At 42.9% G+C, this 57,334-nt stretch carries 55 protein-coding genes and 4 tRNA genes (1 of these 59 cut by a window edge); 44 read left to right on the top strand and 15 right to left on the bottom strand.

All coding sequences use genetic code 11. The features are described 5' to 3' along the window. Nucleotides 1-1,039 carry the 5' portion of a flagella assembly protein FlgT gene (locus E0D70_RS15530; RefSeq protein ID WP_133013191.1) on the bottom strand. Its footprint begins 161 nt before the window's first position, so only the first 1,039 of its 1,200 coding nucleotides appear in the window; it begins with the start codon at nt 1,037-1,039; its stop codon lies off the left edge, out of view. After that, nucleotides 1,039-1,656: an LPP20 family lipoprotein gene (locus E0D70_RS15525; protein WP_133013190.1), complete on the bottom strand. Its 618-nt coding sequence runs from the start codon at nt 1,654-1,656 to the stop codon at nt 1,039-1,041. Before E0D70_RS15525 ends, E0D70_RS15530 begins: the two co-directional genes overlap by 1 nt. Before the next feature lie 344 nt (nt 1,657-2,000). On the opposite strand from E0D70_RS15525, the gene dinB reads away from it, so the two are divergent. The 10 genes from dinB (at nt 2,001) to E0D70_RS15480 (ending at nt 8,405) form a co-directional block, all read left to right on the top strand. Then, nucleotides 2,001-3,062: a DNA polymerase IV gene (gene dinB, locus E0D70_RS15520; RefSeq protein ID WP_133013189.1), complete on the top strand. Its 1,062-nt coding sequence runs from the start codon at nt 2,001-2,003 to the stop codon at nt 3,060-3,062. Nucleotides 3,063-3,111: 49 nt separating this feature from the next. Then, a complete protein-coding gene (locus E0D70_RS17740; RefSeq protein WP_276312862.1) occupies nt 3,112-3,234 on the top strand; it encodes a hypothetical protein in 123 nt (40 codons plus the stop codon). Between the two features lie 89 nt (nt 3,235-3,323). Then, nucleotides 3,324-3,992 (top strand): alpha/beta hydrolase, encoded by a 669-nt coding sequence (locus E0D70_RS15515; RefSeq protein ID WP_133013188.1) that lies wholly within the window; start codon nt 3,324-3,326, stop codon nt 3,990-3,992. Nucleotides 3,993-4,020: 28 nt separating this feature from the next. Beyond that, nucleotides 4,021-4,815: an inositol monophosphatase family protein gene (locus E0D70_RS15510; RefSeq protein WP_133013187.1), complete on the top strand. Its 795-nt coding sequence runs from the start codon at nt 4,021-4,023 to the stop codon at nt 4,813-4,815. Between the two features lie 79 nt (nt 4,816-4,894). Next, the gene (locus E0D70_RS15505; protein ID WP_133013186.1) at nt 4,895-5,359 is read left to right on the top strand and encodes a DUF2489 domain-containing protein; all 465 of its coding nucleotides are present in this window, start codon (nt 4,895-4,897) and stop codon (nt 5,357-5,359) included. Nucleotides 5,360-5,457: 98 nt separating this feature from the next. Continuing rightward, nucleotides 5,458-5,727 (top strand): hypothetical protein, encoded by a 270-nt coding sequence (locus tag E0D70_RS15500; protein ID WP_240537165.1) that lies wholly within the window; start codon nt 5,458-5,460, stop codon nt 5,725-5,727. Between the two features lie 45 nt (nt 5,728-5,772). Next, complete coding sequence (locus tag E0D70_RS15495) at nt 5,773-6,594, top strand: mechanosensitive ion channel family protein (protein ID WP_420813339.1); 822 nt, start codon at nt 5,773-5,775, stop codon at nt 6,592-6,594. Nucleotides 6,595-6,687: 93 nt separating this feature from the next. After that, a complete protein-coding gene (gene greB / locus E0D70_RS15490; protein ID WP_133013184.1) occupies nt 6,688-7,197 on the top strand; it encodes a transcription elongation factor GreB in 510 nt (169 codons plus the stop codon). Further along, nucleotides 7,194-8,057: a DUF72 domain-containing protein gene (locus E0D70_RS15485; RefSeq protein ID WP_133013183.1), complete on the top strand. Its 864-nt coding sequence runs from the start codon at nt 7,194-7,196 to the stop codon at nt 8,055-8,057. Before greB ends, E0D70_RS15485 begins: the two co-directional genes overlap by 4 nt. A 39-nt stretch (nt 8,058-8,096) precedes the next feature. Beyond that, nucleotides 8,097-8,405 carry a YqfO family protein gene (locus E0D70_RS15480; protein WP_133013182.1) on the top strand — a complete coding sequence of 103 codons (309 nt, stop codon included), beginning with the start codon at nt 8,097-8,099 and terminating at the stop codon, nt 8,403-8,405. On the opposite strand, the gene E0D70_RS15475 is transcribed toward E0D70_RS15480, so the two are convergent. From E0D70_RS15475 to E0D70_RS15465, 3 genes are all read right to left on the bottom strand, one after another. Beyond that, nucleotides 8,386-8,931: an NUDIX hydrolase gene (locus tag E0D70_RS15475; RefSeq protein WP_133013181.1), complete on the bottom strand. Its 546-nt coding sequence runs from the start codon at nt 8,929-8,931 to the stop codon at nt 8,386-8,388. The two genes, E0D70_RS15480 and E0D70_RS15475, sit on opposite strands and share 20 nt — an antisense overlap. A 10-nt stretch (nt 8,932-8,941) precedes the next feature. Continuing rightward, nucleotides 8,942-10,198: an HlyC/CorC family transporter gene (locus E0D70_RS15470; RefSeq protein ID WP_133013180.1), complete on the bottom strand. Its 1,257-nt coding sequence runs from the start codon at nt 10,196-10,198 to the stop codon at nt 8,942-8,944. Between the two features lie 82 nt (nt 10,199-10,280). Then, nucleotides 10,281-11,048 carry a cytochrome C assembly family protein gene (locus E0D70_RS15465; protein WP_133013179.1) on the bottom strand — a complete coding sequence of 256 codons (768 nt, stop codon included), beginning with the start codon at nt 11,046-11,048 and terminating at the stop codon, nt 10,281-10,283. A gap of 131 nt (nt 11,049-11,179) precedes the next feature. Between E0D70_RS15465 and ffh the strand changes: the two genes are divergently transcribed. The 17 genes from ffh to E0D70_RS15380 all read left to right on the top strand — a co-directional run bounded on the left by ffh (nt 11,180) and on the right by E0D70_RS15380 (nt 29,103). Next, entirely contained in the window at nt 11,180-12,559 is a 1,380-nt protein-coding gene (gene ffh, locus E0D70_RS15460) for a signal recognition particle protein (protein WP_133013178.1), read from the top strand. Between the two features lie 176 nt (nt 12,560-12,735). Continuing rightward, on the top strand, nt 12,736-12,984 hold the full coding sequence (gene rpsP, locus E0D70_RS15455; RefSeq protein WP_133013177.1) for a 30S ribosomal protein S16: 249 nt from the start codon (nt 12,736-12,738) through the stop codon (nt 12,982-12,984). Between the two features lie 16 nt (nt 12,985-13,000). Continuing rightward, complete coding sequence (gene rimM / locus E0D70_RS15450) at nt 13,001-13,546, top strand: ribosome maturation factor RimM (protein WP_133013176.1); 546 nt, start codon at nt 13,001-13,003, stop codon at nt 13,544-13,546. Between the two features lie 21 nt (nt 13,547-13,567). Beyond that, the gene (gene trmD, locus E0D70_RS15445) at nt 13,568-14,320 is read left to right on the top strand and encodes a tRNA (guanosine(37)-N1)-methyltransferase TrmD (RefSeq protein WP_133013175.1); all 753 of its coding nucleotides are present in this window, start codon (nt 13,568-13,570) and stop codon (nt 14,318-14,320) included. A gap of 69 nt (nt 14,321-14,389) precedes the next feature. Next, entirely contained in the window at nt 14,390-14,752 is a 363-nt protein-coding gene (gene rplS, locus E0D70_RS15440; protein ID WP_133013174.1) for a 50S ribosomal protein L19, read from the top strand. A gap of 104 nt (nt 14,753-14,856) precedes the next feature. Further along, nucleotides 14,857-15,576 carry a thioredoxin fold domain-containing protein gene (locus tag E0D70_RS15435; RefSeq protein WP_133013173.1) on the top strand — a complete coding sequence of 240 codons (720 nt, stop codon included), beginning with the start codon at nt 14,857-14,859 and terminating at the stop codon, nt 15,574-15,576. A 146-nt stretch (nt 15,577-15,722) separates the two neighbouring features. Beyond that, nucleotides 15,723-17,024, top strand: coding sequence for a homoserine dehydrogenase (locus E0D70_RS15430; protein ID WP_133013172.1), 1,302 nt, complete (start codon nt 15,723-15,725; stop codon nt 17,022-17,024). Between the two features lie 12 nt (nt 17,025-17,036). After that, nucleotides 17,037-18,422: a threonine synthase gene (gene thrC / locus E0D70_RS15425; protein ID WP_133013171.1), complete on the top strand. Its 1,386-nt coding sequence runs from the start codon at nt 17,037-17,039 to the stop codon at nt 18,420-18,422. 87 nt (nt 18,423-18,509) lie between these two features. Further along, nucleotides 18,510-19,235: a 16S rRNA (uracil(1498)-N(3))-methyltransferase gene (locus E0D70_RS15420; protein ID WP_133013170.1), complete on the top strand. Its 726-nt coding sequence runs from the start codon at nt 18,510-18,512 to the stop codon at nt 19,233-19,235. 126 nt (nt 19,236-19,361) lie between these two features. Continuing rightward, on the top strand, nt 19,362-20,474 hold the full coding sequence (locus E0D70_RS15415) for a GGDEF domain-containing protein (protein WP_165942918.1): 1,113 nt from the start codon (nt 19,362-19,364) through the stop codon (nt 20,472-20,474). Nucleotides 20,475-20,577: 103 nt separating this feature from the next. Beyond that, entirely contained in the window at nt 20,578-22,314 is a 1,737-nt protein-coding gene (gene recJ, locus E0D70_RS15410) for a single-stranded-DNA-specific exonuclease RecJ (RefSeq protein WP_133013168.1), read from the top strand. A gap of 114 nt (nt 22,315-22,428) precedes the next feature. Continuing rightward, entirely contained in the window at nt 22,429-23,271 is an 843-nt protein-coding gene (gene folD, locus E0D70_RS15405) for a bifunctional methylenetetrahydrofolate dehydrogenase/methenyltetrahydrofolate cyclohydrolase FolD (RefSeq protein ID WP_133013167.1), read from the top strand. A 174-nt stretch (nt 23,272-23,445) separates the two neighbouring features. Beyond that, nucleotides 23,446-24,036, top strand: a complete 591-nt coding sequence (locus tag E0D70_RS15400) for a UPF0149 family protein (RefSeq protein ID WP_133013166.1) — start codon at nt 23,446-23,448, stop codon at nt 24,034-24,036. 67 nt (nt 24,037-24,103) lie between these two features. Then, complete coding sequence (locus E0D70_RS15395) at nt 24,104-25,411, top strand: aminopeptidase P N-terminal domain-containing protein (protein ID WP_133013165.1); 1,308 nt, start codon at nt 24,104-24,106, stop codon at nt 25,409-25,411. A 39-nt stretch (nt 25,412-25,450) separates the two neighbouring features. Continuing rightward, nucleotides 25,451-26,656 (top strand): UbiH/UbiF/VisC/COQ6 family ubiquinone biosynthesis hydroxylase, encoded by a 1,206-nt coding sequence (locus tag E0D70_RS15390; RefSeq protein WP_133013164.1) that lies wholly within the window; start codon nt 25,451-25,453, stop codon nt 26,654-26,656. Between the two features lie 161 nt (nt 26,657-26,817). Then, nucleotides 26,818-27,645, top strand: coding sequence for an HDOD domain-containing protein (locus E0D70_RS15385; RefSeq protein ID WP_133013163.1), 828 nt, complete (start codon nt 26,818-26,820; stop codon nt 27,643-27,645). A 261-nt stretch (nt 27,646-27,906) separates the two neighbouring features. Then, a complete protein-coding gene (locus E0D70_RS15380) occupies nt 27,907-29,103 on the top strand; it encodes a class I SAM-dependent rRNA methyltransferase (protein ID WP_133013162.1) in 1,197 nt (398 codons plus the stop codon). A 90-nt stretch (nt 29,104-29,193) separates the two neighbouring features. Here the strand turns inward: E0D70_RS15380 and E0D70_RS15375 are convergent, their stop codons facing one another. Further along, on the bottom strand, nt 29,194-29,850 hold the full coding sequence (locus tag E0D70_RS15375; protein ID WP_133013161.1) for a histidinol-phosphatase: 657 nt from the start codon (nt 29,848-29,850) through the stop codon (nt 29,194-29,196). Nucleotides 29,851-29,985: 135 nt separating this feature from the next. On the opposite strand from E0D70_RS15375, the gene E0D70_RS15370 reads away from it, so the two are divergent. From E0D70_RS15370 to lgt, 3 genes are read left to right on the top strand one after another with little or no spacing between them, the layout of a single operon-like run. After that, nucleotides 29,986-30,489: an RNA pyrophosphohydrolase gene (locus tag E0D70_RS15370; RefSeq protein WP_133013160.1), complete on the top strand. Its 504-nt coding sequence runs from the start codon at nt 29,986-29,988 to the stop codon at nt 30,487-30,489. Nucleotides 30,490-30,519: 30 nt separating this feature from the next. Beyond that, a complete protein-coding gene (gene ptsP, locus E0D70_RS15365) occupies nt 30,520-32,808 on the top strand; it encodes a phosphoenolpyruvate--protein phosphotransferase (protein ID WP_133013159.1) in 2,289 nt (762 codons plus the stop codon). A gap of 29 nt (nt 32,809-32,837) precedes the next feature. Beyond that, nucleotides 32,838-33,635 (top strand): prolipoprotein diacylglyceryl transferase, encoded by a 798-nt coding sequence (gene lgt, locus E0D70_RS15360; protein WP_133013158.1) that lies wholly within the window; start codon nt 32,838-32,840, stop codon nt 33,633-33,635. A 142-nt stretch (nt 33,636-33,777) separates the two neighbouring features. Here lgt and E0D70_RS15355 read toward each other — a convergent pair whose 3' ends face one another. Continuing rightward, nucleotides 33,778-34,629 (bottom strand): thymidylate synthase, encoded by an 852-nt coding sequence (locus E0D70_RS15355; RefSeq protein WP_133013157.1) that lies wholly within the window; start codon nt 34,627-34,629, stop codon nt 33,778-33,780. 161 nt (nt 34,630-34,790) lie between these two features. Between E0D70_RS15355 and folA the strand changes: the two genes are divergently transcribed. Together folA and E0D70_RS15345 are read left to right on the top strand one after the other, a co-directional pair. Beyond that, nucleotides 34,791-35,300 (top strand): type 3 dihydrofolate reductase, encoded by a 510-nt coding sequence (gene folA / locus E0D70_RS15350; RefSeq protein ID WP_133013156.1) that lies wholly within the window; start codon nt 34,791-34,793, stop codon nt 35,298-35,300. 371 nt (nt 35,301-35,671) lie between these two features. Then, entirely contained in the window at nt 35,672-36,949 is a 1,278-nt protein-coding gene (locus tag E0D70_RS15345) for a cation:proton antiporter (protein ID WP_133013155.1), read from the top strand. A 138-nt stretch (nt 36,950-37,087) separates the two neighbouring features. Here the strand turns inward: E0D70_RS15345 and E0D70_RS15340 are convergent, their stop codons facing one another. From E0D70_RS15340 to ilvD, 3 genes are all read right to left on the bottom strand, one after another. After that, nucleotides 37,088-38,320 (bottom strand): sensor domain-containing diguanylate cyclase, encoded by a 1,233-nt coding sequence (locus tag E0D70_RS15340; protein WP_133013154.1) that lies wholly within the window; start codon nt 38,318-38,320, stop codon nt 37,088-37,090. A gap of 22 nt (nt 38,321-38,342) precedes the next feature. Further along, the gene (locus E0D70_RS15335) at nt 38,343-39,185 is read right to left on the bottom strand and encodes a 23S rRNA (adenine(2030)-N(6))-methyltransferase RlmJ (RefSeq protein WP_133013153.1); all 843 of its coding nucleotides are present in this window, start codon (nt 39,183-39,185) and stop codon (nt 38,343-38,345) included. Nucleotides 39,186-39,261: 76 nt separating this feature from the next. Then, nucleotides 39,262-41,106, bottom strand: a complete 1,845-nt coding sequence (ilvD, locus tag E0D70_RS15330) for a dihydroxy-acid dehydratase (RefSeq protein ID WP_133013152.1) — start codon at nt 41,104-41,106, stop codon at nt 39,262-39,264. A gap of 135 nt (nt 41,107-41,241) precedes the next feature. Between ilvD and E0D70_RS15325 the strand changes: the two genes are divergently transcribed. After that, on the top strand, nt 41,242-42,462 hold the full coding sequence (locus E0D70_RS15325; protein ID WP_133013151.1) for an EAL and HDOD domain-containing protein: 1,221 nt from the start codon (nt 41,242-41,244) through the stop codon (nt 42,460-42,462). A gap of 519 nt (nt 42,463-42,981) precedes the next feature. Here the strand turns inward: E0D70_RS15325 and fdxA are convergent. Both fdxA and mutS read right to left on the bottom strand, forming a co-directional pair. Continuing rightward, a complete protein-coding gene (fdxA, locus tag E0D70_RS15320; RefSeq protein WP_133013150.1) occupies nt 42,982-43,305 on the bottom strand; it encodes a ferredoxin FdxA in 324 nt (107 codons plus the stop codon). Between the two features lie 124 nt (nt 43,306-43,429). Next, a complete protein-coding gene (gene mutS, locus E0D70_RS15315) occupies nt 43,430-46,048 on the bottom strand; it encodes a DNA mismatch repair protein MutS (protein ID WP_133013149.1) in 2,619 nt (872 codons plus the stop codon). A 79-nt stretch (nt 46,049-46,127) separates the two neighbouring features. Here mutS and E0D70_RS15310 point away from each other — a divergent pair, with 79 nt between their 5' ends. Further along, complete coding sequence (locus tag E0D70_RS15310; RefSeq protein WP_133013148.1) at nt 46,128-46,628, top strand: CinA family protein; 501 nt, start codon at nt 46,128-46,130, stop codon at nt 46,626-46,628. A gap of 88 nt (nt 46,629-46,716) precedes the next feature. After that, nucleotides 46,717-47,769 carry a recombinase RecA gene (gene recA / locus E0D70_RS15305; RefSeq protein WP_207923281.1) on the top strand — a complete coding sequence of 351 codons (1,053 nt, stop codon included), beginning with the start codon at nt 46,717-46,719 and terminating at the stop codon, nt 47,767-47,769. A 104-nt stretch (nt 47,770-47,873) separates the two neighbouring features. Here recA and E0D70_RS15300 read toward each other — a convergent pair whose 3' ends face one another. Then, nucleotides 47,874-48,326 carry a regulatory protein RecX gene (locus E0D70_RS15300; protein ID WP_133013147.1) on the bottom strand — a complete coding sequence of 151 codons (453 nt, stop codon included), beginning with the start codon at nt 48,324-48,326 and terminating at the stop codon, nt 47,874-47,876. 200 nt (nt 48,327-48,526) lie between these two features. Between E0D70_RS15300 and E0D70_RS15295 the strand changes: the two genes are divergently transcribed. The 9 genes from E0D70_RS15295 to E0D70_RS15255 all read left to right on the top strand — a co-directional run bounded on the left by E0D70_RS15295 (nt 48,527) and on the right by E0D70_RS15255 (nt 55,912). Beyond that, a complete protein-coding gene (locus E0D70_RS15295) occupies nt 48,527-49,780 on the top strand; it encodes a D-amino acid dehydrogenase (protein WP_133013146.1) in 1,254 nt (417 codons plus the stop codon). Nucleotides 49,781-49,794: 14 nt separating this feature from the next. After that, the gene (gene alr, locus E0D70_RS15290) at nt 49,795-50,892 is read left to right on the top strand and encodes an alanine racemase (RefSeq protein WP_133013145.1); all 1,098 of its coding nucleotides are present in this window, start codon (nt 49,795-49,797) and stop codon (nt 50,890-50,892) included. Nucleotides 50,893-51,106: 214 nt separating this feature from the next. Next, nucleotides 51,107-53,725, top strand: coding sequence for an alanine--tRNA ligase (gene alaS / locus E0D70_RS15285; protein ID WP_133013144.1), 2,619 nt, complete (start codon nt 51,107-51,109; stop codon nt 53,723-53,725). 47 nt (nt 53,726-53,772) lie between these two features. Further along, nucleotides 53,773-55,014 carry an aspartate kinase gene (locus E0D70_RS15280; protein WP_133013143.1) on the top strand — a complete coding sequence of 414 codons (1,242 nt, stop codon included), beginning with the start codon at nt 53,773-53,775 and terminating at the stop codon, nt 55,012-55,014. 161 nt (nt 55,015-55,175) lie between these two features. Further along, nucleotides 55,176-55,364: a carbon storage regulator CsrA gene (gene csrA, locus E0D70_RS15275; RefSeq protein ID WP_133013142.1), complete on the top strand. Its 189-nt coding sequence runs from the start codon at nt 55,176-55,178 to the stop codon at nt 55,362-55,364. Nucleotides 55,365-55,422: 58 nt separating this feature from the next. Further along, nucleotides 55,423-55,512, top strand: a tRNA-Ser gene (locus E0D70_RS15270). Nucleotides 55,513-55,570: 58 nt separating this feature from the next. After that, a tRNA-Arg gene (locus tag E0D70_RS15265) sits at nt 55,571-55,647 on the top strand. Nucleotides 55,648-55,705: 58 nt separating this feature from the next. Further along, nucleotides 55,706-55,782 (top strand) — tRNA-Arg (locus E0D70_RS15260). Nucleotides 55,783-55,835: 53 nt separating this feature from the next. Then, a tRNA-Arg gene (locus E0D70_RS15255) sits at nt 55,836-55,912 on the top strand. 116 nt (nt 55,913-56,028) lie between these two features. Here E0D70_RS15255 and E0D70_RS15250 read toward each other — a convergent pair. Both E0D70_RS15250 and E0D70_RS17595 read right to left on the bottom strand, forming a co-directional pair. Beyond that, nucleotides 56,029-57,024 (bottom strand): tRNA dihydrouridine synthase, encoded by a 996-nt coding sequence (locus tag E0D70_RS15250; protein ID WP_240537163.1) that lies wholly within the window; start codon nt 57,022-57,024, stop codon nt 56,029-56,031. Between the two features lie 39 nt (nt 57,025-57,063). Continuing rightward, nucleotides 57,064-57,334: hypothetical protein (locus tag E0D70_RS17595; protein WP_207923280.1), on the bottom strand; the 271-nt coding region annotated here is incomplete at its 5' end.

Genomic DNA, 57,334 nt, shown 5'->3' with positions numbered 1-57,334 from the left:
AACGACGGTAAACGCTAAATTTATCCCCTTGCTTTATGCCTGATAAAGAGCCAGCGGCAATGTGTATGCGGTTCCCTTCGGTGCGAAATATATTAGCAATAAATGGTTGGCAACGTAGTTTTTCACTGGTATCAATCGCGCTTTCTCGTAATATTTCACGTACGACTTTACCATAATGTATGGTCCAGAACTTAGCACTACCAAAACCTATTTTAGCATTATCTGAAATGTCCCAGTTACCAATTTCACTATAGCGTTTTTGGAAAAGAAGTGCGCCACTGAAACTATCATAAATATAGAGATCCAATACAAAATTTCTTTCCTTTTGTATTGCTTTGTCTTTCCCTAACGGTGTTGCCTCTAAATTATCAGGTGTTCTTAGATAAAGTGGGCTAATGTCACGAATGACGCCACCAATTATATACTGTACCCCTAATTGTTGTCCGATACGGGTAACGTTTGTTAGGTTTCCTTCGGAAGTTGTTGAAGAGGGGGCATTTATTAAATCAGGGTAAAGGGCAACGTTGGTAGCAGTTAGGGCGCGAAGAAAACCTTGTTTGTTGATGGCGTTGGCGAGATCTTTTGGTAGCTCTCTAGATATATTATTTAATCTTCCAAGGCTGGCTTGTTCTGGGTCTTGAAGTTGAAAGCCTGTGATGCCAACTGACTTTTCATAATAATTAGTCGCACCATTACTACATTGAGAGTCGGGAGTGACATTGACACGAGCGATAACGGTAAGGAAATCACCTTTACGCTCTTCGTGGATGATCTTAGCTTGCTGAACGCGTCCTGAACTGCGTATTTGAATGTCTGAATCCAGGTCGCCATTTTTCAGGCGATCATTGACGCTTACTCTTGAGCTTGATTGAAGGACTGCCTGTTTGATCGCTTCTTGTGTTGCTCGATAGCGGGCATCGTCAATGTCATCGTTGTAGATGATGGCTTTTCCAGTCGCCTTTACAGATTGAGCAAAAGTAGGCGCAATGGAGAGTAAAGACAGCGTGGCGAATAGAATAAATTTAAGCATTAAAGGCATTATTCAATCGTATAGAAATTTGCAGTGGGTGTTGGGCTAGAAGCATCAACTGTTCGATAGTCTTGGTGAGCTTTACATCTTGGGTCATTAGAGATGTTATTTGGTGAGCTTACGCACTGGCGAAAGTTTTCTTGAAGCGCCATTTCAACAACCGTTTCAAATGTGCCATCTTGATGTTCACGCTGTGAAACGACTTTAGCGCCAACGAGATACGAGTCGATATAAGACCGTAACTCATCGTGTTGTAAAACCATGTTGCTCAACGAGCTTGATCCATCAAGTTTCAGACCGTATACCCGTTCGGAAAGGTTTCGATAAGCATCTAATGTGGAGCTGCGTAATGCCATCAGCCGTGCTTGAGATTTGGAGAATCGTTTGCTTGTACTGACGGCAGCATAGCCAGTGGCATTGATAATAATAGGTTCGCGTCTTATTGCTCGCGTAACTTGATTTTGATTTTGGTAATTAAGTGCATTGCCGTTACCCATGTCCACGGTGTTGCCATTACAAGGGCCAACAGTCGTGCAGTCTTCTCCGGTTTTTTGAAACAAATTTTGACAGCCCGTAAGAGCAATGCCCATTATGGCGATGGAAAAAAATTTAAAAACTAGTGTCATAATGGCGTCCCCAATGGAAGTCCTTATCTTGTTTTGCATAAAATATCGTTTAATTCTGCTTGGCGAAATTTCTACTTAGGCTGATGAAGAAGCAAAAAGTAGGCCACTGCCTATAATAGCGAATAATCCTGACACAAAATGTAAACTATTTTGCTTGTTAACGTCCATGTTTGCCGGTGTAAATAGGGAAATTTCTGCTTTTTTCTTGGGAAATCTATACTTTATCTATATTTCCTCCTTTTGCTTTCTCGGTCAGCACTGTTTGCGGCGTGTTATTGGTGTTTGCTGTTTTAATAATTTGAACGTTATACTGTGTTTCTGTACAGTATTTTTTAAGTGCTCTTATGTCTAGACAGCGAAAAATTATCCATATTGATGCGGATTGCTTTTATGCCGCTATTGAAATGCGTGATGATCCCAGTTTGCGAGAAGTGCCACTGGCTATTGGCGGCTCATCAAAGGTGAGGGGAGTGTTGAGTACGGCGAATTACATTGCTCGCTCTTTTGGCGTTCATTCTGCAATGCCAACTGCAGTTGCGAAGCGCTTATGTCCTTCATTGATTGTTGTCAGTGGGGATATGGAAAAATACCGACTCGCTTCGCGGCAAATGCATGCCATATTTCGTCAATACACAGACATTATCGAGCCGCTTTCATTGGATGAAGCCTATCTTGATGTGACAGATTCAGACGCTTATCAAGGAAGTGCCACTAGAATTGCCGAGCAGATTCGACGTCAGGTTGTTGAACAAATAGGCATCACAGTTTCGGCTGGTGTCGCAACAAACAAATTTATTGCCAAAGTCGCAAGTGATTGGCAAAAACCGAATGGCCTAACAACCATTACCCCCGCTCAGCAGTTTGAATTTGTTTCGCAGTTACCTGTTAAGTGTATTTCGGGAATTGGTAAGGTTTCTCAGGAAAAGTTAGGGGCTTTGGGGGTTTTTCTTTGTTCAGACCTGCAGAATATTGATTTTTCAATTTTACAAAAGAACTTTGGCAGTATGGCTTTTCGCTTATCTCAATATGCAATGGGGATAGACAGTCGTCCTGTGCAAGTTTCGAGAGAGAGAAAGAGTGTCTCAGTTGAACATACCTTTTCTGAAGATCTTTTATCTTTAGAGGCCTGCTTATCGCAATTGCCTGAGTTATTAGACAGTCTAGACAAGCGAATGGCTGGTCGAGGTTTCGACTCTCAAATTAATAAGTATTATCTCAAGCTAAAATTCAACGATTTTAAGCAAACAACCATAGAGCAATCTATCCAAAGCTCTTTCTCAAAAGAGGTGTTTTTCTCTCTTTTAAAACAAGCTTACCAACGTCAATCAAGGCCTGTACGCCTTATTGGGGTAGGTTATCGTTTGGCTTCTCTAGCCCCCCGCCAACTCGACATGTCATTTGATTGAAGGTTAAAAATAAGCCTTTTTTTGATTACTATTATAGTGGAAGGGCTTTATGCAATATTACGAATGTCTTACTCGACACCTAATATTGACCATGCCAGAACGATCGGATGTAGCGTTTCGTCTTAATCATCAGCAAGCAGTAACTCAGGTTCGTTTTCCTGTAGAGCATTAAGGGTTATCTACAACAAATGATTGTCGATATAATAGGTTATTGCGTAATGCTATAGCCTATTTTTTCGGACCTATTTTTTGGAGTAAATAATGACAGATTTGTTGCCATATGTGCTAGTTGAAACGTCAGAAGTGCCGGATGCCGCCATTATTTGGTTACATGGTTTAGGATCAGATGGGCATGACTTTGAGTCTATTGTACCGGCGATGTCTATTCCTTCTGATCAAAATTGGCGCTTTATCTTCCCTCATGCCCCTCGTCGTCCAGTGACTGTAAATGGTGGGATGGAGATGCGAGCTTGGTATGATATCTATGAAATGACGCTAGAGCGTAAAGTAGATATGGCAAACATTGAAGAATCCTGTTCACAAATATCTGCGCTTATAGAAGATCAAATCGCGAAAGGAATTGATGCGTCTCGGATTATTCTTGCCGGCTTTTCGCAAGGTGGCGTTATTGCTTATCAACTTGCTTTAACGTCTCAGCGAAAATTGGCGGGCGTTATGGCGTTATCTACTTACCTTGCAAATAAGGCTAGTGTGCCCTTAGCTTCAGATTGTAAAAATGGCAATACGCCTTTCTTAATTCACCATGGTTCGCAAGATCCTGTTGTTGCTCCTAGCTTAGCGTTAGATGCGAAAAAAGTTCTCACAGATCAAGGTTTTCAAGTTGAGTATCAAGTTTACAATATGCCGCATTCGGTTTGCCCTGAGCAAATTCAGGACATTTCAGCGTGGTTAATGGCTCGCCTGTCTTAAGTCTTATGAGTTGGAGGAGGGTTACATTATGGTAAATACAGATAGCCTACTTGAGTTTGCTAAGCATATTGCCAACCAAGCTGGTGTCATGATGAGTGATGCGAGAGACTCAAATCGTTTTTCAGAAGATTACAAAGCGGATCATGAGCTAGTGACTTCCACGGATTTAGCGATAGATCATTATCTCTGTCAACAAATTGCAATAGCTTACCCTGATCATCAAATATTATCGGAGGAGTCATCGCCTGATTTATCTTTATCTGATGCTCCTGTGTGGGTAATCGATCCGATTGATGGGACGGTGAATTTTGCACATGGGCATAAACATGTGGCTATCTCTATTGGTTTATATGTAGAGGGTCAGAGGTTGCTGGGTGTGGTCAATGCGCCGTTTTTGCAAGAGTGCTACTGGGCAGTTAAGGGTCAGGGAGCTTATCTCAATGGTAAGCGTCTTCATGTTGCAGATAAGGTCGCTTTGCGTAATGCTTTAGTGGCTACTGGGTTTCCTTATCAGAAAAACGCACTAGATAAATTGATTAAAAGAGTGTCGAATGTGTTGTCCCAGTGTCAGGACATTAGACGAAACGGATCGGCTGCGCTGGATTTATGTTGGGTCGCATCTGGTCGGCTTCAGGCTTATTATGAATCAGTAAAACCTTGGGATATGGCGGCTGGTGCTTTGATCGCTGCTGAAGCGGGTGCGCAAGTGGGCCGATATGATGTTGTAAGCTCTACTTGGCCATTAGCAATCAATGGTGATTCTTTACTGGTTTGCAGACCCTCTTTATATGATCAGTTGGTTCAGGTTTTGTGTGTGGATTAGCTTTTTTTCAACCTTTTTAATGATGCTGAAAATGGGTAAGCGAATCAAATGTTTATCTCATTACTTTTTTGGATTTTATATGACTTTTAACGAATTTTTAATACTGATTTTACTGTGCGTAGGTGTCATTGTTGTTTCTCTTTGGTATATCTATCGTCAGTTAAAGTTGAATAGACAGCGCGAAGAAAGAATCCTTGAAGGTGAATCTTTTGTGGCTGAAGAGCGTCAAAAGAGAATTGATAGTATTCAAATATTATTAAAAGCGGTTGATGTAGATGAGAAGTTGGGTTGGATTGAAACTAGTATTCGCGTAAAAAACTTGTTAGATCAATTAAGTGTGAATTTATCGAGTCATGATGATATATCCGCTTTCTATATTTTGACTGAAAAAACAGAGCACATTCCGACCCACGAACAATGGAAGGATTTACCGAAAGAAGCTCGTACGAAATTCCGTAGTGAAATGGATAGATATGAAACCGAGCATTTAGAGCATTTGAAGCGTGCACGGATCGCTTTACTTGATCATTCTTTTGATTCATGATTTTTCAGCTCATTGTTTCATTTGTTCTGTGTTTTTGCTTATTGGCCGCGTTGATGGTGTTTTATATAAAGTATCAGTCAAAGGTGCCGTATTATCGTTTGAATCAAAATGACTGTGTTAACTTGTTAGAAAGAGCGGTAAATGGTGTGTTGCTTGAGCGAGATTGGAATGTCTTTATTGGCATGACTGTTCGAGATGATGAAGAATTTGAGCAGTTACGCGAAGTTTGTCTTATGATTGATGATGAGCATAAAAAAGGCACTCAAATAGTTGATGGCGGATTGTATGTTCGTTTTAGTAATGTGGGTTTAAAGCAATTGACCTTATTGCTGGATGAATGGCAACATAAAGTGAATTATGCCGCTTAGCGGTTTATCTCTTATTAATATTAAGGATTGAAGCACATGGGTAATATGGATCAGTTCATGGATAAAGGTATCGACATGTTACCTTGGATCTCAGATATGGCGATTAATTTGCTGATTGGCATTGTGATTCTCTTTGTCGGTCGCTTTATTGCTAAAAAGGTAGCTAGTTGGTGTGAAAATAGAATGCTAAAAGCATCCGTGGATAAAGCCGTCGCTGGTTTTTGTTCTAGTATTCTTTATGCCTTGATGTTTGCAGGTGTGATATTAATGGCGCTCGGGCAAGTGGGCGTACAAACGACTTCTTTCATTGCAATATTGGGTGCGGCAGGTTTGGCTGTAGGTCTGGCTTTGCAGGGTTCACTTTCAAACTTTGCATCCGGCGTACTGATTATTATCTTGCGTCCGTTTAAGTCTGGCGATTTCATTGATGCGGCGGGCCAAATGGGCACAGTGGATCGCATTGAATTGTTCCATACTTACCTGAGAACACCAGATAACCGTATTATTATTGCGCCAAATTCCGCGGTAATGAATGGCTCTATTGTGAATTTTTCACGTGAAAAAACACGCCGTTTAGATCTTGTTATTGGTATTGGTTACGATGCCGATATTCGTCTTGCAAAAAGCATAATGGAAGAAATTGTTTCAGCAGATGAGCGCATCTTAAAGGATCCTGCTTGGGTTATAGCGGTTGCTGAGTTAGCAGATAGTTCAGTAAACTTTAACCTGCGCCCTTGGGTTGCTGCTGGCGATTATTGGGCGGTAAGAGCGGATCTTCTTGAGAAGATCAAATATACGTTTGATGAGCGCGGTGTCAGCATTCCGTTCCCACAAATGGATGTTCATTTACACAAACAAGAATCGTAATGCGTTAGATTCTAGTGTTTCAAAATGCCGTCAAGCAATGATTGTTGCTTGGCGGCATTTTTATTTTAATTATTGTAAAAATAGGTTGTTTTAATGAGTCGGTATCGTCCTCCATCTGCTCCAAAATCCGCGTATATTACCCAAGAGGGCGCTCAAGTACTGTTAGCAGAGCTTAAGTATTTATGGAAGGAAAAACGTCCAGCGGTAACGGAAACGGTTCGCGAAGCCGCGGCCCAAGGGGATCGCTCAGAAAATGCTGAATACATTTATGGAAAAAAGCAGTTGCGTGAAATAGATAGTCGCGTACGTTATTTAGAAAAACGTCTTGATGTATGTACCGTGGTCGATCGTTTCCCTGCAGACCAATCAAGGGTGTTTTTTGGGGCTTGGGTGACGCTTGAGGATGACGCTGGGGTATTAAAAGAATATCGCATTGTTGGTGCGGATGAGCTGGATCATAACTCTGCTTATATCAGTATTGATTCACCTGTAGCGCGGGCGCTACTGAAAAAAGAAGAGGGGGACGAAGTGGCTATCCATCTGGCGGCAGGTGAGAAAACTTATTTGATTGATGCGATAGAGTACCGCGCACCGTCTCCATGAAAATTTATTATGGCATGGCGCAATGGCAGCATCCGGCTTGGATTAATTGGTTGTATCCATCTTCCTTGCCGGCTGGCGAGCGAATTTCACGTTATTCACAAGTGTTTTCAACGGTTGAGGTTGGTAGTACTTTTTATACAAAGGTTGAGCAGGCGCAGTTGCAGCGTTGGTACGAAGCTGTCCCTGATGGTTTTCGTTTTGCATTCAAAGCGCCGCAGACTGTGACTCATCGGTTATTGGATCGATCTTGGAAAGAGGTCGTCGAAGACTGGCGTGTGTTTATGGCGTCATTAGCGCCTTTGTTACCTAAGCTTGGGCCAACCATGCTGCAGTTCCCAGCAACATGCGATGAGCGCTTATTGGAGCGTATTATGTTGCTGTGTGATTTGTGGGTGTTGCCATCGCCTTTGGCTGTAGAGACACGGCATCTGGCGTATTTTGATAAGACGGGATATGAATCGTTATTTTTAAAAGGCCTGGCAGATAAAGGAGTGAACCGAGTGATAATGGATTCGCGGCCTGTCTTTTCCACAGAGGCTTATTGTGACAGCTTGGTGGATACACAAATGAAAAAACCAAGAGTACCTTGTCACCCAGTAGCTACTGGAGCTCATCCTGTAGTGCGTTTTATTGGTCATCCCGATGTGTCTCTTAATGATAAATGGCTGGATCAATGGGCGACTAAATTGAGCCAGTGGTTGTCATTAGGGTTAACTCCGAGTGTATTTGTTCACTCTTCAGATAATATTGCCGCACCAATGTTGGCGGCACAGCTGGATCAGAAAGTTCAAATGTTGTGTCATGGATATCAGGCTGTATTGTCACTTCCTAGCGCTCAGGAGCAAGTGAGCCTTTGGTAGGTTACTTGGAATCATCACGATAAAATGAGGGGTTAATTTATGTATTCTTTGGTGTTTTATGTGCCTGAAACTCATTTGGAGTCGGTGAAACAGGCTCTTTTTCTGGTTGGCGCAGGTTCGATTGGTGATTATAGTCAGTGTTGCTGGCAGATAAAGGGACAGGGGCAGTTCTGCCCTAATAATCAAGCGACGCCTTATATTGGAGAGCGAGGAATAGTAGAAAAAGTGGATGAGTATCGTGTTGAAATGGTATTGAAAGATGAGCTTAAAGAAGGCGTTACTTCGGCACTATTGGCAGCTCATCCTTATGAAGAAGCTGCCTATCACTTTATTCCTGTACAGAGTTGATAAGAATGGTGTCTTCGTGAAAGCCATATTGTCCAGTTTTGTGATCTTCGAGAAACAGCTCTAAAGTTTTACTCACACTGGTGAACGCAAGTTCGTCCCATGGAATATCCGATAATTCGAAGAGGGCGACTTCCGAGCTCTCTTCTGTTGCATGAAAATCATCTCTTTTTAAATCAGCCAAATAAAATAGATGTATCTGATTGATGTGTGGGATGCTAATCATGCTGAAAGCTTGCCTGCAAATTGCCTCAGATCCACTTTCTTCTAGTGTTTCTCTCAATGCACCTTCGCTGGTAGTTTCTTGGTTTTCCATGAAGCCAGCGGGCAGTGTCCAATAGCCAAATCTTGGCTCTATGTTTCGTCTACAGAGTAATAATCTGCCTTGATACATAGGGATGGTGCCGGTGATAAGGCGAGGATTATCATAATCAATGTATTCACAATTAGGACAAACCGCGCGTATTTTATCATCGCCGACTGGGATGGACATATTCACAGCGTGGCCGCATTGAGGACAATATCTCATGATGACTTCCTTAGTGTTTCAGCTGAAGTTTGGCGTATTTTACCACCTTGTCTTCGATCTCTTGGATCTCGATTAAGTAGTGGCCAACTGATAGGCCGATTTGATGCTCTGGAATGAATTCTAGTGTTTCGATAATCAAACCGTTCAGTGTTTTTGGGCCATCGGTTGGTAGGTGCCAATCAAGTGTTTTGTTTATATCTCGAATATGAGTGGAGCCTTCGATTCTAAATGTACCATCATCAAGTGGCTGGATTTCGTTCTCCTCCTCTTGTGTGGGTGGAGTGAACTCACCGACTATTTCTTCAAGTACATCTTCTAGTGCAGCAATACCCTGAACGTCGCCATACTCATCAACCACTATGCCCATTTGTTGGTGGTCTTTTTGGAAGTTGAGTAGCACTGTATTCAACGATGTACTTTCAGGAATGAAGTAAGGTTCTAGTGTTGCTTTTAATAGTGCGGCTTTGGATGGTGATGGTTCACGTAAAAATACGGCGGCGTGGCGAGCGTGCAAAATGCCGATCACTTTATTAATTTCGCCATTATAAACGGGCATCCGTGTATGACGACTTTGGCATATTTGTTCGATGATTTCTTCAATGGAGTCTTCGATGTCGATACCGACGACTTCATTTCTAGGGATCATAATGTCTTCTACAGAGACTTTTTCCAGATCTAAAATAGAGATCAGCATTTCTTGGTGAGCGGCAGGAATAAGGCCGCTAGCTTCATTAACAACGGTTCTTAATTCTTCTGAATCAAGTGTGTCGTGGCTTTTTTGAGAGGCGTGCACACCAATTAATCTTAATAATCCGTTTGAAAGGGTGTTAATAAGAAAGACAATTGGGTAAAAAATTCTTAACAGGATGGCGAGTATCCAAGAGGCGGGGAAGGCTATTTTCTCTGGATGAATCGCAGCTAATGTCTTTGGCGTAACTTCGGCAAAGATCAATACAATTACTGTAAGGGCAGCGGTTGCGATGGCAACACCAGCATCACCCCATATGCGCACAGCAATAATAGTGGCAATGGCCGACGCTAGAATATTGACAAAGTTATTGCCGATTAAAATAAGCCCCAAAAGCCGATCTGGGCGTTCGAGTAATTTACTGACACGAATGGCAGTTTTGTTTTTGTTTTTTACCAGATGCTTCAATCGGTATTTGTTGAGAGTCAACATGCCAGTTTCTGAGCTGGAAAAGAAAGCAGAAAGTATGATTAGGAAAGCCAGTACTCCGCCTAGAATACTTAAGGGAACATCGTTCAAAAAGGGTTTGCCTCAATAGTTTGGATAAACGGATTATTAGTGCTTACAAAGTCACTGTCAAACGACTTTCATGCATAATGAATTAATGTAACAAAATTTGTAAGGCTATCTGACTGCCAAAATAGGCTAGCATAAGTAAAAAGAAGCCACTAAGGGTGAGTTTAACTGCTAGTTGTCCGCGCCAGCCAGCAAAATGACGCCCCAGCAATAACCCCGCAAAAACAAGCCATGAAGCCATGGTGAAGAAGGTTTTGTGTACAAGGTGTTGAGCGAACATGTCTTCAATGAAGTAAAAGCCGGTGGCAATCGTTATTGTAAGTAAAATAAAGGCGGCCCAAATGAATTCGAACATCAAGCGTTCTAACACTTGTAGCGGCGGGACTCTTAATAGTTGTTTCAGACGGTGGTTTTTGAGTTGGTATTCTTGGATCGCTAGAAGTATGCCAATGCCGCATGCTGCAGTAAAAAGACTGTAAGCAACAGACGCAATGAGTATGTGGGCACTTGTTCCCCAAGAGTCACTGTGCAGCTGTTTTAGGTGCCATGGCTCAATGGCATTTAGCGCAATAATAATGGCAGTGAGTGGAAAGGCGATTGCAATAAGTAATGATAAATCTTTATTTCGGTTACTAAACCACAGAAGCGCGTTACCAATAACAGCGATTAATAGTCCAATTGTTAAAAAATTGAACCCGTTTCGATGAAATAAAAACTCACTCAAAGATAGGGTGTGTAAAACGATTGCAGCAGCCCCTAATAGCTGTGTTGAGCGAGCTTGAGGGCGAAAGTAATAAGCCAAACTAGCGACTAAGCAGGCAATACAAGCAAGCCAAAGCAATAATTGAGTCATGAAACTAAAGGATCCATAGAGTAAAGGTATAGGGTGATAAACATTTATCCGTTATAATAGGTTTAATTTCAACTTGGTTAAACCGTGAAAGTCGGTTTTTTTCCATATAGAACAAAAAATTTGAGGGCAATATGTTCGACAATTTATCGAATCGCTTAACTTCCTCGCTTGATCGTATTCGAGGTCGCGCTAAATTAACAGAAGACAATATTAAAGATGTGCTTCGCGAAGTGCGAATGGCGCTGCTCGAAGCCGATGTTGCGCTGCCTGTTGTAAAAGACTTTATCGATGCCGTTAAAGATCGTGCGGTAGGAACTGAAGTAACAAAGAGCCTCAGCCCTGGCCAAGTCTTCTTAAAAATTGTTAAGCAAGAACTTGAAAAAGTAATGGGCGAAGCGAACGACGGTTTGAACCTTCGTGTTGCTCGTCCTGCAATTATCTTGTTGGCTGGTCTTCAAGGGGCGGGTAAAACAACCTCTGCCGCTAAGCTTGCAAAATACCTTACGGAGCGCGAGAAGAAATCTGTTTCGGTTGTTAGTGCGGATGTATATCGCCCTGCTGCGATCAAACAGTTAGAAACACTTGCTGCTGAAGTTGGTGTTGACTTTATTCCTAGTGATCTTTCGCAGAAGCCGATCGATATCGTTAATAATGCGGTCGATTACGCTAAGAAAGCCCATAAAGATGTCTTGATTGTTGATACTGCAGGTCGTTTGGCTATTGATGACGCCATGATGGCTGAGATCAAGGCGCTTCATGCTGCGGTGAATCCAATCGAAACCTTGTTTGTTGTCGATGCGATGACAGGTCAGGATGCTGCTAATACCGCCAAGGCCTTTGGTGATGTATTGCCTTTGACTGGCGTGATATTGACCAAAACAGATGGTGATGCCCGTGGCGGTGCTGCACTTTCGGTTCGTCATATTACCGGTAAGCCGATCAAGTTTTTGGGTGTTGGTGAAAAAACCGACGCGCTAGAACCTTTCCACCCTGATCGTTTGGCTTCTCGTATTCTCGGTATGGGTGACATGCTTTCCTTAATAGAGGAAGCAGAGCAGAAAATTGATAAAGAAAAAGCCGAGAAGCTGGCTGGTAAACTAAAGAAAGGCAAAGGCTTTGATTTAGAAGATTTTAAAGAGCAGCTTCAGCAAATGAAAAACATGGGCGGTATGAGTTCCATGTTGGATAAGCTTCCCGGTATGGGGCAGCTAGGTAATATCCAAGATAAAGTGAACGATAAAATGTTTGTTCAGATGGAAGCCTTGATTAATTCGATGACGCCAGCGGAGCGTCGCAATCCTGATGTTATCAATGGTTCTCGTAAAAAACGTATTACTGTTGGCGCCGGCTTGCAGATTCAAGATTTAAATCGTCTTCTGAAGCAGCATAAGCAAATGCAGAAGATGATGAAGAAAATGTCCGCTAAAGGTGGAATGAAAAAGATGATGCGAGGTTTGGGTGGAATGATGCCTGGTGGTATGTCAGGCGGTGGTGGTTTCCCTAAACTTTAGTCATATCTTGTTTTTTTATTGACGGCAGTAAAAAAACTGCCGTTTTTAATGTGTGGGCGAGTAATTCGCCCTTTTGTTTTTCTAGTTAATCGACTAGAATATGCCGCCCTCTTGTAGTATGAGTCAAAAATCGACTCGGCAAGAGGCGTTTCGTTAAGCAATAAGGAACCAATAAGATGGTAACTATTCGTCTTTCTCGTGGTGGCTCTAAAAAGCGCCCATTCTATCATTTGAACGTGGCTGATAGCCGTCGTGCACGTGATGGTCGTTATATCGAGCGTTTGGGTTTCTTTAACCCTGTTGCTCGTGGTCAAGAAGAACGTTTGCGCATCGATTTAGATCGTGTAAACCATTGGGTTAGCCTAGGCGCTCAACTATCTGACCGTGCTGCGCAGCTTGTTAAAGATGCTGGCAAAAACGCTTAATAACTGAGGTAGTGCTATGTCTGAATTAAAACAAGCGGCCGCTCCTGAGCAAGCCCTTGTGGTTGGACGCATTACATCAGTTTATGGTGTTAAAGGGTGGGTGAAGTTATATTCACACACCGACCCAATGCAAGGGATCTTTGATTACAAGCATTGGTGGTTGAAAACTCCTAGTGGGTGGAAGACCGTTGAATTAAGCCAAGGGCGTCTGCAAGGTCGTGGTTTGGTAGCGTCAGTTAAGGGTTATACCGACAGAGATCTTGTAAAAGAGATTTGTGGTATGGACGTTTATATTGATTCGGCAGAACTACCAGAATTGGAAGAAGGTGATTATTACTGGAGCCAACTGGAAGGACTGAGGGTTATTACCAAAGAGGGTGTCCTCTTGGGGAAGGTTTCTCAGCTTATGGAAACCGGTGCGAATGATGTTGTTGTTGTCCGTGCTTGTGAAGGCAGTTTTGATCGTGAAGAACGTTTGATTCCTTATGCGCCAGGATCTTATGTTTTAGATATTAATCTAGAACAGCAGGAAATGGTCGTTGATTGGGATCCGGAATTTTGATCGTAAAACTGGAGTCATAAAGTGAAGGTCGGTGTAATATCGCTTTTTCCGGAGATGTTTCAAGCCATTACCCAATACGGTGTAACGGGCAGAGCCATTAAGTCTGGTCTGGTTTCGATGGATTTTATAAATCCGCGTGACTTTACTTATGACAGACATAAGACTGTGGATGATCGACCTTATGGTGGTGGTCCAGGGATGCTCATGAAAGTGCAGCCTCTCAAAGATGCGATTGCAAGTGCCAAATTATTGGTGCCCAACGCAAAAGTTATTTATCTATCCCCTCAAGGGCGTACGCTGACGCAAGAAGGTGTGCAACAGCTTGCTAAACAAGCAGAATTTATTCTGGTAGCAGGTCGTTATGAAGGCGTTGATGAACGTTTGATTCAATCTGAGATTGATGAAGAATGGTCCATTGGTGACTTTGTTCTAAGTGGTGGTGAGTTGCCGGCGATGGTGCTCATGGATGCCGTACTTCGTATGGTTCCTGGTGTGCTAGGAAAGCAGGCTTCTGCAGATGAGGATTCATTTGCTGATGGCTTGTTGGACTGTCCGCATTTCACTCGACCGGAAGTTTTGGATGATAAGTCCGTTCCTTCTGTACTGCTTAGTGGCAACCATGAGGCGATTAGACGCTGGCGATTAAAGCAAAAGCTCGGAAGAACTTTTCTACGCCGGCCAGACCTTCTGCAGAACCTTGAGTTGGACAGGGAACAGCAGTTGCTGTTAGAAGAGTTTATTCGCGAAACTGAAGATTCAACCTCGGCAGAGTAGGGATTGCGAGCTTGTCAGACAGAAGAACCTTCATGCTGACAAGAAACCATATCATTAGGAGTCACATCCATGAGTAATAAAACTAAACTGATTCAGCAGATTGAAGCTGAACAGATGACAAAAGAAATTCCAGTATTCGGTACTGGTGATACTGTTGTCGTTCAAGTTAAAGTTATAGAAGGTTCACGCGAGCGTCTACAGGCCTATGAAGGTGTTGTAATTGCTAAGCGTAACCGCGGTCTTAACTCAGCATTTACCGTTCGTAAAATTTCTAGCGGTATCGGTGTTGAGCGTGCATTTCAAACTTACAGCCCAATCGTTGAAAGTATTGAAGTGAAACGTCGCGGTGACGTGCGTCAGGCTAAAATCTATTACCTACGCGAGCGTTCTGGTAAATCAGCACGTATTAAAGAGAAATTGGCTAAACGTTAATTTTTCTGTGTTAAAAAAAGGCGACGCAAGTCGCCTTTTTTTATGGAACTTCCCCATAAGGTTGTGGCCTAATATTGATTAATCTTATTTATTTGAGGTATTCAATGAAGTGTCTTTTTCAACCCCTTTCTCGATTCGTAATGATGAGCTCATTACTCGCTTTATTTTCCACAACCACTCTAGCCGACAAAGCAGAAGTAAGCGCTTCTATAAAGCAAGCTTTACCCCAATATCAAATAGAAAATGTTGAGCTTCATTCAGGTTCCGGCCTATACACGGTTACCTTGAAAGACGGTCCTACTTTGCATGTAACGGCTAATGGTAAGTATTTTGTCGCTGGCGATATGTATCGTGTAGAAGGTACGGCGGTAGAGAATGAAAGCGAAAAAGCAAAACTCGCTAAAATTGAAACACTGCCAGCATCACAAATGATTGTTTTCAAAGCAGCAGACGAGAAAGCTCACATTACCGTTTTCACCGATGTAGATTGTGCTTATTGTCGGATGCTGCATAAAGAAGTTCCTAAGTTAAATGAGATGGGTATTACTGTTCGCTATCTAGCGTATCCTCGTGCTGGTATTGGTTCTGGTGTCTATAAAAAGATGGTCAGTGTTTGGTGTTCTGATGACCCTAAAGCTTGGCTGACGAAAGCAATGGAAGGTAATGATGTTCCTGAAAATACGTGCGTTAATCCCATTGCTGATGATTACAATTTAGGCAACTCTATTGGTGTTCGTGGCACGCCAAGTATTGTTTTAGGAAACGGTAAACTTATTCCTGGTTATTTGCCTGCGGATTCATTAGCAAAAGAATTGGGTTTATAGGGGAAACGCAAAATATTCCACTAAACATGAGCCTTGTTCAGGGTATTCTTCGTTGGGTTTAATTCACTCTAACGCTATAATGTCAGGGCTTAGGTGTTGCTATTAAACATCGTATAAAAATTAAATTATCTCTGTGGGGTGTTGCTTTGAAACCGGTAAAAGTCGGAATTTGTGGGCTGGGAACAGTAGGTTCTGGCAGTTTTAATATTCTGCGTAATAATGCAGAAGAAATTACACGACGAGTTGGCCGCAGTATTGTAGTTGAGCAAGTTGGTATGCGTCGTGATAACGACACATGTGATACCACCGGAGTGAACATTACCCGCGACATCTTTGATGTCGTAAATAACCCAGAGATTGATATTGTCCTTGAGCTTATTGGTGGCACATCCGTCGCTAAAGAGCTCGTGCTAACCGCCATCAAAAATGGCAAACATGTGGTAACTGCTAACAAAGCACTCATTGCAGAACACGGCAATGAAATATTCGCAAGAGCACAAGAAAAAGGCGTTATTGTTGCCTTTGAGGCTGCCGTTGCAGGCGGCATTCCTATTATCAAATCTCTTCGTGAAGGCTTATCCGCAAATCGTATTGAATGGTTGGCTGGTATCATTAATGGTACGGGCAACTTTATTCTGACTGAAATGAGTGAAAAAGGTCGGGATTTCGATGACGTGCTAAAAGAAGCTCAAGCGCTAGGTTATGCTGAAGCGGACCCTACTTTTGATGTAGAGGGCATTGATGCTGCTCATAAATTAACGATTTTGGCGTCTATTGCTTTTGGTATTCCTCTGCAATTTGAAAAAACTTATACAGAAGGCATCAGTCGAATTACCTCTGAAGACGTCGCTTTTGCCCGCGATCTAGGCTATGCCATTAAACATTTAGGCATTGCGAATCGTACTAAGCATGGCATTGAATTGCGTGTGCATCCGACCTTGATTTCTAACAAGCAATTATTGGCCAATGTAAACGGTGTAATGAATGCGGTCATGGTAAAAGGTGACGCGGTCGGGCCGACGTTGACTTATGGTGCTGGTGCTGGCGCGATGCCAACGGGCTCATCAGTTGTGGCTGATGTAATTGATGTGGCGCGTACTTTGACGGCAGATCCTACCAATAGAGTGCCGCATTTGGCGTTCCAAGCGGACGCTTTGTCCGATGTGAATATTCTGCCGATTGAAGAAATTGTATGTGGTTTCTTCCTTAACATGACGATCCAAGATCGTGCTGGTGTATTAGCAAATATTACTCAGATCTTATCGAAAAATGGCATCAGTATTGAGTCTTTGATTCAGCGCGAGCGTGAAGGCAGTGACCTTGTGCCACTTGTAGTGATGACTCATGACGTGAAAGAGCGCTCTATGAATGCGGCGATCGCTGAAATTGAGGCCTTGCCAGATGTCGCGGGTACTGTGCAACGTATTCGTGTTGAAACATTGGCTTAAGGAGAGAGAACAATGAAATATATTTCTACTCGAGGTAAAGCGCCAACGTTGTCTTTTGGTGACGTGCTATTAGCTGGTTTGGCGAATGATGGCGGTTTGTATGTGCCAGAAACCTTACCTCATTACAGTAAAGAAGAGATCGCTTCTTGGGCAAATCTTAGTTATCAAGAACTTGCGTTTAAGATAATGTGGCCTTTTGTTGAAGGTGATATTCCGGCGGATGCGTTTAAAAACATGATTGATGATGCTTATGCAAGTTTCAATCATGTGTCTGTTGCACCTATGGTTCAAGTTGGTAATAACGAATGGATACTTGAGTTATTCCGTGGACCAACCCTAGCGTTTAAAGACTTTGCACTACAGCTGCTGGGTCGTTTAATGGACTATGTGCTATCCGAACGCAAAGAAAAGCTGGTTATTCTTGGTGCGACATCAGGCGATACTGGCTCGGCAGCCATTGAAGGTTGTCGCCACTCTGAGCATTTAGATATTTTCATCTTACATCCTTTTGAGCGTGTGTCAGAAGTACAGCGTCGTCAAATGACGACAGTGATTGACGACAACGTTTTCAATATCGCGGTGAAAGGCAATTTTGATGATTGCCAAGGGATGGTGAAGTCCAGCTTTGCAGATCAGTCTTTCTTGAAAGGCGCCAAGCTAGGCGCAGTAAACTCGATTAACTGGGCGCGTATCATGGCTCAAATCGTTTACTACTTCTCTTCTGCTTTGTCTGTTGGTGCGCCGCATCGTAAAGTATCTTTCTCTGTTCCTACGGGTAACTTTGGTGATATTTTCGCAGGCTATCTTGCTAAGAAAATGGGCTTGCCGATTGATCAGCTTGTCGTGGCGACTAACCAAAATGACATCTTGCATCGTGTGATTGCAGAAAATGACATGAGTCGTCAATCTCTAAACGTGACCTTGTCTCCAAGTATGGACATCATGGTATCGAGTAATTTTGAACGCTTGTTATTTGATGCTCATGGTCGTGATGGCGCTGCGATTGATGATTTGATGGCGCGTTTTAATAACGGCGATGTGTCACTTAATGACCAAGCTTGGTCATTTGTGAAAGACAACTTTGATAGCTACAAAGTGGATGATAAGAAGACCTGTGAAGTGATTGCGGATGTATTTGCTTCGACTCAGTACCTTCTTGATCCTCATACGGCGATTGGTTTGGAAGCGTCGCGTCAGTGCTGGAAAGACAAATCCGTGCCTATGATTACCTTGGCAACAGCGCACCCGGTGAAATTCCCCGAAGCGGTTGAAAAGGCCGGTTGTCAGACTCCAAGTTTGCCTGAGCACATGAAAGATCTTTTCGAGCGTGAAGAGTCTTATGCAGTGTTAGACAATAGCTTAGACGAGGTTCAATCCTTTGTGGCTGAACGCATCTAACAAAGCGATGACGAGTTAACGATACAGAAAGCCGCTCCTCTATGAGGGGCGGCTTTTTTCTTTTACCTTTTCTGCTAGTCTTTTTCTATGAATTTATTGTTACTTGATCCTCAAAATGAACAAGGTGGCGGACATTATTCGCTCTCTGAACGCCAACAGCTGCATGTAACAAAGGTCATCAAAGCCGTCACTGGCGATGTCTTGCGTGTTGGCTTGTTAAATGGTGACATTGGAGAGGGTATTTATCAGGCACCAGAAGGTGAAAATCCCGGGCAGATTCATTCATTGATCTTGTCTTCTGCACCGCCGGCAGCGTTACCCATGGTGTTGGTCATGGCGTTACCTAGACCTAATATGCTCAAACGCACCTTGCAAAACATCAGTGCGATGGGAGTGAAGGAAATCTATTTGATTCACTCTGCTAAGGTGGAAAAAAGCTATTGGCAGAGTCCGGTTCTGCAGCATGATTCGATCCAGCAGTCTTTGTTGGAAGGGTTGGAGCAGGCGAAAGACACTATTATGCCTGTTTGTCACATGATTCCTCGTTTTCGCCCCTTTGTAGAAGATCAGCTGCCTGCAATTGTTGCAGGTAAGAGAGGTCTGCTTGCTCATCCTTACCATGCAGAGGCTTGTCCTGTGGCGATTAAAGAGTCCTGCGTTTTAGCGCTGGGGCCAGAAGGTGGTTGGAACGAATTTGAAGTCGAAAAATGGCTTGAAGCGGGCATGGAGTCGGTTCATTTAGGTGATCGTATTTTGCGCGTTGAGACCGTGGTGCCAGTGTTGTTGTCTCGTCTTTATCCAGCTGGTTGTTAAATAGGCATAGCGGCTAAATTTTATAATAAACAGGTAGGCAATAATGATACTCTGTGTCGTTTCGTCTATCTTAATAGGTGAATGCATACGTTCGAACAATGTTTAACAAGGCAGAGGAAGGGAATAATGGGGGACTTTAATGGTGCTAACCAGCCTGATTCTCAACATAATGATAATAAAAGCTTAAAGGTTTTTATCCGTTACGTATTTTATTTCGGTGTGTCAGGGCAAAACTTTTCAGAGCAGGCGCGTCGGATACTGATTGTAAATTTATTTTCAATTGTAGGTATTATTTTTACTCTTCCGCTGGGTATCGTTGCCTTATCTAGAGGGAATATACAGCTTGCTGCTGTGTTACTTGTTTCTGCGACGCTGTTTTTTGCCAATCAGTTTTATTTAAGAGCGACTCATAATTACAAAGTGTCGGGCTCTATTATTATTTACCCACTTTATTTTCTTATGCTTTATCTGGTATTTAGCGGGGGTGTGAGTGGTACTGGCTATGTGTGGATTTTTTGTGTTCCTTCTGTTTCTTTATTTATTCAAGGAATGAAACGAGGGTTGTTTGAAGTAAGTGTCTTTACTCTTTTCCTCATTTTAATTCTCTATTTCTCTTCTGAAATCGCTACTTTTTCATTTCAGTATGAAGAGCATTTGAAGTTCAGAATAGTTGCCTCATTTTTTGTTGTTGTTTTTCTTTCTAGTATTTATGAGTACTCAATGTCTCGTTTTAATGACGAGTTACAAATGGCATCTAAAAAACTTAAAGAAGTGGCTGAAACAGATTTATTGACCGGATTGCTAAATCGGAGGGGGATGTTACAGCGTTTAGACGTGTTTAAATCGTATCGTTTGTATTTGATTTTGATTGATGTGGATTATTTTAAAAAGGTTAATGATCTTCATGGGCATGATTGTGGTGACTTTGTATTAAGTGAACTATCTAGGTTGATAAAGAAAACATTACCTAACAGTAGTTTGTCTTCACGTTGGGGTGGAGAGGAGTTTTTACTTGCCATCAATGAAGACTCATCAGAGCGAGTTTTAGAGCTAGTAGAAAGTATACGGAAGTCCATAGAGGGGCATGATTTTCTTTACGATAAGAAGAGTCTCCATATAACCGCTAGTTTTGGTGTCGCAGAATTAAGTGAAAAAAAACCTCTAGATATTGCTCTAAAGGTAGCCGATAGACGGCTTTATGAAGCAAAGGAAGGCGGGAGAAACCAAGTATGTTTCTAGCTTTAATAGGCTATGGGAATAGCTGTTTTACCAAAATCGGCTGTATAAATTGTGCTATTCTAATTAGCTAATCTGTAAGCCCTTTAAGATTCTGAGTAACGATATGCACATAGAACGTCGGTCATTCCATACGGATAACGAACAAGTTTCAGCGCAATTTTCAGCAGAGATGCCGTTGAGTTTACAGCGTATTTTTTTAGCGCGAGGTGTGAATTCTAAGCACGAATTGGATTATCGGCTTCCTTTGTTATTACGTCCCGACCCTCTTTTTGGGCTTCAAGCCGCCGCGAATATTCTGGCTGACGCTATTGTTGCAGAACAAAAAATCCTGATAGTTGGGGATTTTGATGCCGATGGAGCGACTAGTACGAGCTTGGGGATTCTTGCATTAGAAGCCATGGGAGCAGTTTCTCCTGATTACTTGGTGCCTAACCGTTTTGAATTTGGCTATGGCCTAACGCCCGAAATAGTCGAAGTGGCAAAGGAGAAATCCCCAGATGTGTTGGTCACGGTGGACAATGGTATTGCCAGCTTAGACGGCGTTCGAGCGGCGAAATTCTACGGCATGAAAGTAGTGGTGACAGACCATCACTTGCCTGGGGACGAGTTACCTGAGGCGGATGCGATTGTTAACCCTAACCATCCTGAGTGTGGTTTTAGTAGTAAGAACTTGGCCGGTGTTGGGGTGATTTTTTATGTTATGAGCGCATTGCGTGCTGAATTGAAGCGTCGTAATTGGTTCGAAGAGCAGCATATACCTGAGCCAAAAATGGCGGAGTATTTAGATTTAGTGGCGTTAGGGACCGTTGCTGATGTGGTGTCTTTAGATGCCAATAATCGAATTTTGGTGCAGCAGGGTATCAAGCGTATTCAAGCTGGCCAGGCTCGCCCTGGTATTCTAGCGTTGCTGGAAGTTGGGCGACGAGATTATACGCGGTTAAAAGCCTCAGATCTTGGTTTTGTCGTAGGGCCTAGGCTAAATGCAGCAGGTCGATTAGATGATATGTCAGTGGGTATTGAATGTTTGTTAGCGGTTCACCCGCATCAGGCACAACGCTATGCGCAGCAATTAGATCAATTTAATCGAGAGCGTAAAGCGATTGAGTCAGACATGAAAGATCAGGCCGAAGAGGTGCTATCGACTCTATTGGATGACGATCAAGAAATGCCTAATGGTATGTGTTTTTATGATCCCGATTGGCACCAAGGCGTGATTGGGATTCTAGCTTCTCGTATGAAAGAAAAATGCCATCGTCCAGTGATCGCTTTTGCTCGTGTTGGAGAAAATGAACTGAAAGGCTCCGCGCGCTCTATTGCTGGGGTCCATATTCGTGATGCATTAGATTTGTTAGCAAAGCGCTATCCACAACTATTAAGTAAGTTTGGTGGCCATGCTATGGCGGCTGGCATGAGTATTAAAGAGTCTCATTACGATGCGTTTCGTTTAGCGTTTGATGCCATTATTAGTGAGTGGGTAACGCCAGATCAGCTTAAGGCTACCATTTGGACAGATGGGCCTTTAGCTGCTGAAGATTTCAGTCTAAGCTTTGCTGAACAAGTTCGCTTATCTGGGCCTTGGGGGCAATCTTTTCCTGAACCTTGTTTTGATGGTGTGTTCGATGTATTGCAGCAACGCCTAGTGGGCGAGAAGCATCTGAAATTGATGGTGAGAGAACCGCAAAGTGGTTTATTGCTTGACGCGATTTGCTTTTTTGTCGATTTGGAAAAATGGCCAAATGAATCTTGCGCGAAAATTCGTCTAGTTTACAAGCTTGATATTAATGAATTTAGAGGTCAGAAAAACCTTCAGTTAATGGTCGATTATTTAGAGCCAGCTTAGCCTTAAAGACTGTTTTTCTTGAATTAAACACCATGAGGGCGCCTATCTATTATTAACTTAGGTTACAATAGCCCTCCCTCAATCCACGACATTATTTAATGCAGGAGTCCATCCATGACTGCACAGGTTCTTGACGGCAAGCTTTGCGCCAAAGACACTGAAACCCGCCTTCAAGCTCAAGTCGCTGAGTTAAAACAGCGCACTGGCGGAACCCCCATTCTAGCAACCATTCTTGTCGGTGCTGATCCAGCGTCAGCAACCTATGTCAAAATGAAAGGCAACGCCTGTCGTCGTGTTGGTATGGATTCTATGGCGATTGAATTGCCAGATACCACGACCACAGAAGAGTTGTTAAGCACCATTAATGACTTAAATAGCAATCCAGATGTTCATGGCATTTTGTTACAACATCCGGTGCCTGCTCAGATTGATGAGCGTCTTTGTTTTGATGCTATTGAAGCGCGTAAAGACGTAGATGGTGTGACCTGTCTTGGATTTGGCCGCATGGCTATGCAAGAACCTGCTTATGGTGCAGCGACACCTGCTGGCATTATGCGTCTATTAGAAGCGTATGATGTGGCTTTAGAAGGCAAGCATGTTGTCGTCGTTGGTCGTAGCCCAATTTTGGGTAAACCGATGGCTATGATGATGCTTAATGCCAATGCGACCGTGACGATTTGTCATTCTCGTACGCAAAATCTTCCTGATCTGATTAAGCAAGCAGATGTGATTGTGGGTGCCGTTGGTAAGCCAGAATTTATTAAAGCTGAATGGATCAAGGATGGCGCTGTCGTTGTTGATGCGGGTTATCATCCTGGTGGCGTTGGTGATATAGAATTGGCTCCATTAGTTGACCGTGTTGCCGCTTACACGCCAGTTCCTGGTGGCGTTGGCCCAATGACCATCAACACCTTGATTTTGCAAACGCTTGAATCTGGCCTTAAGCAGCTTAGCTAAGTCTTAGCCTTGAAAGCGGTTTCACACTGCCCCATATAGTATGTATTAGGTAGACAGTGTTGCGATTGATAAGAAGCCGTGCCGTTAGGTGCGGCTTCTTGCTTTGCAGCATTAAGCCGCGTTTTTATGGCTTCCCATTATTTAGACAACACAATAGAAATAGGTAGACACTCCATGTCCACAGAAATGTTAAAAGATGCGCTTGATTTTGATTTAATTGCTGATGTATTTGTATCCGAATCTATTAGTGCATCGCCTGCTGAACTGCATGGTCAGCTTTGTGGTTATTTGTCTGCAGGTGTCGCGTTGCCGTTAGAAGATTGGCTAACCATGGTCGCTGAGTTTTGCGATATTACCAGTTGGAAAGAGGACGCAAGTCGTGCAGCTATTGTTGAATTATACACAGCAACGTTAACCTTATTGCAAAATGGCGAATATGCGCTTGTACCTTGCATTTCAGATGAAGATGCCGAGCTTTGTGAGCGCGGAATGACATTATCCCAATGGGCTCATGGCTTTTTAGCAGGTTATGGGTTGTCTGGGCAGAAAAAAGATCTGACGGATGAGACTAAACAAGTACTAAGAGATTTTGCCAACATTTCTGCCATGCAAGCTGATATGCGAGCATTGGAGGACAATAACGACAACGAAGTGGACCTCACGGAATTAGTTGAGTACGTTCGTTTGTCTGCAATGATGTTGTACTCAGAGCATTATGACGTTAAGCCTAATGTTGACCATACCAAGAAAGCCTCATTGCATTAATGATTATGTCCAACTCAGCTGTCATCGCTGTGTTGGTTGTCACCACCCACTATAAGAGAGAGCGTGCATGAAAATCGAAAGTCAAACTTACCAAGCTCGACGTGAGCGTTTGATTCAGTCTTTGCCTGAAAATACCGTTGCTATTATTCGTACAGGTGATCTTTGCACGCGTAACAATGATTGTGAGTATGAGTTTCGACCGAATAGTAACTTCTTTTATTTAACGGGTTTTCCTGAGCCAAGTGCCTATGCCTTAATTAATGGCAACGGCGATACTATTTTGGTTACCTTACCGAAAGATCCAGAGAAAGAGCAGTGGGATGGTTTTCGTTATGGTGTTGAGGGGGCCGTGAATACATTTGGTGTTTGTGACGCGGTACCATTAGATGAGCTTGATAACGCTGCGATATTTTTGCTAGACGGGGCACAAAATGTCGCTTTTCCTTTTGGCGATGAAAAACTTCGCCAACAAGTATTAGTGTGGCGAGATAATCTCACAGCACGAGCGCGTGCTGGCGCGGTAGCGCCAACGCAGTTGATGGATTTGTCTCCGGCTATTGCCGAGATGCGTTTGCGCAAAGATGAAGAAGAAATTGCGCTAATGGAAAAAGCAGCGCAAATCAGCGTCGAAGCACATAAGCAAGCAATGTTAGCAGTGCGTCCAGGCATGAAAGAATATGAACTGGAAGCTGAACTAAATTATGTGTTTATGAAATCGGGCTCGCGTCAGCCTGCGTATAACAACATTGTTGCCTCAGGCAGCAATGCCTGTGTTCTTCATTATATCAAAAATGATGAAACCATTGATGATGGTGACTTAGTGCTTATCGATGCCGGTGCAGAGTTTGGTTGTTATGCTGGTGATATAACGCGAACTTTTCCAGCCAATGGCAAATTCACTGAGCCACAAGCTGCTCTCTACCAAGTGGTATTAGACTCACATACGGCAGGTTTACAAGAATTAAAAGTGGGTGCGCCTTATGAGGCGTGCCATAACGTTGCTGTACGTATTTTGACTCAAGGTTTGGTATCGCTAGGATTATTGACAGGAAATGTTGATACTCTGATCGAAAGCAAAGCGTATCGAGATTTTTATATGCACAATACCGGTCATTGGCTTGGCTTAGACGTTCATGATTGTGGGACATATCGAGTGAATGGAGAGTCTCGTCCGCTTGAATCAGGCATGGTGTTAACCATAGAGCCTGGTTTATACGTGTCTCTAGATAATGAATCGGTCGATGAGAAGTGGCGTGGTATTGGTATTCGTATTGAGGATGATGTTTTAATTCGCAACGATGGCCCTTATATTTTAACCCATGGCCTGCCAAGAGAAATTGATGAAATTGAAGCTTTTATGGCTCAAAATCATTAAAAATTGTTTAACCTAAGGTTAGTGGTTGGGGATAAGTAAATGGCAAAGCAATACGATTTGATCATAGTGGGTGCCGGTATGGTGGGGTCTTTAGCGGCATTGTTGCTGGCAGATTCGTCATTACGGATTGCGCTTGTTGATAAGCACAGTGGCGACTATGTATTGTCGACACCCCCGAGTTATGATGCGCGTGTTAGTGCCATTTCCTGTCAATCTAAAGCGTTGTTAGAGTCTGCTGGCGCGTGGCAGAAAATCCCCAAAGAAAGACTTGCTGTCTATAACAATATGGTCGTTTGGGATGGATTAGGTGAAGGCTATATCGACTTCAATGCACGTAAAACCAACTTGCCGGAACTAGGGCACCTTGTCGAGAATGCCGTGCTTTGTGATAGCTTGATGGCGGAGATGAGACTGTCCTCTAATATTGATTTGTATCTTGCTGATGAGCTAGAAACTCATGAGTTGAGTGAATCTGGAGTGAAGGCTACTTTGCTCTCAGGTCAACAGCTAGAAGCGCAAGCAATTATTGCCGCCGATGGCGCATTATCAAAATTACGAACTCATAACGCTTTTGATACGATCGAATGGGACTATGGGCATCATGCTATTGTCTCAACTATTGAGGTGGATAAGGAGCATGAAAATACCGCATGGCAAAGCTTTGGTGAAGAAGGCATTTTGGCCTTTTTACCATTGCCCAGCGTTGATGATCGTCATTTTGTGTCAATCGTGTGGTCGGTTCCGCCTAAAGACGCAGAGCAATTGATGATGCTAGATGATCAGGCTTTTTGTGAGCGACTTGGTTATGCCATTAGTCATCGCTTTACTGTGCTTGATATTACCACAAAAAGGCAATCTATACCCCTTCGTCAGCGTCATGCTAAACAGTATGTCAAATCAGGAATTGCTTTAATCGGCGATGCGGCTCATACCATTCACCCTTTGGCTGGCCAAGGTGCTAATTTGGGCTTTGGGGATGTCAAAGCCTTGGTTGATGTATTGGCGAAAGCGCATCGACGCGGAGAGTCTCTTGGTGCGAGTAAGGTGTTGCGTCGCTATCAACGAGCTCGCATGTTAGACAATATTGCCATGGCCGCAGGGATGGAAGGCTTTAAGCGATTGTTTGGCTCACAGCAACCTCTGCTTGTACAACTTCGTAATAGTGGTATGGCGCATTTTCATCAGAGCACTCAACTGAAAGAAAAACTGGTAGCCAGAGCGGCCGGTTTGTCTTCATTTTCTTAATTTTACTCATTAATTATAGTCGTTAGTGTTTAACTAGAAAATTATAATATTGCTTGGATTTCAGTAATAAGTGCGTAATGCTAGGCCTAGTGTTGTGTATTTTATTATTACAGTCCTATTCTCAAGGCATCAATTTTTAATAGGGCTTAAGGCAGCGACTTATGCAAGTACAAGATTTATTAAAGCACACTGATAAGCTTCCTAATGTTCCTGATGTTGTCAGGGAGTTAATCGTTCTGTTGAACGACCCTAACGCAAATTATTTCGATATTTCTAAAAAAGTTGCTCATGATCAGACGATGTCATTAAAAGTATTGCGCGTTGTTAACTCTGCTTACTTTGGATTGTCTAGGAAAGTGTACTCTATTGATGAAGCCACAGTTATTTTAGGGTTGAATAAATTAAAAACATTAGTCATAGCCTCTGGTTTTGCTAACTCTGTAAAAAGTGTTGAAGGTATTGATTTAAAAGAGTTTTGGCGAGACTCTTTTCGAGTTGCACTCCTTGCTCAATGGTTAGGAAAACGAACGGATGCTGTGGATGCAGAAGAGGCTTTTACGGCTGGGATTGTTCATAATCTAGGTCGTTTGTTACTGCACCTAACTGAGCCAAATATCGCGCAAGAAATACAAGTGTTGGTGAAAACTCAATACATCAGCCGCACCAAGGCAGAAATGGATAAACTTACTTTTACAACACAAGACGCTAGTAAAGCGTTAATGGATTTATGGAAATTTCCTCCTGAATTAGGAGAAGCTGTGAGGCTTCATAAACGACCATTTAGCGAGGAAAATCCGCAACCACTGGCGTGTATTTTGAATCTAGCCTGTTACTTAAATGCTTGTATTAGAGATGAGCGTGATGAAATGCTCGTTGTCGATGGTTTCCCTAAAACCGTATCTAAGGCGGCAGGATTGCCTGAAAAAATTATTTATGAGCTTGGTGAGGCGCTTTTATTAGAAGATGATCTGGACCAGTTGTTAGCATAAAGTATTTTCTTTCCTGTATGGTTGCCCTTCGATGAGTCTCAAAGGTTGAAGTGATGTCGCTTTAGTCTTTGAGCTTTCCTGCTAGTATTTTAATTTCCAACATTCTAATTTCAAAACTTATCACTTATCACTTATTACTTTTAAGTAAGTTGTCAGCGGCGCGGTCTAAATCAAGACAAATAATTCAACGAACACTTAATTAATAGCAATTGAGTGTGTAGCATTTATAATAGGTTTTTTTAAAATCACTGGGTGAAGAAATTGAGCGTTATTCGACTAAAAGGGCAAGCTGATCGACGTCTACGAGCGGGTCATCAATGGATCTACAGCAATGAAGTAGATACTAATAAGACACCATTAAAACAGTTTACTCCAGGCGATCAGGTTGTTGTTGAAACGGCGCAAGGGAAGCCCATTGGTATTGCGATGATTAATCCTAACACTTTGATCTGCGGGCGTTTGGTAAGCCGCAGTGTTGATGGTGTTATGAATAAGTCAACGTTGGTTCATCGTCTTAAAATTGCTTTGTCATTACGTGAAATTGCCTATAAAGGGCCTTATTACCGTTTAGTATTTGGTGATTCAGATGGATTGTCAGGTCTAGTTGTAGATCGTTTCGGCGATATATTAGTGGTGCAGATTTCTACTGCAGGAATGGAGCGTTTGAAAAGCGAAATCATTGAAGCTTTGCAAGATGTGATCAAACCAACCGCTATATTAATGAAAAATGATGGCAAAATGCGCCAAATCGAAGGGCTAGAAACATACGTTGAAGAAGCGTTTGGTACAGTGCCTGAATTGGTTTTCTTGCAAGAAAATGATGTGCTTTTTCAAGCGCCTGTCTGGGATGGTCAAAAAACGGGTTGGTTTTATGATCATCGTGAAAACCGCAAAACCATGCAAAATTACTGCGATGGCAAGCGCGTTCTTGATGTTTTCTCTTATATTGGTGGTTGGGGTGTTCAAGCCGCGGCCGCTGGTGCGACGGATGTTACCTTTATTGATGCATCTGAAAGCGCTTTAAGCCATGTGGACGCAAACCTTAAATTGAACCAGTACGAAGGTGGTTCTGAACTTATGCACGGCGATGCATTTGAAGCGATGCAGTCTTTGATTGAAGAAAAACAGCGTTTTGATGTGGTTGTCATGGATCCACCAGCTTTTATCGCTCGTCGTAAAGACATTAAAGCAGGAGAAGGTGCGTATCATCGAGCGAATCAGCTGGCTATGCGCTTGGTCGCTAAAGGCGGCATTTTAGTCTCGGGTTCCTGCTCTATGCACTTAGAAACAAGTCGATTACATGACATAGTGCGCAGTAACAGCCGTCAGTTAGAGCGTTTTTCTCAATTGATCTATCGTGGTACGCAAGCGCCAGATCATCCGGTTCATCCAGCGATTGAAGAAACGGAATATTTGAAAGCATTGTTCTACCGAATCCATAACAATATGGGTCTGTAGCGCCGCGTTATTGGTATGTTTTGAATGAAAAAAGCCTCTTTACTTCAAAAAGTAAAGAGGCTTTTTATATGGAACATAGAGGGTTATCGACTAGTCTCGTAGTGAAATATGAGGCCAGCCGCGTTCCTTGGCAATTTCAGTCAGTGTTGGGTCAGCGTCAACAGCAACAGGGTGAGTAACGAGTTCTAAAAGTGGTAAGTCGTTACGAGAGTCACTGTAGAAGTAGCTGCCTTCCATCGAATGTCCTGTCTCGGCTAGCCAGTCATTTAAGCGAGTGACCTTGCCTTCTTGGAAGCTTGGAACGCCGACGGTTTTTCCTGTGTAGCGATTATTAATAATCTCAGGAATGGGTGCGATGATGTGATCCATACCCAGTGCATCTGCGATGGGCCCTGTGACAAATTGATTGGTCGCCGTGATCATGAGTAAGAAATGACCCTGGTCTTTATGATGCTTCAGCAATGCCTTTGCTTTATCTTGCATCATAGGCGCGACTTTTTCAGCCATGAAGGTGTTGTGTAGTTTTATTAGCTCTTCATTATTGAATAAAGTAAGCGGCGCTAAACTAAACGCCATGTATTCATAAATATCTAAGGTGCCAGATTGGTATTGTTCAAAGAAGCGATCATTGGCTTCTTTATAGGCTTGTGTGTCCACCAATCCTTTTTCTACTAAAAATTCTCCCCAAGCGTAATCACTGTCACCGCTTAATAAGGTGCCATCTAAATCAAATATTGCGAGCGTCACAAGCAGTCCTTAGTTCATTTAATGTATACAAAGTATAACGATGAGAGCGACAAATAACACCTGTCTTAATTGTGCCAGAAGGCGAAATATGGAACAATGAAAATAATTTATTCTTATGTTAAAAGGTGATAGCTCGTGATTGATGCAGACGGATATAGGCCGAATGTGGGCATCATACTGATGAACGAGCGTGGCCAACTTCTTTGGGCAAGGCGTGTGGGACAAAATGCATGGCAATTTCCCCAAGGCGGTATTAAACCTGATGAAACTCCTGAAGATGCTTTGTATAGAGAATTGAAGGAAGAAGTGGGGTTGGAACCTCATCAGGTAGAAATCGTGGGGAAAACCCGAGGATGGTTACGTTACCGACTTCCCAAACGCATGTTAAGACATAACAGCAAGCCTTTGTGTATCGGGCAAAAACAGAAGTGGTTTTTGCTGTCCATTCGTTGTGCAGATGCTTGTGTGTGCGTGGATTCAACAGATTGCCCTGAGTTTGATGGTTGGAGATGGGTGAGTTATTGGTACCCGCTTGGCCAGGTTGTGGCGTTTAAGAAGGATGTTTATCGCCGCGCATTAAAAGAACTGATTCCAAATGCACACCGAAAATTAGAACACATAATAAAAGCGACTCTTTAAATTTATATTACTTAGGGTGTAAGGAGAACAATGCTAAGTTTGCTCAGACGTATTACTCAAGAAGTGACTGCAGCGCAGTCTTTGCCTGTCGCGTTGGACATTATTGTTCGTCGTGTGCGAAGAGCTATGCGAGCAGAAGTCTGTTCTATTTACTTAGTAGACCCTAATACAAGTGAATACGTTTTGATGGCGACGCGTGGCTTAAACGCAGGTGTTGCCGGAAGTGCTAGTTTAAAGTCTGATGAAGGGCTTGTTAGTTTAGTCGGTCGACGTGCTGAGCCTGTAAATTTGGAAGATGCCCATATTCATCCCTCGTTCCATTATCTTAATGGCACGGGAGAAGAACGGTATCGTTCATTTTTGGGTGTTCCTATTATCCATCATCGGCAAGTGTTGGGTGTATTGGTTGTTCAGCATGAAGATAAGCGTCGTTTTGATGAAGGTGAAGAAGCTTTTCTCATTACACTTTCTGCGCAGCTAGCGGGTGTTATTGCTCATGCGGAAGCAACGGGTGCAATGACGAGTCTTAGTGTGAACTCTGTTCAAGTCGGCTCAGATTTTCGTTACAAAGGGGTGTCTGGCAGTTCAGGTGTTGCACTTGGTCGTGGCGTCGTGGTCTATCCGCTGGCGGATTTAGATGTTATTCCAGATCGTGTCATTACTGATAGCGCTTCTGAAATTATAGATTTTCATCAAGCGCTTGAAGCCGTCCGAGACGATATTCGGCGAGCAAGTGACCGACTTAGTCAGCATTTATCGACCGATGAAAAGGCTTTATTTGATGTCTATCTGAAAATTCTGAATGATAACTCGCTGGTTGTTGAGGTCGAGAAGAAGATTAAGAAAGGTAATTGGGCGCAAGGTGCAATTAGAAAAGTTATTCAAGCCCATATCGCTCATTTTAATAAAATGGACGACCCTTACTTACGAGAACGGGCCACTGATATTCGTGATTTAGGTCGCCGAATTCTTTCTCATCTTCAAGAAAAAGCCCCTAATTTAGCTGAACGCTTTAGCGAACCCGGTATTGTCATTGGTGAAGAGTTAACGGCTTCTATGCTAGGTGAAATTCCTATTGATAAAATCAAGGGCCTAGTCTCTGTAATGGGTTCGAGTAATTCCCATGTTGCCATTTTGGCTCGTGCTATGGGAATTCCTACGGTAATGGGGGCGCTAGATTTACCTTATGCGCAATTAGACAAAGTCGATTTAATTGTTGATGGTTACTTAGGACAAGTATTTACTTACCCTTCTGAAAGCTTAACGCAAAATTATAAACAGATTGTTGATGAAGAGCGTCAGTTAGAAGAAGAGTACGAAACACTTAGAGATCTTCCCTGTGAAACAACAGATGGTTATCGTTTATCCTTGTTTGTAAATACGGGTTTAACCGCGGATATCGCTCGTTCATTGGATCGAGGTGCAGAAGGTATTGGTCTTTACCGTACAGAAGTGCCTTTTATGGTGCGGGACCGTTTTCCAACAGAAGCAGAGCAAGAGTATATATATCGCCAGCAACTTGAAGGTTTTGCACCAGCTCCTGTGACAGTGCGAACTCTAGATATTGGTGGTGATAAAGCGTTACCATATTTTCCTATTGCTGAGGCCAATCCATTTCTTGGCTGGCGTGGTATCCGAGTTACGCTTGATCACTTAGAAATTTTTATGGCGCAGATTCGAGCGATGATCAAAGCCAGTGCCGGTCTTCATAATCTAAAAATTATGTTACCAATGATTTCAAATGTCGCAGAAGTAGAAGATGCCTTAGCGTTAATTCGCCGCGCCTATGCTGAGGTAAAAGAAGAAGGTTATGATGTAAAAATGCCTCAAGTTGGTGTGATGATAGAAATTCCAGCCGCGGTTTATCAAGTGAAAGAACTGGCTGCGCTGGTGGACTTTATGTCTGTTGGTAGTAATGACTTAACGCAATATCTGCTGGCTGTGGATCGTAATAATCCTCGTGTTGCTGATTTATACAATTGTTTCCATCCTTCCGTTTTACGTGCTTTGCATTCTATTGTAAAACAAGTGAAAAACGAGGGGATAAACCTCAGTGTCTGTGGTGAAATGGCAGGCGATCCAATGGGGGCTATTATTCTTATGGCGATGGGTTACGATGTTTTGTCTATGAGCTCTACCAGCTTACCCAAAGTGAAGGCTGTGATTCGAAATATCTCGATGGAACAGGCTCAAAATATGTTAGATCAAGTGATCCATTTAGCGCATGCCGATGCTGTAACACAAACAATGACTAGGTTAATGCGTGAAGCAAATATTGAACGTTTAGTTCGTCCTTCCAAAACGACAACAGTGAATTAAAATCCGCCTCAGAGGTTGTTCTTACCGTTATGATAGCTTATCCAGCGATTGATCCTATCGCGATTTCAATAGGGCCGCTTTCCGTACATTGGTACGGTATTATGTATTTAATTGGTTTTGCCGGTGCGTATTTTTTAGGTGCCTATCGAGCTAAAAAGTCTAATAGTTTATGGACTCAAGAAATGGTCAGCGACATGATTTTCTATGGTGCGCTGGGGGTCATATTAGGTGGCCGTATTGGTTATATTCTTTTTTACCAGTTTCCTGTTTTTATTGAGCACCCACTGGTCATGTTCAAAATCTGGGACGGTGGTATGTCGTTTCATGGTGGCTTGATCGGGGTTATTGTCGCGCTTGCAGTATTTGCGCGACGCTACAATAAACATTTAATTGATGTGACTGATTTCGCCGCACCATTTGTTCCAATTGGTTTAGGTGCTGGGCGTATAGGTAATTTCATTAACGGTGAGTTATGGGGGAAGCCGACCGATGTGCCATGGGCAATGGTTTTTCCAAAAGACCCTCTGCAACTCGCTCGTCATCCATCGCAGCTTTATCAATTCGCCTTAGAAGGCGTCGCATTGTTTTGTATCCTATGGTTCTTTTCGAAAAAGAGTAAGCCTAGATACTGTGTGTCAGGATTGTTTTTACTATGCTATGGCGTGTTTCGAATTATGTCTGAATTTGTGCGTGAGCCGGATCCGCAAATTGGTTATTTAGCTTTTGGTTGGGTAACAGAAGGGCAAGTGCTTTCTCTGCCTATGGTGATTATTGGTATTATGCTGATTGTATTTGGCTTTAAAATGAAAAAGTACCCGAAGACATAAGACCCTAAAAACATAAGTCCCCCTCGTTAATAAAGGGCGACTAGATAAGAATCGCATCAAAAAAGCCAGTTATTGAGAACTGGCTTTTTTGTGTTTAGTGTCGCTAAAAAGTGCCTTGTGTCAGTGATGTGAAGCCGTTTAGCTAGACAGAGAATGGGTAAGCAATCGGTTCGTGGAATTCGTATCCCTCAATAGAGAAGTCATCCATTGTTACCCAGGTTTCAATGTCCTTTAAAGATTTGATGTTTGGGTTAATCTTTAGTGTTGGTAAAGCATATGGCTGGCGTTTTAATTGCACGTCACGCATCAGTTCAAGTTGGTCTTCATAAATGTGAGCATTGACTATTTTATGGAAGGCTTGGCCTGCTTTGTGTCCAGTAATTTGCGCCACAATTGCGAGTAGCACATAGACTTGAACCATGTTGAAATTTAATCCTAATGGCACATCACAGCTGCGTTGTGTGCTATTTAAATAAAGTGTATCGCCAAGTAAAGAAAAGTGATGGCTGTACAAGCAGGGACGAAGGCAGGCCATATGGAATGCCCCAGGATGATAAAAAGTAAGGATCTCTCCGCGGTTATCCACTCCCTTAGTTAAGTCATCAATGATTTGTTTGAGTAGATCAATGTGACCACCGTCTGGTTTAGGGAATGCACGGCCAATGGCGCCATAGCATAACCCCATATCGTCTTTGCCTTTACGGTATGGGTTATTTAGCCAGACGGCGTTGTCATTGGCATTGGCATCCCATGTTTTGGTGCCAAGTGCTCGAAAATCAGCGGCATTATCATAGCCTCTTAAATAGCCAAGGATTTCCGCAATGGCCGACTTCCAATAACTTTTCCGAGTTGTAACAAGTGGGAATTCACCCTTGTTTACATCATAAGTTAGGTCCGCGTTAATTACTGTTAAGCAGCGCTTACCTGTACGTTCGTTTTCTACCCATACGCCTTCATCAACGATACGCTGGCAAAGGTCTAAATATTGTTTCATGAAGAGAGCCCTGTATTTATTGTCTGGCAGCGACTTAAGTCTTTTTAAAAATGCATTATGGGCTGCCATGAGTATAATAGTTTTCATCGATTATATCAGAACCCCTACCTAAGGTGCCGTATTTACGGAATCTCTAGGGGGCTTACTCTAAGGTTTATTCTATGTTGTCTTTAATTGTTGCCATGTCAGCCAACCGAGTCATCGGGATCAATAACTCATTACCTTGGCATCTTCCTAATGATCTTAAATACTTCAAACAAGCAACGATGGGCAAGCCTATTGTTATGGGGCGTAAGACGTTTGAGTCTATTGGTAAGCCATTACCGGGGCGTCGAAATATAGTGATTACTAGAGACCGAGATTATCAAGCTGATGGTATTGATGTGGTGACTTCGCTAGACGCAGCGATTTCATTGGGTGAAGATATTTGTTTGGTTAATGGGCAAGAAGAGGTAATGGTAATAGGCGGTGCCCAAATATATCAATTAGCATTGGAGAAAGCTGATCGTTTATATGTGACTCATGTTGATGCGCAGATTAATGGCGATGCGTATTTTCCAGAAGTGGAATGGCCATCTTTTACGCTGCTCGCTGAAGAAGCATTTGCAGCAGAAGGTCCTAACCCTTATGATTATCGTTTTTCGGTATATCAAAGAACCAGTGCAAAATAATAGAAGAAATTTATTTCTCTTCTTGCGATAATTACCCGCCTTAAAAACGTTTTTTTATTGGACATACAAAATGTGTATTAGTGCAATAATATTTAGAAAATTATGCAGATCGATGTCTCATAAAAATGGTTAAAAGCATTTTCTGTTGTTTACGTTTTTACTGCCTTTTTCTTTTGTTGTTTTTAGTTTAATCGCCTCATTTTACTTTGTGCTTTTTCAGCGAGCTGGGAAAGCATAAAACTAAAAACTTGAGCTTAGCGTTTGCCTTAAACCTAAGCCTACGTATTTCAGATTCTAGGATGGTATTCGTTCAGGGTGCCATCCTTAACCGTTTCAGTTTTAAAATAATGTCTTATTAATTTGGAGAAAAAATGAACTCTTGGTATTTCCTCTGTTTATTATCAGTGGTAGCGATTTTTATCGCCTTCACTAACCAATACATCCTGAAGCTGCAAACGACTATTGCGATTACAACGGGGTCGGTCGTTATTTCTCTTTTGCTGATGATATTAGCCTCGGTCTCTGGTGGTGGTATTACGGCCTCTATCGCACAGGCGGTAGATGGGCTTAACTTTAATATGTTGCTCTTAAAGGGGATGTTAGGTTTTCTTCTTTTCGCTGGCGCATTAGAGATCGACCTTAAGTTGTTACGAAATCAACGTTGGGAAATAGCCATTATGGCATTAGGCTCGACGCTAATTTCCACCATCATTATTGGTTACTTCAGCTACTGGGCATTGGCGTTGTGTGGCTGGGATCTACCTCTTATTTATTGCATGCTTTTTGGTGCTTTAATTAGCCCGACTGACCCTATCGCCGTTCTTGCTATCATCAAAAAAATGAATGCGCCAGATAAAATATCAGTACAAGTAGAAGGCGAGTCGTTATTTAACGATGGTGTTGGTTTGGTTGTTTTCTCAACAATCTTCGCTTTGATTTTTACCGGTCAAGAGCCTAGTTTTGGCGGTGTTGCCGAATTATTTCTAGTCGATGCTGTGGGTGGTATTATTTTTGGTGTGGTACTTGCTCTCGTTGCGCATTGGTTAATTTGCCGTAGTAATGACAGTAGTATCGAATTATTGATCACCTTGTGTATCCCGAGCGCAGGTTATGCGTTAGCTAACTTGTTGGATATTTCTGGGCCTTTGGCTATGGTAGTAAGTGGTATCTTTATAGGGAACGTGACACGTACTGTCGGCTTCTCTGAGCATAGTCAGGAGACGCTTTCGCACTTTTGGCATACCGTTGATGCGTTTCTAAATTCTTTGTTATTTATTCTAATTGGCCTGTTACTAGTCGTTCTTCCAGTAACTTGGACAGAAGCAGCGCTAGGGCTGATGATGGTTCCATTAGTTTTACTGGCACGTTTTATCAGTGTTTCTATACCTTACCTTGGCTTTCGTCGCTTCCGTAAATACGACGCGCATTCAATTAAAATTCTGACATGGGGTGGATTACGCGGTGGCTTGGCTTTGGCCATGGCAGCCTCCATTCCACATGGGAAATTGATCGTAAATGGCGTTGATTACCATACGCTAATGGTCATGATGACGTATGTTGTGGTGATTTTTTCTATTGTGGTTCAAGGGATGACTATCTCACCTATTATTGAGCGTAGTATCGAAGAAGGAGAAAGCGGCCAAGTTTAAGTTTTGGTGCGTTATTCTAATGCGTTGTAGCGCTGCTATTAGCAGTGCATAAAAAGGCGTTTGATTCTCTCGTTTGAATCTCCTTTAATATTGGGAGCTTCATTGAGGAATCAAACGCCTTTTTTTATCTAAACGAGATCAGTTTATAACGATGCGTAGACTTTTTTGTCTGCCGACTTCTAGCGCTTCATTGGCACTTTGTGCTAATTCTTCAATGGTTTCACCATCTTCAGGGAAGGCGGCAATACCAACGCAAAAATCGAGCGGGTCAGACTTTCCATCGATCAGCGCCTTCATTTCATCTTCGGTTGGGTCAATCATATTTTGCAATAAAACTTGGGCATCTTTAACGCTGGTATTAGGTAAAAGAAGTAGTAGCTTGTCTGGCTCGACTCTAGCAAGTACATCGGCCTCTCTCATGTTTTTATAAACGTGGCGAGCAGATGTTTGGATAGCTAAGTTACGAATTTCCATTGGTAATTCGGGCAATCGCCCCGTCGCATCAAGATTTATTTTTGCCATTGTTAATGGCGTGTATTGGCGTTTGGCAAGTCCGAGTTGTTTTTTAAAATGAGTTAATGCCGCCCCACGGTTTAATAAACCGGTGAGTTCGTCAAAAGTGGCTTGATTGCGTAAATGTTCTTCAAGCGCTTTCTGTGAGCTAATGTCTTCGAAGAAACCAATGACTTTCTTGATACTGCCATCGATGTTTTTGGTATAAGTTCTACCACGCTCTTTGACCCACATGTACTCATTATCAGATTTGCGAATGCGATACTCTGCTTCGTAGTAACTTTGACGATGTTTAACATGCTCAGTAACAACCCGATCCAGATTTTTTACATCATCAGGGTGAACGAGTGAGTGCCATTCCTGCGTCGAACGTGGTGTTTTATCTTGTGGCAGGCCAAGTAAGACTGCGATCGACTTTGAACAAGAAATTAGGTCAGAGTCGGTTTCCCAAATCCACAAGCCTGCCGAAGATTCGGTTAACGCAAATTTAAGTAATGTATTTTCTGCGTCGACCAAATCCATGTGATCTGTGTTGTAAACGCAGGCTAGAATGTATTCTCCCATTGGGTGAAATTCTAGTTGTGTATTGACCAGCTTTTTACCAATACGAAGCAGATTTTCACAGCGGTCTATTTGGCCGTTTTGAATTTTTTCACATAATATCTGCCAATCTTTGAGGCTGTTGGCTTCTTCGCTGAGCGTCATCCAAGAGTCGCTAGGCTTTGCATTAAAGCTTTCAAAAAACAGAGCAAAACCTCTGTTAACAGAATGCAGCTTCCCTGTTTCGGTTTCTATAATGAACGCTGGAGTTGGCATGTGTTCGAAAGCCAACTCAAAAGGGTTTTTCGCGGTTTTCATTGCGTCGTTCCTTTTAAACAATTTATTCTGGGGTAATCCAGTTTACTTGATAGCTGGATTGGTCATCTTCCGCTAACAGCTCAGTCAAAACGGGAAGGAACTCATTGGCTTCTTTTTCCAAGGTCCACGGAGGGTTGACAATAATCATACCGCTGCCGGCCATGCCGCGTTCTTTTTCAGTGTCTCTGATGTTCATTTCTAGTAACAAGATATTGCGAATTTTTGTTGCTTGTACGGCTCTTAGTAACTCATTAGCCTGTTGTCGGCCTAGTACAGGATACCAGATGGCATAAGTGCCTTGAGGGAAGCGCTTGTACCCATCCTGTAATGCCTGCACAACATATTGATAATCTTTTTTCACTTCATAGGGCGGGTCCATAAGGACAAAACCGCGCTTTTGAGGTGGTGGTAGCATGGATTTTACCGTGTCAAAGCCATTGTCTTTGACCACGTTGGCTTTGCGCTTATTCGGAAATAAGGCGGCTAGAATAGGGTAGTCGTTTGGGTGCAATTCACAAAGGTGAAGTTTGTCTTTCTGGCGAACGTAATAGTCGACAATTTTTGGGCTGCCAGGATAAAAGGCCAACTTGTTATCTGGGTTCATCTCTCGAACGATGTCGAGTAGTGATTCGATTGCTTCAGGCAAGTCGTCTTCTTCGAGTAAGCGAGCAATGCCGCTTTGGAATTCTTTGTTCTTTTGTGCTTGGGCTGAATCCAGAGGATATTGACCAATGCCTGCGTGCGTATCTAGATAGAAAAAAGGCGCATCCTTTTTAATTAGATGTTTGCAGATCTCACTGACGGTAATGTGTTTTAAAATATCCGCGTGATTGCCAGCGTGATAAATATGGCGATAGCTAAGCATGTCGTTTCCTGTATCCAATGAAAAAAGGCCGCGGCGCCTAAATGACGCTATGCGGCCTTTTGGGTTCTTTTATTGATTATTTAAGCAGATCAAGATCACGCACTGCGCCTTTATCGGCACTGGTCGCAAAATGAGCATACACTTTTAATGATGTGGAGACTTTACGAGGACGCTCTTCAACAGGCTTCCAAGCATCAGCACCTTTAGCATTCATTGTATCACGACGTGTTTGCAGTTCTTCATCGCTAAGAAGAACGTTGATCGTGCGGTTTGGAATGTCGATACGAATAATGTCGCCGCTCTCTACCAAACCAATAGCGCCACCGGCAGCGGCTTCTGGTGAAACATGTCCGATAGACAAACCAGACGTACCGCCAGAGAAGCGACCATCGGTTAATAGCGCACAAGCTTTGCCTAAGCCTTTTGATTTAATGTAAGACGTTGGGTAGAGCATTTCTTGCATACCTGGGCCGCCTTTTGGTCCTTCATAGCGTACGATAACCACTTCGCCTGATTTTACTTTGTCATCAAGGATGTTTTTAACCGCTTCATCTTGAGATTCGGTGATGTGGGCAGGACCTTCAAATACAAGGCATGACTCATCAACACCGGCACTTTTCACTACGCAACCATCTAGCGCGATGTTACCGTAAAGCACGGCCAAACCGCCTTCCAGTGAAAAAGCGTGTTCAATAGAGCGGATACAGCCTTCAGCGCGATCGCCATCAAGTGATGGCCAACGAGTAGACTGGCTAAAAGCTGTTTGTGTTGGTATGCCTGCAGGACCTGCTTTGTAAAACTCGATGACTTCAGGCGTTGGAGAGCGCATGATATCCCACGTTTTTAATGCTTCAAGTAGAGTGTCAGAATGAACCGTGTGACATTGGTTATGCAACAGCCCTGCGCGATCAAGCTCGCCTAACAAGGCAAAAATGCCGCCGGCACGATGCACGTCTTCTACGTGGTATTTAGGAGAGTTTGGTGCCACTTTACATAGCTGAGGAACACGACGCGACAAGCGGTCGATGTCTTCCATGGTAAAATCGACTTCCGCTTCACGGGCAAGCGCCAATAAGTGAAGAATCGTATTGGTAGATCCGCCCATGGCAATGTCGAGTGTCATGGCGTTTTCAAAGGCTTCAAAAGTCGCAATAGCACGAGGCGCCCATTGTGGCTCATCGTTGTCGTAGAAGCGTTTGGTGATATCAACAATGCGACGGCCTGCTTCTAGGAATAGGCGGTGACGGTCAGAGTGAGTAGCAAGTGTTGTGCCGTTACCTGGTAAGCTTAAGCCAAGGGCTTCGGTTAAACAGTTCATTGAGTTGGCGGTAAACATGCCAGAACAAGAACCACAGGTTGGGCAGGCAGAACGCTCGTATTCTTCGACTTTTTCGTCTGAAGCGGTAGGGTCTGCTGCAATTACCATGGCATCAACCAAATCCAGTTTGTTTTCTGATAATTTGGTTTTACCGGCTTCCATTGGACCACCGGAGACAAAAATTACTGGGATGTTTAGGCGCATTGCAGCCATTAGCATTCCAGGGGTGATTTTGTCACAGTTGGAGATACAAACTAACGCATCGGCACAGTGAGCATTAACCATGTATTCAACTGAGTCGGCAATTAAGTCGCGAGAAGGTAAACTGTAAAGCATACCGTCGTGGCCCATTGCAATGCCATCATCGACGGCGATGGTGTTGAATTCTTTGGCTACGCCGCCAGCTTCTTCGATTTCTCGACAAACGAGCTGACCAAGGTCTTTAAGATGTACGTGACCTGGCACAAACTGAGTAAAAGAGTTTGCGACGGCAATAATTGGTTTATGAAAGTCATCGTCTTTCATACCAGTTGCGCGCCATAAAGCACGCGCGCCGGCCATATTACGACCTGAAGTAGTTGTTTTTGAGCGATATGCTGGCATTGTTGTCCCCACAGAATTTTTTGCATTATATAGACGCTCATGTTAACAAGTTTATCGTCTATGCCCAATGGCAATTTTCAGTGAACTGGGCACAGATTAAGAAAGTTATTTATTGAAAGGAGAGAAGTAAAAGACATGGACAGCCCTTTAGATCAGATTCACAGTACGGTGGTGTTGGCTAGGCAACCCATTGTTGATACGACCCTTGCGCCAATGGGATACGAGTTACTTTACCGTAAATCGAACGATGCATTAGATGCAGAGTTCCCTGATGCTGTAGGTGCAACGGCACAAGTGATTGCTGCTAGTTTGTTTGAATTGGGACTGTCGAATTTAGTCGGAACTAAGAAAGCCTTCATTAATTTCTCTAGAGCTTATTTGCTCAACCCTAGTGGTGTGCCGCTTGATCCAAAAACGGTTGTGATTGAGGTATTAGAAGACTCAGGTTTTGACCCTATCCTGTTGGCGGCGTTACGTCGCTGGAAAAAAGCGGGTTATACCCTTGCCTTGGACGACTTTGTATTTGATATCAAGTCAGTCCCATTTATTGAGTTAGCGGATTACATAAAATTAGATATGTTGGCGTTAGGCCAAGATGGTTTTTATCAGCAAGTAGAAGCCTTGCGAGGTTTTGATATAAAGATTGTCGCTGAGAAAGTGGAAACATGGGAAGAATATCAGTTTTGTCGTCTATTAGGGGTGGAATGCTTCCAAGGGTATTTTTTTGAAAAGCCTGAAATAATCTCAAGCAAATCATCAAAAGTAAATAGCATGACCTTGCTTCAGCTTATGGCGGCTTTACTACAAACCTCAAACCAAAGTGTGGATGAGCTAGAGCGACTTGTGAGTCAAGATGCCGGCTTGGTTCATAAATTACTGCGTTTTCTAAATTCCCCTATAACAGGGTTGGTTGCTTCTATTGATACTGTTCGTCTTGCCATTACTTTGATCGGCACAGAAAAGCTTAAAGCGCTGATTAATCTTTTATTAATGTCAGAAATGACTGGCGATCGTCATGTGCTTTTGCAAAGCATTATGATCCGCGCTAAGCATGCTGAGTTGCTGGCAAAGCATCGCGGTTATGACAACGCGGATAAATATTTTTTGGCGGGTATGTTGTCTATGATGGGGGTGTGTGTTGGTGCTCAATTGGATGAGGTATTAAGTGAATTACCACTCCCTAATGAATTTATCAATGCTATTGTCCATCGCTCTGGTCGTGTAGGAAAAACCTTAGATCTTGTTGAGCATTATGGATCTGAGCAAAAGGCCATAGATAATGAGGATCAGAATGATCTTTCTCAAACCTATCTTGGTGCGATTAAATGGGCTGATGATTTTGTTACTTATATTTAATTTTTTTGTAAGCCAAATCTGACAATACTGTAGGGATTTTCCTTTTGTTATGTAGTAAAAGGCCCTAAAAAACACAAATACAACGCTATCTTTATGATATTTAAAGATAAAACACATGCCTCTCTGTTTTTCCTCTTACTTGTTATTTCCTTATTTAATGGTAAATTGAATGCATCCAAAGGGAATTCAAGGAAGAATGACACAGGAAGTACACTTAGTAGGACGCTAAGTGAATAAATGGCAAGAGCTAGGATGTTCTTAACTATTAATGGGTTAAACGGATTTGATAATAGCCCAATGGAATGTGTTAAATTAACATGGAATAGTTGGTCGCTTCAGGATGAAGTGAGTATGGATGTTAACTCAATGGATGAGTCGTTTAACAGGATGTAAAGCGATAATGGGTGGCTTAGGCCGCCCTTTTTTTGTGCTTGAGTTTTTACCGTATTTCTCTGTGTTTTTGAAATAAAAAAAGCGACATAAATGCCGCTTTTATATGGTTAATAATAAAATGAATTATTAACGTTCTAAGTATTCAAGTTTGTCTTCAACGCCATCCCAGGTTGCTGCATCAGGCATTGCTTCTTTCTTTTCTGCAATGTTTGGCCAAATCAAAGCAAGATCCTGATTCAACTCAACAAAAACTTCTTGATCTTCAGGAAGCTCATCTTCAGAAAAAATGGCATTTGCTGGACATTCAGGTTCGCAGAGAGCGCAATCAATACACTCATCGGGATTGATGACCAAAAAATTAGGGCCTTCGTAAAAACAGTCTACAGGGCAGACTTCAACGCAGTCAGTGTATTTACAGCGAATGCAGTTATCGGTAACGATGAAAGCCATTCGACTTCTCCTTACAAGCTATTAAGTATAATTATGCGCTATTTTAGAGGCATAGGCGGTGTTGCATCAAGCAGCAATCGCTTATCCTCTACATTTATCTGATCTTAGCTTATTCAAACTTTTCTCAAAATTCAGATTTCAACCGATACAATTCGTTAATGGCTTGTTGCGGTGTCATGTTATCTAGGTCTAATTCACTTAGCGCTTCTTTCAATGCGTTTTGATCAGCTTGGGCAAATAGATCCGGTTGCAGTGGTGAATAAGCGGCCTTAGTTTCTTTTACTTTTACCTGTGGCGTTATCTCAGGAGTCGTCTCGGTATCTACGCCCGTGGTGACTTCTAGTTGAATGAGCTTTTGTTTTGCATGGCTGATGACGTTTCTTGGAACACCTGCGAGCTGCGCAACTTGTAAGCCATACGATTGACTTGCTGGCCCTGGATGAACCTTATGAAGAAAAACGATTTCATCTTCATACTCGGTTGCTGTTAAGTGAACGTTAGCGGCATTGTCGAGTTGTTCTGCTAGTGTCGTTAATTCGAAGTAATGTGTGGCAAATAGTACGTAGCACTTTAAGTGATTAGCAAGATAGTCAACGGCCGCCCATGCTAGCGATAAACCGTCGAAGGTACTGGTGCCGCGACCTACTTCATCCATTAATACCAAGCTCTGTTTGCTGGCATTGTTGAGGATGTTGGCAGTTTCTGTCATTTCTACCATAAAGGTAGAGCGGCCACCTGCCAAGTCATCTGAAGAGCCCATACGGGTGAAAATACGATCAACCACAGAGATCGAAGCGCTTTCAGCGGGAACAAAAGATCCTGTGTGTGCTAAAAGAGCAATCAAGGCAATTTGTCGCATATAGGTCGATTTACCGCCCATGTTAGGACCTGTGATCATCAACAGAGAGCGCTTTTCATGCATGTCCAAATCATTTGGAACAAAAGGATCTGAAATAACCGCTTCAACCACAGGATGACGACCACCTTGGATCTGAATGCCTCCACGGTTGTGCAGTTCTGGGCAAGCTAGGTTCAAGGTGTCTGCGCGTTCACTAAAGGTGTTTAGGACATCTAATTGAGCCAATGCTTGGCTTGTCGTTTGTAATTCAGTAAGTGATCCATTTAGCTGGTCGAGCAGGTCTTCGTATAGTTCTTTTTCACGCGCAAGGGATTTGGATTTGGCACTTAATGCTTTGTCTTCGAAGGTTTTTAGTTCAGGCGTAATGAAGCGTTCTGCATTTTTTAGTGTTTGGCGACGAATGTATTCCACAGGCGCTTGGTCTGAATGTAAACGACTAATTTCAATGTAGTAGCCATGAACCCGATTGAAGCCCACTTTGAGAGAGCTGATTCCGGTGCGTTCTTTTTCGCTGCGTTCCATTTCAGCTAAATAGTCGGTGGCGTTGGTAGAAAGAGACAGTAGTTCGTCTAATTCTTCGTCATAACCTTTAGCAAAAACGCCACCATCACGTACCACTGAAGGTGGGTTTTCCACCAGAGCGCGGATGAGTGTGTTGGTCATGTCGGGTTGAGCAATAATACGAGCGTTTAACTGCGCTAGTCGCTCAGCTTGCGCAGGGGCAAGAAGCTGATTAATTTCTGGCACGGCTTCTAAAGCCAACCTCAACCTGAGTAAATCACGCGGACGGGCGGATCGAAGGGCTACGCGCGACAGAATACGTTCAAGGTCACCAATTTTTTTAAGAGGACTTTCTAATGTGCTGTATAAATGTTGGTTTTTCAATTCGCCAACAGCCTGCTGGCGAGCTTGAATCTCATCAAGGTCTCTTATTGGCGTGTGTAACCAGCGTTTTAGCAAACGACTGCCCATAGGAGTGGCGCATTCATCCAATACACTGATCAGTGTGTTGCTTGTGCCGCCACCAAGATTAACGTCGATTTCCAAATTGCGTCGAGTGGCGCCGTCAATCAGTACGGAATCGTCTTTGTGCTCGACCGTGATCGATTGAATGTGTGGTAACGCAGAGCGCTGTGTGTCCTTCGCGTATTGCAATAGTGCACCAGCTGACGCCACTGCTGCCGTTAGTGCCTCACAGCCAAATCCCGATAGGTCTTTGGTATTGAATTGTTGGATCAGTTGGCGGTAGCTGGATTCATAGTCAAAATGCCAAGGACCAAGCTCGGATACACCTTTTTCTAGATTGATGATTTTGCGCGCGGGAAAGTCTTCAGAAATGAGGATTTCTCTCGGTGTTAGGCGTTGTAGCTCGCTAGCGAGGGCATCATATCCATCCACTTCAAAGACGCAAAAGCGTCCACTGGCCATGTCGAGATAAGAGAAGCCAAAAACATCTAGGCCTTTTCTGTTTTGATGGGCGATGGATAGTAAAAGGTTTTCGCGTTTTTCTTCTAAATAGGCTTCGTCACTGATAGTGCCGGGGGTCACAATACGTGCCACTTGGCGCTCAACAGGACCTTTGCTCGTGGCAGGGTCGCCAATTTGTTCCACGACCACCACAGACTCACCAAGTCGAACCAAACGAGCGATGTAGTTCTCTGCTGCATGGAATGGAATGCCCGCCATTGGAATGGGTTGACCAGCAGAGGATCCGCGTGCTGTTAAGGTGATATCGAGCAATTGCGATGCGCGCTTTGCATCGTCATAGAATAGCTCATAAAAATCACCCATCCGATAAAATAGTAATTGCTTAGGGTGCTGAGACTTTAAACTAAAGTATTGGCGCATCATGGGCGTGTGATTGTCTGGTGACGTTTTACTCATGCGGTTTGCTCGATTGTGATCTAAAAATAAGAGCGCTATTCTACGGGAAATTGAATCAGGATTTAAGGTGTGAAATAACATGAGTCGAATACAAGAAATGACGCAGGCGGCACGGCACGCTAGTGATGCGTTACAACGCTGTGATTGGCAGCTGGTAACAGCAGAATCCTGTACTGGTGGATTGATTGGTGCTGTATGTACGGAGCTGGCAGGCAGCTCGGCTTGGTTTTTTGGAGGCGTGATCAGCTACGCTAATGCAGCGAAAGAAAACGCGTTGTCTGTACAGCGCAGCACCTTAGAAAGCGAAGGCGCGGTATCGGCCATGACGGTAAAGGAAATGTGTACGGGCGCGTTGTTATTAGGGGGAGATGTCGCTGTTGCCGTCAGTGGTGTGGCTGGGCCGTCGGGAGGCTCTGAAGAAAAGCCTGTTGGCTGTGTGTATATTGGTTGGAAAATAAAAGATCAGGAAGCTGAAGCGGTGCGTTTTCAATTTTCTGGTGACCGCCAAAGTATTCGAGAGGCCACTGTGATTGCAGCCTTAGATGGAGTGGCAGAAAGGATTTTGCAGCGTAAAAAATAATACTGTTTTTATATACAGTATTTCTTGAGATTCTGAAAAAAAAACGCTAGAGTTACTCACAACGAAAATTAGCCACAAGGATTCCACTATGTCATCTATTGCAGACAATAAGAAAAAGGCGCTAGACGCAGCGCTGTCTCAAATCGAGCGTCAATTTGGTAAAGGCGCCATCATGAAGATGGGCGAAGGTGCTAAGCTCGATATTGATACGGTTTCTACTGGATCGTTAGGTCTGGATATTGCGCTAGGTGCTGGTGGACTTCCTTATGGTCGTATTTGTGAAATCTACGGTCCAGAGTCCTCAGGTAAAACAACATTAACGCTAAGTGTCATTGCAGAAGCTCAGAAACAAGGCAAAACTTGTGCGTTTATCGATGCCGAGCATGCTCTTGATCCTTCTTATGCGGAAAAGTTAGGCGTGAACATCGCTGATCTTTTGATCTCTCAGCCAGATACGGGTGAGCAAGCGCTTGAAATCGTAGATATGTTGGTTCGTTCAAACAGTGTTGACGTAATCATTATCGACTCTGTAGCCGCCTTGGTTCCTAAGTCAGAAATTGAAGGCGAAATGGGTAGCTCTTCTGTTGGTGTTCAAGCACGCTTATTGTCACAAGCGATGCGTAAACTAACGGGCTCAATCAAAAATGCCAATTGCCTAGTGATCTTTATTAACCAAATTCGTATGAAAATTGGTGTGATGTTTGGTTCACCAGAAACAACGACTGGTGGTAACGCACTGAAATTCTATTCTTCTGTTCGCTTGGATATTCGTCGTATCGGATCGGTTAAGCAGGGTGAAGAAGTGATTGGTAACGAAACGCGAGTTAAAGTGGTTAAAAATAAGATCGCCCCTCCGTTCAAACAAGCAGAATTCCAAATTCACTACGGTGCGGGTATTTACCGTATGGGTGAGATTATTGATTTGGGTGTGAAGCAAGGTTTTGTTGATAAAGCCGGTGCTTGGTATGCCTACGCAGGCAATAAAATAGGCCAAGGTAAAGCGAATGCTGCTCAGTTTTTAGCGGATAATCCAGACATAGCTAAGGAAATTGAAGGTAAGGTTCGTGAGGACTTGCTGCCTAAAAAAGAATTACCTGGCGAGAAAAAAGAAGTAGATGCAGAAGACGCTGTAGAAGATTAATCAGTTCTATTATTAATCTGGACGTGTTTTCGAAACAAGCAGGCTTTGATAAAGCCTGTTTTTTTGTTTATAGGGAAGCGTGAGGGAGAGGTTAAGTGCTCGTTTTACTGTTCGTTATCAGGTTCAAGTGCGTATTTGATTTGATCAAAATTGAAGCCTCGATATTGTAGATAGCGTATTTGTTTGCCCTTTTCTTTAAAGTCTTTGTATTTACTCTCGCCAAACTTTCTCTCTTTTAGTTCTTTTGCCAGTTCAAACCAGTCAGCCCCACTGTCTTGGATCGCTTGATTTGCCTGCTCATCCATAATGCCTTTTTGTTTTAATTCTTGTTTTATTCTTAGTGCGCCTAGCGGCTTATTTATTCGACTGCGCACAAATATTTCTGCAAAGCGTGGATCATTAAGATAGTTAATTTCGAGCAGAGATTGGATGGTTGTCGTGATGTCTTCTTCTGTATGTCCGCGTTGCTTTAGCTTGGTTTGCATTTCTTTAATTGAGTGTTCGCGCCCGCCTAGTAGAATCAATGCGTGGTCCATTGTCGAAGGTGTTTTATACATTGATTTTTTTCTCTTGGTTTGATGTTTTCTTATTTTAGCATTTATTAGATGACTAACGACCTTCTTTTTCTTTATAAATCTCTAGATAATAACAATTAAGTAGTTATATAAACCTTATATCGTTAATAAATAAGATGAACAAACTACATATCTTATGAAAGAATGCCCATATCGACTTTGATTATTTTAGGTGTATTTGTATGCAAGCTTGTGTATTGGGTGCTGGTGTAGTTGGGCTGACTTCGGCCTATTTTTTGGCCAAAAAAGGTTATCAGGTAACAGTGATAGATCGTCAACCTGGAGTTGCATTGGAAACAAGTTTTGCAAATGCAGGACAAATCTCTCCTGGCTATTCTGCGCCATGGGCTGCGCCAGGTGTGCCATTAAAAGCCATTAAGTGGTTAATGCAAAAACATTCTCCTTTTCGAATTAGTCCTGAACCAGAAATGAAGAAACTTATTTGGATGGGGCAAATGCTGTCTAACTGTACAGAAAAAGCCTATGACGTGAATAAGTCTCGTATGATGGCCTTGGCAGAATACAGTCGCGATCAATTCGTAGCGATGCGTAAAGACATTGGTATTAAGTACGATGATGGTCAAGGTGGTACTACTCAATTGTTCCGTAAGGATGCACAAGTAGAAGCGTCAGCAAAAGACATTAAAGTATTAGAGGCGCTTAATGTTGCTCATCAGGTACTAACTCCAGCACAAATTTTAGAAGTGGAGCCAGGATTGGCACCCGTAATTGATCAGTTTAAAGGCGGACTTCGCCTTATCGGTGATGAAACTGGCGATTGTTTTATGTTTTGTCAGGAGCTGAAAAAGCACTGTGATGAATTGGGTGTTGTTTTTAAATTCAATACTTCGATTGATAAATTAGTTGTGGAAGGTGGAAAAATTCGTGCCGTTAAAACAGATCAAGGTGATTTAGAGTTTGATCAGGTTTTAGTTTGTCTGGGCAGCTATTCAAAAGAATTATTAAAAGTAATTGATATCTCTATTCCAGTTTACCCTGTGAAAGGCTATTCCTTGACAGTACCTATCTCGGATAATCGTTTTGCTCCAACATCGACAGTAATGGATGAGACTTATAAAGTCGCTGTTACTCGTTTAGGCGGACGTATTCGTGCCGCTGGAACAGCAGAATTGAATGGTTTTAATTTAGATTTGCCAAAAACACGAACTGAAACGATTACTCATGTAGTGCGCGAGTTGTTTGGACAAGGTTGTGAATTGTCTGACGCTGAGTACTGGACAGGTTTACGACCAAATACGCCAGATGGTACGCCGGTTGTTGGTGCGAGTGGTGTGCAGGGGCTTTACCTAAATACCGGTCACGGCACATTAGGTTGGACCATGAGTTGCGGTTCAGCTGCAGTGATTGCCGATATTATGGCAGGCGATAAGACTGAAATTGACTCTCAAGATTTATCTGCAAAACGTTACAAATAATTAAGGATCATAAGATGGCTAGGCCACTTACGGCGACGATTGATTTAGATGCGATTCTGAACAATTATCGTTATGCAAAAAAACTTCAGCCTACATCAAAGGCATTTGCGGTTGTTAAAAGTAATGCTTATGGCCACGGGGCTGTTAAGGTTTCTTTATTTTTAGATGAAGAAGTGGATGCCTTTGCGGTTGCGGCGATTGAAGAAGCGTTGGCGCTTCGAGAAGCCGGTGTTAAATCGCCCATTATGTTACTTGAAGGTGTGTTTGAGGCCGATGAATGGGCTTTGTGTGAGCAACATGGCTTCTGGGCAGCATTAGAAAATAAACAGCAGTTGTCTGAGTTGCTAAGCAGTGATGTAAAAATCGAAAAGATTTTTGTAAAACTTGACACAGGCATGCACCGTTTAGGTGTCGACATGGACGGCGCTAATGATTTTGTTGCTCAATTAAGAGCTTCAGGTCAAGTGGGTGAAGTATTGTTGATGACGCACTTTGCTTGTGCTGATGATTTATCCGATTCCGCAACAATGGATCAGCTAGCTTATTTCGAAAAAACACGCCAATTAATTGGTGGTATCGAAGCAAGTGTGGCGAATTCTGCTGCTGTTATGAAATGGAGTGTACCTGAAGGTGGTTGGATTCGTCCTGGAATCATGCTTTACGGTATTTCGCCTTTCGCAGAAGTGGATGGACGCCAGCTTGGGTTGAAGCCTGCCATGACACTGTCTTCCAAAGTCATGTCAGTTCGCTCTCTTAAAAAAGGCGATACAGTTGGTTATGGTTATGGTTATGAAGCATCAGAAGATCATGTGCTGGCAACTGTAGCCGCTGGTTATGGTGATGGTTATCCACGACATGCGAAAGAAGAAACGCCGTTGCAGATTGCTGGTCAGTCTGCATGTTTAGCGGGTCGTGTTTCTATGGATATGATTACTGTAAGAATGACAGACTTCAACTTGCGTCCTGAAATGGGTCAAGAAGTAGTGCTTTGGGGTGGTGAAGTGCCCGTTGAGCAGGTGGCTGATTATGCCGGAACTATCGGTTATGAATTGGTAACCCGAATGACTTCTCGTCCTAAATATCGTTATATAAATAGCGACATATCTAAGTAGTCCTACTGAGCAAAAGTGTCTTTTTATCAATGAAAGACGCTTTTGCTTAAGTTTTGTGCAAAATAAGCTTAAAATCTCCTCGGTTTCTTTTGAAAACACCTATCCTTTGCGTGTACTATTTTGTGCTTTTCATTGCACTGAATGAACTTTTCTTATAGACCATTCACGCATTTCAATTCGCCAGACAAATTAAGAGATAGAGACTCATCCAATTATGAAGAGTTCTGAGTTACGCCAATCATTTTTATCGTATTTTGAAAGTAAGCAGCACCAGATTGTAGAATCGAGCTCGTTGATCCCTGGAAATGATCCGACCTTGTTATTTACCAACGCTGGTATGGTCCAATTTAAAGACGTTTTCCTTGGTGATGATGTTCGCCCCTACACACGAGCGACGACTTCTCAGCGTTGTGTACGTGCCGGTGGCAAGCATAACGACCTTGAAAACGTAGGTTATACCGCGCGACACCATACCTTTTTCGAGATGCTGGGTAACTTTAGTTTCGGCGATTACTTTAAAAAAGAAGCGATTAGCTATGCTTGGGAATTCCTAACAGAGATTCTTAAACTGCCAAAAGAGAAACTGCTTGTTACTGTCTATGCAGACGACGATGAGGCCTTCGATTACTGGAATAAAGTCATTGGTTTGCCGGAAGAGAAGATCATTCGTATTGGTGACAATAAAGGTGGTCGTTACCAATCTGATAATTTCTGGGCGATGGGTGATACCGGCCCTTGCGGCCCTTGTTCTGAAGTCTTTTATGATCATGGTGAGCATATTTGGGGTGGGCCTCCAGGTTCTCCTGAAGAAGATGGCGATCGTTTTATTGAGATCTGGAACGTTGTATTCATGCAATTTAATCGTTCCGCAGATGGCACTATGGCGCCATTGCCGAAACCATCAGTTGATACTGGTATGGGGCTAGAGCGCATTGCGGCGATTTTACAAGGCGTTCACAGTAACTACGAAATTGATTTGTTCCAAAATTTGATCGCCGCCTCTGCAAAAGCGGTTGGCACAGATGATCTTTCTTCTAAATCTTTGCAAGTTATTGCTGACCATATCCGCTCATGTTCTTTTATGATCGTTGATGGTGTTATTCCTTCTAATGAAGGTCGTGGTTATGTGCTGCGTCGTATTATTCGTCGTGCTATTCGTCACGGTAATAAACTTGGCCAAAGTGGCGTGTTTTTCCACACCTTGGTAGACGCGCTTGATAAAGAGATGGGCGATGCCTATCCAGAGCTGCGCAAACTTAAAGAGCGTGTTGCTTCTATTTTGTTGAAAGAAGAAGAACAGTTTGCAAAAACGCTAGACCAAGGTATGAAAATCTTGGAAGACGCGATTGCTAACCTTGGTGATGCGAAAGTGATTCCAGGTGAAACTGTTTTCAAATTGTACGATACCTTCGGCTTTCCAGCAGATTTGACTAATGATGTTGCGCGTGAAAATGGCTTAGAAATTGATGATGCTGGCTTTGATGCCGCGATGGAAGCCCAGCGTGCACGAGCTCGCTCGGCGAGCAACTTTACAATGGACATGTCTGGCAGTGTGCAGCTAGATGCGGTGACCGAATTTACGGGCTACGACCAGCTTGCAGGTCAGTGTGAAGTCGACGTTATTTTGGTCGATGGAGAATCTGTTAATACGGTTGAAGCGGGTCAGTCTGCCGTGATCGTATTAAAAACAACGCCTTTCTATGCCGAATCGGGTGGTCAGGTTGGCGATCAAGGTTGGTTACGTGGTCCAGCCGCATTTAAGGTCTCTAATACAACTAAATTGGCTAAAGCGCACCTTCACCATGGTGAAGTAAAAGAAGGTCGTTTATCTGTGGGTGATAAAATCACCGCAGAAGTGGATCGTTCCTTACGTAACGCGACGACGTTGAACCATTCGGCAACACACTTAATGCACGAAGCATTGCGACGAGTGTTGGGTGATCATGTTACTCAAAAAGGCTCCTTGGTAGACTCGGAGCGTTTGCGTTTTGACTTCTCTCATTTTGAGGGCGTCACCGCGGTTGAAATTGAACAAATCGAAGACATAGTAAATGAGCAGATTCGTTTAAATCGTCCGGTTGAAACAGATATCATGGATGTTGAGTCGGCAAAAGCGAAAGGTGCAATGGCTTTGTTTGGTGAGAAGTACGATGCAGAAGTGCGTGTTCTGACCATGGGTTCTGACTATTCTATTGAGTTGTGTGGCGGAACGCATGTTAAGCGTACCGGCGATATTGGCTTGTTCAAAATTCTTGTTGAGAATGGTATCGCTGCCGGCGTTCGTCGTATTGAAGCGGTAACAGGTAAGGCAGCTATTGACTCAACTCGTCATTTTGAATCAATACTTTTGAATGTTGCGACTCTTGTTAAAGGTAGCAAAGAAAATGCACTAGACAAGGTAGCTGCATTAAATGATCACGCCCGAGCATTGCAAAAAGAGCTTGATGTATTAAAGGGTAAAATGGCGGCTTTAGCTGGTGCAGATTTGGCTTCTCAGGCTGTCGATATTAATGGCGGTAAGCTATTGGTCGCTCAGGTAGACGTTAATGACCCTAAAGAGTTGCGTGATTTACTGGATGAGCTGAAAAGTAAGCTGGAATCGGCAGTGGTACTACTTGCTTCAATAAATGATGGCAAAGTAAGTTTGATTGCAGGTGTCACTAAAGAGTTAACGAAGAAAGTGAAAGCGGGTGACTTGATTAAGATGGTTGCGCCTTTGGTAGATGGTAAAGGTGGTGGCCGTCCTGATATGGCTCAAGCGGGTGGTAACAATCCTGACGCCTTAGCCGGTGCTCTTGCTTTAGTCCCTGACTGGGTTTCTGAAAGAGTGTAAGAAATATCTGCCCTGTTTGGGCTATTTATGTGGGTAAATAAAAGACTATGGCGTTGTTAGTTCAAAAATACGGAGGCACTTCAGTAGGCACAATAGAGCGTATTGAGGCGGTTGCAGATAGGGTGCATAAGCATAAGCAGCAAGGCGATGATATTGTGGTTGTTGTCTCTGCGATGAGTGGTGAAACGAATCGTCTGATCGAGCTTGCAAAAAGCATTCAATCGACGCCTAGTGCAAGAGAGATGGATGTATTGCTCTCGACTGGTGAACAAGTGACCATAGCGCTGCTGTCTATGGCTTTGATGAAGCGAGGGCTAGATGCTCGCTCCTATACTGGGTCACAGGTTCGCATCACTACTGATAACGCTCATGGTAAGGCGCGTATTCAAGAGATTGATACAGAAGCTATGAGGTCTGATTTAGACGCTGGACGCGTTATCGTTGTGGCTGGTTTTCAAGGTGCGGATCAATTTGGCAATATCACGACATTGGGGCGAGGTGGTTCTGATACGACAGGTGTTGCACTTGCTGCTGCGCTAAAAGCCGATGAGTGTCAAATTTATACCGATGTAGATGGCGTTTACACAACAGATCCTAGAGTGGTGGACAGCGCTCGACGATTGGATAAGATCACTTTTGAAGAAATGCTCGAAATGGCGAGTCTGGGGTCTAAGGTTTTGCAGATTCGCGCGGTCGAGTTTGCAGGTAAATACCAAGTGCCACTTAGGGTGTTGTCTAGTTTTATTGAGGGTGAAGGTACATTGATTACGACAGAAGAAAATAAAAATATGGAGCAACCAGCCGTTTCTGGTATCGCATTTAATCGTGATGAAGCCAAGCTAACATTAAAAGGGGTGCCAGACATTCCTGGGATCGCTGCCCGTATTTTGGGTCCGATCAGTGATGCAAACATTGAAGTGGATATGATTGTGCAGAATGTCTCTGCGGATGGCACAACAGATTTCACCTTTACGGCGCATCGCAATGATTATGATAAAGCATTGCTGATATTAGAAGGTATTGAGGGTGAGTTGGGCGCTCGCACAATCATTACGAATTCAAAAATAGCTAAAGTCTCTATTGTTGGTGTTGGTATGCGATCCCATGCCGGTGTAGCCAGTACTATGTTTCGAGCGTTAGCAAAGGAGTCTATTAATATTCAGCTTATCTCAACCTCTGAAATTAAAGTCTCTGTTATCATCGATGAGAAATACATGGAGTTAGCGGTACGAGCATTGCATTCTGCGTTTAAATTGAGTGATAGTGCGGCAGGTATTAGCGAAGTGTAACATTTTGTCACATCTTGGTGACAAATTGGTCTCAATATAACCGCAAAGTTGGGATGGCTTAATATAGATCTAAAAGTTACAATTCTTTTTGTAGGATTTGGCCTACAAGGTTCGTAGGCCAAATCTAGAAAATTATAAGGGAATAACAGGGAGAAAATATTATGCTTATTCTTACTCGCCGTGTTGGTGAAGCGTTGATGGTTGGTGATGAAGTATCTGTCACTGTTCTAGGTGTTAAGGGTAATCAAGTTCGTATTGGTATCAATGCCCCTAAAGATGTCTCTGTACATCGTGAAGAAATTTACCTTCGCATTAAGAAAGAACAAAGCGAACAAGATTTAGAAGAATAAATTTCGAAAAAAGGGTTTACAAAACAATTAAGGTGTTTATAATACGCCGCACTTGTTTGGAGAGTTGGCCGAGTGGCTGAAGGCGCGCCCCTGCTAAGGGTGTATGGGTTAACACTCATCTAGGGTTCGAATCCCTAACTCTCCGCCATTTCAAGTTGTCTTTTGAAAAGCTATCCTTTTTTAAAAGATAAGATAATTTATAGTGAGCACCCGTAGCTCAGCTGGATAGAGTACTCGGCTACGAACCGAGCGGTCAGAGGTTCGAATCCTCTCGGGTGCACCATTATAAAGAAAGTAATTTAAAGCTATCCTTTTAAATTTCTTTAGTTAAAAAGTTTTGAGCACCCGTAGCTCAGCTGGATAGAGTACTCGGCTACGAACCGAGCGGTCAGAGGTTCGAATCCTCTCGGGTGCACCATTACTAAAAAGTGTTTAAAGATTTCTTCTTTAAGTTCTTTGAAAAACGATTGAGCACCCGTAGCTCAGCTGGATAGAGTACTCGGCTACGAACCGAGCGGTCAGAGGTTCGAATCCTCTCGGGTGCACCATTCTTCAATTCCTTTTTTATTTCCTTATAAGTTTTTCATATATAAAATTTTCTTCTCTAAATAATTTACTTTTTCTTATTCTTATTCTATTTCTGATTTCCAAAACATCCTTGTTTTTAAAAAAACTCATTCAGTCTTTCTATCAGTTCATTTGTGCTACTGCTTCTTCTTAGTGTCTGTAAGTGCTCTTTGATTGTTGGATATTCGAATCGAAGATGGCCACACCATTGTTTTAGTCTTCCTAAACTTGCTACTTCATCGTAGTGTTCTTTAAGTTGTTTGCAGTAACTATTGAATAAATTAAGTAGGGCATCATTAGTGGTGGTTTGCTCTACGTCATTAAGTTGCGCTCTTATTTGTTTGAAAACAAAGGGATTATTTAGAGAGCCTCTGCCAATCATAAAGTGTTGGCATCCGGTAATGGCCTTGCAGCGCAATAAAGAGTCTGCATTGGTTATGTCTCCATTAGCAACGACCGTCATTTTAGTGCGATCTTGAATCAAGCCAATTTTTTCCCATCGTGCAGGTGGCTTGTAGCCGTCTTTCTTCGTTCGACCATGTATTGTCAATGTGCCAACACCTGCACTTTCAATAGCGGCGACATTGTCCAGCAGTAATTCTTCATTTTCATAGCCTAGGCGTATTTTTGCGGACAAAGGGATATTTTCTGGCAATTGTTTTCGAATGTTGCTCATGATGTCATATAGCGCATCCGGTGTTTGCAATAATACTGAGCCGCCACCGTGGCCATTAACACGTTTTGCAGGGCAACCAAAATTCACGTCTATGTGTGTGGCTCCAGATTGCACTGCATTAAAGGCGCTTTCTCCCATCAGTTCGGCATTGCTACCTAGCAGTTGAGTATGTACTGGGTGATTGTGTTTGGTTTTCGCTTGATGGGCGTTTTCTGGTACAAGGCGCTTAAAGGTGTGAGCGGGTATGGCGTATTGGGTGACACGAATAAACTCTGAGACAAGATAGTCCATGCCGCCTACTTCAGATAGTAGATTGCGCATGGTGTGATCCATGACGCCTTCCATTGGTGCGACTGCGATTGTTGTTTTGTCTATTGGGTTTGAATTGGAAGAGGGGGTGATAAGGAGTTGAGTCACTATTGATATGCCATGGATTGTTGGATAAAAGAGGTGAGTTTACCTCAGCTGTCTAATTGGATGTAAGAAGAAAACGATTCGGTTCTGCTTTATTGGTTGGTAAATGATCAAAAAGTCGATTTTTTGTTGGTTAATTGACCTATCTATCGTTTCTTTTAAATTAATCGCGATAAATGTTAATTTTTCTCGAAAAAGGGTTGCACTAAATCTGTAGATCCTTAATATACGCCCTCGCTGACACGGACAACGCTTCACAACAACGAAGACGATGTCTAGCTTACTAAGTAAGCCAACACGGTCAGCACGCTCT

Source organism: Marinomonas flavescens (assembly GCF_004352835.1).
Classification (GTDB): domain Bacteria; phylum Pseudomonadota; class Gammaproteobacteria; order Pseudomonadales; family Marinomonadaceae; genus Marinomonas; species Marinomonas flavescens.
The sequence above is the reverse complement of the archived record's forward strand: the minus strand, read 5'-3'. Positions and strand labels throughout refer to the sequence as shown.

Excerpts from the sequence above, each read along its gene's own strand:
- ilvD (WP_133013152.1), bottom strand. The coding sequence starts at position 41,106 with ATGCCAGCATATCGCTCAAAAACAACTACTTCAGGTCGTAATATGGCC.
- rimM (WP_133013176.1), top strand. The coding sequence starts at position 13,001 with ATGTCTGAATTAAAACAAGCGGCCGCTCCTGAGCAAGCCCTTGTGGTT.
- E0D70_RS15415 (WP_165942918.1), top strand. The coding sequence starts at position 19,362 with ATGGGGGACTTTAATGGTGCTAACCAGCCTGATTCTCAACATAATGAT.
- E0D70_RS15435 (WP_133013173.1), top strand. The coding sequence starts at position 14,857 with ATGAAGTGTCTTTTTCAACCCCTTTCTCGATTCGTAATGATGAGCTCA.
- E0D70_RS15385 (WP_133013163.1), top strand. The coding sequence starts at position 26,818 with ATGCAAGTACAAGATTTATTAAAGCACACTGATAAGCTTCCTAATGTT.
- rplS (WP_133013174.1), top strand. The coding sequence starts at position 14,390 with ATGAGTAATAAAACTAAACTGATTCAGCAGATTGAAGCTGAACAGATG.
- E0D70_RS15280 (WP_133013143.1), top strand. The coding sequence starts at position 53,773 with ATGGCGTTGTTAGTTCAAAAATACGGAGGCACTTCAGTAGGCACAATA.
- dinB (WP_133013189.1), top strand. The coding sequence starts at position 2,001 with ATGTCTAGACAGCGAAAAATTATCCATATTGATGCGGATTGCTTTTAT.
- E0D70_RS15295 (WP_133013146.1), top strand. The coding sequence starts at position 48,527 with ATGCAAGCTTGTGTATTGGGTGCTGGTGTAGTTGGGCTGACTTCGGCC.
- E0D70_RS15300 (WP_133013147.1), bottom strand. The coding sequence starts at position 48,326 with ATGTATAAAACACCTTCGACAATGGACCACGCATTGATTCTACTAGGC.
- E0D70_RS15395 (WP_133013165.1), top strand. The coding sequence starts at position 24,104 with ATGAAAATCGAAAGTCAAACTTACCAAGCTCGACGTGAGCGTTTGATT.
- ptsP (WP_133013159.1), top strand. The coding sequence starts at position 30,520 with ATGCTAAGTTTGCTCAGACGTATTACTCAAGAAGTGACTGCAGCGCAG.
- recJ (WP_133013168.1), top strand. The coding sequence starts at position 20,578 with ATGCACATAGAACGTCGGTCATTCCATACGGATAACGAACAAGTTTCA.
- E0D70_RS15325 (WP_133013151.1), top strand. The coding sequence starts at position 41,242 with ATGGACAGCCCTTTAGATCAGATTCACAGTACGGTGGTGTTGGCTAGG.
- E0D70_RS15485 (WP_133013183.1), top strand. The coding sequence starts at position 7,194 with ATGAAAATTTATTATGGCATGGCGCAATGGCAGCATCCGGCTTGGATT.
- csrA (WP_133013142.1), top strand. The coding sequence starts at position 55,176 with ATGCTTATTCTTACTCGCCGTGTTGGTGAAGCGTTGATGGTTGGTGAT.
- E0D70_RS15465 (WP_133013179.1), bottom strand. The coding sequence starts at position 11,048 with ATGACTCAATTATTGCTTTGGCTTGCTTGTATTGCCTGCTTAGTCGCT.
- alaS (WP_133013144.1), top strand. The coding sequence starts at position 51,107 with ATGAAGAGTTCTGAGTTACGCCAATCATTTTTATCGTATTTTGAAAGT.
- E0D70_RS15400 (WP_133013166.1), top strand. The coding sequence starts at position 23,446 with ATGTCCACAGAAATGTTAAAAGATGCGCTTGATTTTGATTTAATTGCT.
- rpsP (WP_133013177.1), top strand. The coding sequence starts at position 12,736 with ATGGTAACTATTCGTCTTTCTCGTGGTGGCTCTAAAAAGCGCCCATTC.
- recA (WP_207923281.1), top strand. The coding sequence starts at position 46,717 with ATGTCATCTATTGCAGACAATAAGAAAAAGGCGCTAGACGCAGCGCTG.
- E0D70_RS15345 (WP_133013155.1), top strand. The coding sequence starts at position 35,672 with ATGAACTCTTGGTATTTCCTCTGTTTATTATCAGTGGTAGCGATTTTT.
- greB (WP_133013184.1), top strand. The coding sequence starts at position 6,688 with ATGAGTCGGTATCGTCCTCCATCTGCTCCAAAATCCGCGTATATTACC.
- E0D70_RS15310 (WP_133013148.1), top strand. The coding sequence starts at position 46,128 with ATGAGTCGAATACAAGAAATGACGCAGGCGGCACGGCACGCTAGTGAT.
- thrC (WP_133013171.1), top strand. The coding sequence starts at position 17,037 with ATGAAATATATTTCTACTCGAGGTAAAGCGCCAACGTTGTCTTTTGGT.
- E0D70_RS15515 (WP_133013188.1), top strand. The coding sequence starts at position 3,324 with ATGACAGATTTGTTGCCATATGTGCTAGTTGAAACGTCAGAAGTGCCG.
- E0D70_RS15480 (WP_133013182.1), top strand. The coding sequence starts at position 8,097 with ATGTATTCTTTGGTGTTTTATGTGCCTGAAACTCATTTGGAGTCGGTG.
- E0D70_RS15340 (WP_133013154.1), bottom strand. The coding sequence starts at position 38,320 with ATGAAAACCGCGAAAAACCCTTTTGAGTTGGCTTTCGAACACATGCCA.
- folD (WP_133013167.1), top strand. The coding sequence starts at position 22,429 with ATGACTGCACAGGTTCTTGACGGCAAGCTTTGCGCCAAAGACACTGAA.
- alr (WP_133013145.1), top strand. The coding sequence starts at position 49,795 with ATGGCTAGGCCACTTACGGCGACGATTGATTTAGATGCGATTCTGAAC.
- E0D70_RS15355 (WP_133013157.1), bottom strand. The coding sequence starts at position 34,629 with ATGAAACAATATTTAGACCTTTGCCAGCGTATCGTTGATGAAGGCGTA.
- E0D70_RS15475 (WP_133013181.1), bottom strand. The coding sequence starts at position 8,931 with ATGAGATATTGTCCTCAATGCGGCCACGCTGTGAATATGTCCATCCCA.
- fdxA (WP_133013150.1), bottom strand. The coding sequence starts at position 43,305 with ATGGCTTTCATCGTTACCGATAACTGCATTCGCTGTAAATACACTGAC.
- folA (WP_133013156.1), top strand. The coding sequence starts at position 34,791 with ATGTTGTCTTTAATTGTTGCCATGTCAGCCAACCGAGTCATCGGGATC.
- E0D70_RS15525 (WP_133013190.1), bottom strand. The coding sequence starts at position 1,656 with ATGACACTAGTTTTTAAATTTTTTTCCATCGCCATAATGGGCATTGCT.
- E0D70_RS15390 (WP_133013164.1), top strand. The coding sequence starts at position 25,451 with ATGGCAAAGCAATACGATTTGATCATAGTGGGTGCCGGTATGGTGGGG.
- E0D70_RS17740 (WP_276312862.1), top strand. The coding sequence starts at position 3,112 with ATGCAATATTACGAATGTCTTACTCGACACCTAATATTGACCATGCCA.
- lgt (WP_133013158.1), top strand. The coding sequence starts at position 32,838 with ATGATAGCTTATCCAGCGATTGATCCTATCGCGATTTCAATAGGGCCG.
- ffh (WP_133013178.1), top strand. The coding sequence starts at position 11,180 with ATGTTCGACAATTTATCGAATCGCTTAACTTCCTCGCTTGATCGTATT.
- E0D70_RS15335 (WP_133013153.1), bottom strand. The coding sequence starts at position 39,185 with ATGCTTAGCTATCGCCATATTTATCACGCTGGCAATCACGCGGATATT.
- E0D70_RS15505 (WP_133013186.1), top strand. The coding sequence starts at position 4,895 with ATGACTTTTAACGAATTTTTAATACTGATTTTACTGTGCGTAGGTGTC.
- E0D70_RS15510 (WP_133013187.1), top strand. The coding sequence starts at position 4,021 with ATGGTAAATACAGATAGCCTACTTGAGTTTGCTAAGCATATTGCCAAC.
- E0D70_RS15420 (WP_133013170.1), top strand. The coding sequence starts at position 18,510 with ATGAATTTATTGTTACTTGATCCTCAAAATGAACAAGGTGGCGGACAT.
- mutS (WP_133013149.1), bottom strand. The coding sequence starts at position 46,048 with ATGAGTAAAACGTCACCAGACAATCACACGCCCATGATGCGCCAATAC.
- E0D70_RS15495 (WP_420813339.1), top strand. The coding sequence starts at position 5,773 with ATGGATCAGTTCATGGATAAAGGTATCGACATGTTACCTTGGATCTCA.